The following is a 56,620-nucleotide window of genomic DNA, read 5'->3' as shown; positions in this document are numbered from 1 at the left end:
GCTCACCGGAGACGAAGCCGGGCAGCCAGCGCTGCTTCTGCTCGTCGTTGGTGAGGTCGACCAGGTAGGGGGCCATCACGTCGTTGTGCAGCGAGAAGCCCAGGCCGGACGCGCCGGTCCTGATGATCTCCTCGACGATCACCGCGTTGTAGCGGAAGTCGGTGATGCCCGCGCCGCCGTACTCCTCGGGCACGGAGAAACCGAACATGCCGAGCTCGCCGGCCTTCTTCCAGACCTCCCTCGGCACGATGCCGTCTTTCTCCCACTGGGCGTGGTGGGGGAGGACCTCGCGGGCCATGAACTCTCGGACGGTCTCCTGGAAGAGCAGGTGCTCCTCCTCGAAGAGGTCTCGCTGCATCAGTCGCCTCCATGCTGGGGTTACGGCAACAGAATACAATTCTGTTCATTCGTACGGCAGGCGGAAACTGTCGGAGCGGCTCCCTAGAGTGAGCCACCCCCCGACAAGGAGCAGACGTTGAGCCCTTCCTCCGACGGCCGTCACGACTTCGACTTCATCTTCGGCGACTGGCGGGTGCGCAACCGCAAACTCGTCGACGTCACCGACCCCGCCTGCACCGAGTGGGTGGAGTTCGACGCCACCGCGCACGCCGAGCCGATCCTGGGCGGCCTGGGCCACATCGACCGCATATGGACCGAGACGTTCGAAGGCTTCACCCTTCGCCAGTTCGACCCCGAGGCGGGGGTGTGGCGCATCTGGTGGGCCTCCACCCGCCAGCCGGGGCAGCTCGACCCGCCGGTGGAAGGAGCCTGGCGCGACGGGCGCGGCGAGTTCGTCTGCGATGACGTACTCGGAGGGCTGCCGGTGAAGGTCCGCTTCGAGTGGACCCGCCCGACACCCGAGACCGCCCGCTGGGAACAGTCGTTCTCCTACGACGAAGGGGCGAGCTGGCGCACCAACTGGACCATGGACCTGTCCCGCCCCGCCTAGCCTGAGTACAGCTCCTCCAGGCCGAAGGTCCGTGCGCCGGTCAGGCCCTGGTCGAATCTCGTTCTCCCACGACCGTGGACGCCACCACTGAGGAGACCTGGCTCGCCAGGTGGGCCATGAACCCGTCCTGCCGTCGTTGGCCAGCCCGCATGTATCCGGACGGGAGTTGTTCCCGTGCAAGTTGCCACTGGCTGTCCTGTCTCACTTCCGCGCCAGTACCGAGCACGACGTTGGACACGGGTTCATCACAAGTGTCGCCGGTTGTCTCTTTCTCCTGTGTAGCAGGTGATTGAAACCTTAAGATCTGCTCTTGGTTTCTGGGAGATCGGAGTGTGCCGTGGCTCGGTGGCGCAGCGCTTTAGCAGCCGGATCGGTGGGGCTGACCGCAGCCGCCTGCGTACTGTTGCCGACGGCCCCCGCCTCGGCGGCCCCCGCGGATCTGGTCATCGACTACGAGTGCACGGGCACCAGCCCCGCCAGCATCGCGAAGTACCCGCCGGTCCGGCTCAGGACGAGGTTGACGTTCGCGACCGACCTCGTCGTCGGCGGGGCGCTCGACCTCAAGTGGTCGCTCGCCTACAAGGACGCGAGCCGGTTCACCTCGCCCGGCTACTACGCCGGCGGCGCGCAGATGAACGTCATGGGCAACGTCCAGATCGCCGGTGCCTGGCAGAACATCCTGCAGCCGACGGGTGCGACCACGATCACGCAGGGGCTGCAGTTCGACAAGGAGCTGCCGCTGCCCGCGGGAATCTCTGACCCAGGGCTGCTCAACAAGCCGGGCGTGATCAGGATCGAGCCCAAGGACATCGTCGTCGACTTCGCGCCGCCGGACGGCGAGGCGAACGTCAACGACGGCAACGACATCGACAACCCGCGCGGCCACGTGATCACCTACGGGCCCGGCTGGACGCCGTTCGACGATCGTCCGAGGTCCGAGAAGCACATCCACAACGACTACCACGAGACCGCCAGCCAGTACGCGTGGGCCGAGCTCAAGTTCGTCGGCACGGGCGTGCAGTACGTGGGGCCTCGAGACCACGAGGGCGGCCCGGTCGAGATCGAGCTCGACGGCGAGGCGCGGGGATCCGTGGACCCCTCCAAGGACGCCATCGGTGACCCGGTCAACGAGGTGCACAACGGCGGGCACACGTTGTGGGAGCTGAACGGGCTCCCTTACGGTGAGCACAAGATCAAGATCACGAACGCGACGACGAGGAAGGCGTGGCTCGACGCCTTCCGGGTGATCACGAACAAGGCCGCGGTGCCCACGGACTTCCACCGGGCCACCTGCAAGATCGTGAGCAACCCGGTGTCGATCGAGGTGACGGTCAAGGACAGACCAGGTCCGTCGCCGACGGTCACGCCCACCACGGGGCAGCCCTCGCCGTCGGTCACGCCCACCCAGTCGCCGAGTCCTTCGACGTCGACCAGCCAGCCGAACCAGAACAACAACAACGGCAACAACAACCACCACGACGACAGGACCATTGCCGACAGGCTCGTGTCGGTGCACGGGAACACGACCAGCACCCCCACCGCCACGTCCAAGCCTTCGGCGGGTCCGACCGCGACCAACTACGTCGCGGCCCAGGTGAAGAAGACGCCCTTCGGCGGTGTGCCGTCCGGTGAAGCGCCCGTGGCCTCCCAGCAGCCGTACGCCCTGCTGGCAGGCGGGTCCGTGCTGCTCCTCGGGAGCGCGGCGGGCGGGGTCGTGATGAGACGGCGGCGCGCCGCGCACGCCGGGAACCGGCGTTAGAGGGAGGGGCGGATCATGACCGAGCAGAAGTCGCTGCTGAACAGGGCCCTTCCCGGGCTGCTGATCGCCGGGTCGCTTGGCGGCGTGGCGACCATCATGGCCGGCCTGCTGGCCTTCATCACCCCGGTGGACGACGGCTCCGACGGCGCCGTGCCGGTGGCCCAGTCCGGTCAGGGCGGCGAGACCATCGGCATGTACAACGTGGCCAACGCGTTCGTCCTGCCTAGCGTCGGTCCTGGCGGGCCGAACAAGCCGCTGGCCCCCGCCGTGCTGAGCGCGCCCCCGCCCGCCCCTGCCGGTGCGGTCGTGGCGCCGATCAAGCCCACCGCCAAGAAGGCGAAGCCGACCCGCATCCGCATCCCCAAGATCCAGGTGAACGCGCCGATCGGCGGGGTCACCGTCGACTCCAAGGGCGAGCTCCAGGCCCCGCCGACGAGCAAGCCGAACCTGACCGGCTGGTACCGCTTCAGCCCGGTGCCCGGCGAGAAGGGCCCGTCGATCATCAACGGGCACGTCACCACCAAGAGCGGCGCCGCGGTGTTCAGGCGGTTGAAGGAGCTCGCCAAGGGCGACTTCATCTACGTCTACAGGTCCGACGGCAAGGTCACCCGCTTCACGGTGAGCGGGATCGAGCAGGTGAAGAAGTCGGCCTTCCCGACCAAGCGCGTCTACGGCAACGTCACCAACTCCCAGCTGCGGCTGATCACCTGCGGCGGGATGGTCGGCGCGAACGGCCACTACGACGACAACGTCATCGTCTACGCCACCCTGTCCAAGAAGAAGGGATAACGGACGGGGAAATTTGGGCGGATATTGGAAGTTTGATGACGATTCACAGGGAGAGTTCGTAGGATCTCTACCGAACCGTGACCAAGGACTGGGATCCTGTTACGCCAGTTGCAGTCGGTCACTTGCTGTGTTTGGAACGGAGAGAGACAGTGCAGAAGTCAAAGGCGCGGCGCCGCCTCGCCCTGAAGACCTCCGCCCTGGGCCTCGCGGGAACGCTGGCTCTCTTCGTCGGGTCGATAGTCGGTCTGGCCTCGCCCGCACAGGCGACGGCGGTGGACCAGACGATGACGATCCCGTTCTCGTGTACCGGGGGGTCCTTTGCCGGCACCGACAGGGTAGCCGTGAAGATCACGACTCCTGACACGGTCCCCACGGGCCAGAAGGTCGCTGTGACGTGGGAGTTCACCTCGATAAAGACGAGTCAGGTCATCAATGCAGGAACGACTCTCGCGATCGAAGCGGACCTCGACGTCACGGGCGTGACCGAGACGGCGCCCAATTGGGACCCCGAGCCAGACATCACCATTTCCACTCAGATCCAGGTCGGCCAGTCGCCCACTGTGCCGCAGAAGAAGGTCGAGCTCACGCCCAGCGGAACGACTCCCGTAGTGGTGAAGCCGCTGACTGGGCAGAGTCTGAAGCTGATCGTCGCGTCGAGTGCCGGCACTGATGTGGAGTCAACGTGCACCGCAGGTGCGGCGACGCCCGCCAGCCTCTCCACCACGGTGGGAGGCGCAGGCGGCGGAGGCACGGGTGGCGACACGGTCTCCTACAAGTGCGCCACGCAGAGCAGTGGGGACCCGAAGGACGCCACCATCACGGTGGCCATGACCATGCCGACAGCGGCCAAGGCCAACGAGGAGCAGACCGTCCCCGCCACCTACACGGGTGGGCAGTTGACGGTGCCCACGGGCGGGTTCACCACAGGAGCGAAGTTCATCGCCACCGCCTCTGTGAGCGGGGCCGGCGTCTCCGGCACCTCGGTGACCGCGGAGGCGGCGCTCACGACTCTCACCGCCGGCTCGACGATCACCTTCCCCTCGGTCAGCTTCAAGGTGAAGCCCACCACGGCCGGCACGGTGACGTTGAAGGCTTCGGACCTGTACTTCGGAACGTCGACCTCCGTGTACCAGTACAAGTGCACGGTTCAGGCCACCCCGGCACCGAAGAGTCACAGCTTCACCGTGACCGCTGCGAGCACTTCGCCCTCTCCCTCGCCTTCTCCCAGCACCAGCACCAGTGCCAAGCCCACTCGTACCGTCACCGCGACCGTTACCCAGACGCCTGTCGGTGGGGGGAACGGGAAGGTGACCAAGACGCCCAAGGGTGCCGCCGAGACCGGTGGTGGCGGGGACATGGGGCCTGACGGGCGGATGTTCGTGCTCACCGGGTCGCTGGTCGTGCTGGCCGCCGCGGCGGGCGGGCTGGTCCTGCGTCGCCGCTCCGTCTCCAGGGGTTGACCCCCGTGGCGCCGCACTATCCCGAGCCCTATGACGATCGCGGCAGCAAGATCCTTCGGTCCACGCTGATCCTCGCCGCGGTGGCGGGCGTGTTGACCGTGGTCGTGGGGTTGGTGTTCATGCTGCTCAACCCCGAGGAGTACGGCCTGTCGGAGGGGCGGCAGTCGCTGTCGCTGTCGAGCCAGCCCGACGCGATCTCCTCGGGACAGCCGAAGCAGGCGCTGTTCGAGGCGCCCCCGACGGCCCCGCCGCCGCTGCCCCAGGTGGTGCCCGCGCCGCCCATGCAGCCGTCGAACCCGCTCAGGGTGGTCATCAAGCGGCTCGGCATCAACGCGCCGGTCTCGTCGGTCGGGGTGGACAGGAAGGGCGCGATCCAGACCCCGCCGATCGACAATCCGAACCTGGTCGGCTGGTACCGGCACGGGTCCACGGCGGGTGAGGCTGGCCCCGCGGTGATGCTGGGACACAAGGACACCAGGACCAGAAGCGCGGTGTTCAGCCGGCTCGGCGAGATCCGCAACGGCGACGTCATCGAGGTGAAGCGGCGCGACGGCACGACCGCGGTGTTCACCGTGGGCGGGGTCGAGCAGGCAGGCAAGGCGACCTTCCCGACCCAGCGCGTCTACGGGGACCAGGAGAACGCGCAACTGCACCTGATCACGTGCGGCGGCGCCTACAACCGCAGCACCGGGCACTACACCGACAACATCATCGTCTACGCGACGATGACCGGTTCTCACCGCTCCTGATCCTCCGCGCCGCGGGGCTCGGATCCTGCCCGTACGGCAGGCCCACCCCAGCCCACCGCGGTCACCCCTGACCACCCGTCCATCACGCCACTCCAGCACGACTCCGGCCGGGCGCCGTCACGTCGCCCGTCTCAAGGTGCGACGTGACGGCGGGAACCGAAGTCGTGCTGGAGGACGCGTGATGGACGGGCGGCAACCGGCATCCCACGGTGGCCTCCACCCGGCGGGAGCCGTACGGGAAGGTCGTTGGAGCCGGAGGGCGGACAGGGAGAGCCCTGCGGAGACACCGGGTGAGGCGACTCTCACAGGCACAGAGCAACATTCTGTTGTAACCTCTCACTGACCGAATGTTGCTCGGTTTTGACCCGGGAGGCACTGTGGCAGAGGCATACATCGTCGGGGCGGTCCGCACCCCCGTCGGTAAGAAGAAGGGCGGCCTTTCCACCGTCCACCCCACCGACCTGGCCGCGCGCACGCTGAAGGCGCTCATGGACAGGACCGGCGTGGACCCGGCGGCCGTCGAGGACGTCATCATGGGCTGCGTCATGCAGTTCGGCCCGCAGAGCATGGACATCGCCCGCAACGCCTGGCTGAGCGCGGGGCTGCCCGAGACGACCGCGGGCGTCACGATCGACCGCCAGTGCGGCTCGTCCCAGCAGTCGATCCACTTCGCCGCGCAGGGCGTGCTGTCCGGCACGCAGGACCTGGTCGTGGCGGCGGGCGTCGAGTCGATGAGCATCGTCCCGATGGGCTCGTCGATCACCGCGGCCCTGGAGAAGGGCATGCCCTTCCCGTTCGGCGAGATGTGGGTCGAGCGGTACGGCAAGCAGGAGATCTCCCAGTTCCGCGGCGCGGAGCTGATGTGCAAGAAGTGGGGCCTGACCCGCGAGGAACTGGAGAAGTTCGCCTTCGAGTCGCACCAGAGGGCGGCCAAGGCGATCGCGAACGGCTACTTCAGGGACCAGATCGTCCCGGTCAACGGAGTGGAGGACGACGAGGGCCCCCGCCCCGACACCACCCTGGAGAAGATGGCGAGCCTCAAGACGCTGAAGGAGGACGGCGTCATCACCGCGGCCACGTCGTCGCAGATCTCCGACGGCTCGGGCGCGCTGCTCATCGCCTCCGAGCAGGCGGTCCGCGACCACGGGCTCACCCCGCGCGCCCGCATCCACCAGCTCGCCCTCACCGGCGACGACCCCGTCTACATGCTCACGGCGCCCATCCCCGCGACCCAGAAGGCGCTGAAGAAGGCCGGGCTGTCGATCGACGACATCGACGTCACGGAGATCAACGAGGCGTTCGCGCCCGTGCCGCTGGCGTGGATCCGCGAGCTCGGGGCCGACCCCGCCAAGGTCAACCCGAACGGCGGCGCGATCGCCCTCGGCCACCCGCTGGGCGGCACCGGCGCGATCCTGATGACCAAGCTGCTGAACGAGCTCGAGCGCACCGGCGGCCGCTACGGCCTGCAGACGATGTGCGAGGGCGGCGGCCAGGCCAACGTCACGATCATCGAGCGCCTCTGACTCGAAGCCGGCCCGGGCCGGCCGACGCCGGTCCGGGCTAGTATTCGATCATGAACGAGGACTCCAGTCTCGTCGAGAGAGGCCACGGTGGCGGTGGATCCGACGGGGAGTCCTTCCGAACTCGTCCAGCGGTGGGACGTCGCTCTTCCCTCCGACCCGCTACCGGCGGTCTGCGCGGTAGCGGGCGACTCCTTCATCAGGAGGGAGTGGCAGCGGCACCTGCCAGGAGAGCCGTATGAATCGATCTGCCCGTAGATCAGCGGCCCTTGGGCGGGATGCGGCGCGGCGGCGCGATGGGCCGCTGCGGCATCTTGGGCATCTGGCGGGGAAGCTGCGGTGTCTCCCTGCCGGGCAGGTTGGTGCCGTGCTTCTTCTTGCCTGAACGAACTCGCATAAGAGTGCTCCTTTACGCAACTTGCGACGCGGCCGCATCGAAGATGGCCGGTCGGGCAAGCTCAGCTGCCGCGTCTGGATGGACGGGGTCTCAAGTGCTGAGTGGCGGGTGGCTGATCTGGTCAGCCCCGCGCATTACAGGTAAAGGCGCATGGCTCAGACGTTAGGGCAGCGCGAGTACGGCACGCAACGGATTAAATTCAGCCGCAGTAGGCGTTCCCGACGCCCTCCAGGGGGTTGCTGGAGCCGACCTGCCCGTAGAACTCGATGCACTTGCCCTTGCCGTACACACTGACGGGGCCCGCGTAGTACTTGTAGTTGCGGGCGTCCGTCTTCGACGTGCCGCCCTCGACCCCGAGGGTCACCCGGATGTACTGCAGGACGCCCGGCCTGTTGGTGTAGGTCATCGCGCAGTTGTAGCCGGTCGAGGAGTTGTAGTAGACGGAGATGTAGCCGCCCTTGATGGGCCAGTTGTCCAGGTGGGTGCCCGAGCAGGTGGCGGCCGAGGCGGGGCCCGCCGTACCGACCAGGGCGCCGGCGCCCAGGACGAGGGCGGCGGCGATGGTGCGCAGCTTCAAGGAGTCCTCCGAGATCGTTAATGAAGATCGCGGAGGACTTTAGCAAGATTGTCGCTATTTGATCGAACCGGCTGTCAGGCCGCCGACGACCTTGCGCTCGATCAGCGCGAACAGGATGATCACCGGGAGGGTGGCGATCACCGAACCGGCGAACAGGTTCTGCCAGTCGACCGAGTACTGACCGATGAAGGAGTTCAGCGCCACCGTCAGCGGCTGGTTCGCCGGGCTGGTCGTCAGGGTCAGGGCGACCACGAACTCGTTCCACGCCGCGATGAAGGTGAAGATCAGCGCGGTGATGACGCCTGGCATGGCCAGCGGCAGCGTGATCCTGAACAGCGCGCCGAAGCGGCCGTTGCCGTCCATGAAGGCCGCCTCCTCCAGCTCCCTGGGGATGGAGGCGAAGTAGGCGTTGAGGATCCACACCGCGAAGGCCAGGTTGAACCCGCCGTTGACCAGGATCAGCGACCACGTCGAGTCGACCAGGCCGAACTGGTAGAACTCGCGGTAGATGCCCACCAGCATCGCGGTCGGCTGGAACATCTGGGTGATCAGCACCAGGATCAGGAAGGCCGTGCGCCCCCTGAAGTTGTGCCTGGCCGAGTAGTAGGCCGCGGGCAGCGCGACCAGCAGCACCAGCAGCGTCGAGCCCGCCGCGACCTTCAGCGTCACGAGGAGGTTGTCGGCCAGGCCGCCCGTCCAGAAGTTCAGCAGGTTCGACCACTCGAAGGACGAGGGGAAGTACTCCGCCTCGCGCAGGCTGCTCTGCGGACGCAGGGCTGTGAGCAGCATGACCAGGTAGGGGAAGAGGAAGATGAACGCGATCACGTAGGCCGAGCCCGCGATGACCACCTTCTTGACCGACGGCATCGCGCCGCCCGTCACGGGACGGGAGTGGGCCATCACGCCACCTCCTGCTTCCACTTGGAGATCTTGAGGAAGATGGCGGTGAGGACGATCACCATGCCGAAGTTCACGACCGACATCGCCGCCGACTCACCGATGTTCGAGCCCTTCAGGATGAACATGAAGATGGTCGAGGTCGCCGTGGAGTAGCCCGGCTGGCCGTGGGTCATGGACCAGATGATCGGGAAGCTGTTGAAGACGTTCATCACGTTGATCAGCGCGGCGACGGTCAGCGCGGGTCGCAGCAGCGGCAGCGTGATCGACCAGTACGTCCTGAACTTGGAGGCGCCGTCCATCTTGGCCGCCTCGTAGACGTCCGAGGGGATCGTCGCCAGGCCCGCGAGCAGCGCGTACGTGGTGAACGGCACGGACACGAAGACCGCGACGAAGATCAGCCAGGGGAACGCGGTGGCGGCCTGGCCGAGCTGGTCGGCGTCGGAGCCGCCCATCGCGGGGATCAGCCCGAGATCGCGCCTGATCAGGTTGATGATGCCGACCTCGGGGTCGAGCATCCACTTGAAGATGATCGACGTCATGAGCACCGAGGCGGCCCAGGGGGCGATGAGGGCCCAACGGGCGATCTTGCGCCCAGGGAAGCGCTGGTTGAACAGCTGGGCCAGCGCCAGCGAGATCAGCACGGTGAAGCCGACGACCGCGACCACCCAGATGAGGCTGCGCAGCATCACCGGCCAGAAGTCGGTCTCGGCGAAGAGCTTGTCGTAGTTCTCGGTGCCGTTCCAGCCGCGGACCACGCCGAACCGGCTGACCTCGAGGAACGACGTCCGAACCATCTCGATGACCGGCCACAGGACGACCAGGGCGATCAGCACCACCGCCGGCCCCACCCAGGCCAGGGGTTCCAGAACGCGCAACCTTTTCATGAAAAACCTTCCATGGGAGTACGGCCGGCGCTGGGGGCAGCGCCGGCCGTACCGACTCCGAGGATCAGCTGCCCTCGGCGACCTTCTGCAGGTCGCCGAGCACCTTCGCCGGGTCGTCCTTGACGGCCCCGCCGATGGTCTGCTTGATCGCGGTGTTCACCTCGGACCACTTGGGGTCCTTGAAGGGGTAGAAGCTCGCGTTGGGCAGCGCGTCGAGGAACGGCTTGAGCTTCTCGTCGCCCGACAGCTTCTCGATGCCGCCGTTGGTGACGGGCAGCAACTTGTAGTTGTCGACGATCTTCTGGGTGGCGTCGCCGGTGTAGAAGTAGTCGAAGAACTTCTTGATCTCGGCGGCGTGGCCGTTCTTGTTGAAGGCCATGATCCAGTCCATGACGCCCAGAGTGGTGTCGAGGGGACCGGTCTTGCCGGCGATCGGGGCCACGGCGTACTTGCCGTTCACGGCGCCCTTGTCGAAGATCGGAATCGACATGGGGCCGCCGTTGACCATGCCGACCTTGCCCGCGGCGAAGTCCTCCCAGACCGTCTTGCGGTCCTTGGTGCCGGGGTTCGGGGTGGTCAGGCCGGCGTCGACCAGGCCCTTCACGTACTGGAAGGCCTCGACGTTGGCGGGGGAGTTGACCGTCCACTTGCCTGAGGCGTCGGTGTAGCCGCCGCCGTTGCCGAGCATCCACAGGAAGGACTCGCCCTGGGCCTCCTCCTGGCCGAGCGGGAGACCGAACGGCTGGCTGACGCCTGCGGCCTTCAGCTTCTCCGCGGCGGCCTTGAGCTCGTCCCACGTCTTGGGAGGCTCAGTGATCTTGGCCTTCTCGAACAGCTCCTTGTTGTAGAAGAGCGCACGGGCCGAGGAGACGAACGGGATGCCGTACGCGGTGCCGTCGACCTTGCCGAAGTCGGCGAACTTCGTGAGCATGTCCTTCGAGACCTCGGGGGAGAGGACCTCGTCGGCCTTGTAGAGCAGGCCGTCCTTGACGAAGCCCGAGTAGTCGCCCGTCTGCAGGATGTCGGGCACCTGGCCGTTCTGGACCATGGTGGCGACCTGCTTGTCGATGTCGTTCCAGGAGATGACCTGGACCTCCACCTTGATGTTCGGGTTTGCCGCCTGGAAGCCGTCCACCACGGACTTCCAGAACTTCGTGCCGGCGTTGTCGGCCGTGGGGTTGTCGCCGTAGTCGGCGGCCACCATCTTCAGCGTGACCTGCTCGCCGCCGGCCGCCGCCCCCGTCGAACCGCCCTCGGCGGGCGTGCCGGCGTCGCCGCCGCCACAGCTGGACAGGACCAGCATGGTGGCGAGGCCGAGAGCGGCGCCGCCCACAAGCTTGATGTTCACCGTAGATACCGCCTTCTCGTCGGACGGGCCGTTGGTCCATACCAGCCGGCGGAACCCGCCCAGGGATGAGATGCGCGCGCCTGTCAGCACCACGCGTTTGCGTCAGGGTAGGGCGGGATTCATCGCCTGGTCTATACCGGCGCATATCGGTTTGAAAACAACGCGGCGAAACCGGTCTAGACCGGATAAGTCAAACTTTGTCGGAAGGTGATGCTAATCCGGTGATTTCAAGCAAGTGTAAACTTTTTGCAGCGTGGAGCTTCCTCGTCATCACCGGCCGTCCGCGTCCCGCTTGGCCTCCGAGGCCTCGGTGATGATCGAAGGCGTGCTGCTGCGCCTCCATCGACCGGCGGCGGCACCCAGGGTCGGGCGTCTGGTCGGGTTCGCCGGCCCTTACGGTGACTCCGCGCCGGGACGGAGACGCCGAGGGCCGGCAGCATGGCCTACCGGTGACCCAGGATGAGAGGTCAGGCCGAGGTGGCCCGAACCGCCTCGCGGATCACGTCGGAGACCTCCTTCGGACGGGACAGCGCGACGGCGTGCGAAGCGCCCGCGACCTCGACGCCGGCCGCCCCCGCCCGCTTGGCCCCGAACCGCTGGACGTCGGGGTTGATCGCCTGGTCGGCGCCGGCGATGACCGCCCATGAGGGCTTCGTCTTCCAGGCCGCCGTGCTCGCGGTCTCGGTGAACGCCCGGGCGGCGAGCGGCCGCTGCGCCACCGCCAGAACCTTGGTGACCTCGCCGGGCACGTCCGCGGCGAAGACCTGAGGGAACCTCTCGGGCTCGATCGTCAACTCGACGCCGGGTTCGGCGCCCTCGACCGGGTAGGCGGCCTGCCGCAGGCTCGCCGCCAGCGGCGGCTCCGGGAATCGTCCCTGCAGCTCGCCGAGGCTCTCGCCCTCCTCGAGGACGTAGGCGGCCACGTAGACGAGACCGACGACGTTCTCGGTCGCGCCTGCCACGGTGATGATCGCACCACCGTAGGAGTGGCCGACCAGCACGACGGGTCCGTCGATCTGGGCAGCCACGGAGGCGACGTACGCCGCGTCGGAGGCCAGGCCGCGCAGCGGGTTGGGCGGGGCCACCACGGGGACGCCGTGCTGCTGCAGTTCGGCGATGACGCCGGACCAGCTGGCGGCGTCGGCGAACGCGCCGTGCACGAGGACGACGGTCGGGGTGGTGCTCTCCGTCATGGAAGCGCTCCTTGTCGGCAAGGGGTCAGTGGTTTCAGCGGCGATCCAAACAGGCCACGGCAAGGGGAGACGAGGCGGAAGCGTACTTCTGCCTGTGCTTCTGCCTCGTCCTCGCCCGGTGCTGCTTGCTTGGATGTGCGGTGAACGGGAGCCCCCCTTGTGCCGAGGGCCCCGCCTTTCCCCTTTGGAGCGATGATGAGCAAGCCTGTCCTGGAACCTGCCGCGCGAGCCTTCGCCGAGGCCACCGCCCAGCCGCCCTACCTCTTCCAGCTCACGCCGGACGAGGGCCGTAAGACCGTGAACGACGTCCAGTCCGGCCCCGTCGACAAGCCGGCCGTGGATGAGGAGTGGGTGACGATCACCGGTGGCCCCACCGAGGAGGTCCGAGCCCGCGTCGTCAGGCCCGCGGGCAGCACGGGCGACCTTCCCGTGATCATTTACATCCACGGCGCCGGCTGGGTCTTCGGCAACGCCCACACCCACGACCGGCTGGTGCGTGAGCTGGCGGTGGGCGCCGGCGCCGCCGTCGTCTTCCCCGAGTACGACCTGTCGCCCGAGCACCGCTATCCGGTGGCGATCGAGCAGAACTGGACGGTGGCGCAGTGGATCGTCGCCGAGGGCGCGGCCAGGGGCCTGGACGCCACGCGTGTCGCGGTGGCCGGCGACTCCGTCGGCGGCAACATGGCCGCCGCGCTGACACTGATGGCCAAGCAGCGCGGCGGGGTCGCGCTGCGGCAGCAGGTGCTGTTCTACCCGGTGACGGACGCGTCCTTCGACACCGGCTCCTACCAGCAGTTCGCCGAGGGCTACTTCCTGCGCAGGGACGGCATGCAGTGGTTCTGGGACCAGTACACCACCGACGAGGCCCAGCGAGCCGAGATCACCGCCTCCCCGCTGCGCGCCACGACCGAGGAGCTGACCGGCCTGCCTCCGGCGCTGGTCATCACCGCCGAGGCGGACGTGCTGCGGGACGAGGGCGAGGCGTATGCGAACAAGCTGCGCGCGGCAGGGGTGCCCGTGACCGCCGTGCGCTACCAGGGGATCATCCACGACTTCGTCATGCTCAACGCCCTGCGCGAGACCCAGGCGGCCGGGTCGGCGATCGAGCTGGCCATCGGCACGCTCCGGAAGGCCCTCGCCACGAGCTGAGGCCGTCCTGCTGACCCGTACGGGGACCGCCGCCACCTCCGGCGGTCCCGTGCCGACCCCCCGACCTCGGACGGATTGATGCCTTCCAGCTTCGAGCACGCCCAGATACGCCACGCCAACCTCACCGGCCGGATCCCCGTCGTCTTCGTCCACGGCCTGTGGCTGCTGCCCACCAGCTGGGAGCGCTGGGCTCAGGTGTTCGCCGAGGCGGGATTCGCCCCGGTCACTCCGGCCTGGCCCAGCGCGCCACCGGCCGGGGCCGCGCCTGCCGGGACTGCGCCTGCCAGGACGGCAGGCGAGGTGGCCGGCCACTTCGCGGACCTGATCGGCGGGCTCGATCGCAGGCCCGCCGTGGTCGGCCACTGCACCGGCGGCCTGCTCGCGCAGATCCTCGCAGGGCGCGGCCTGGCCTGTGCCGCCGTGGCCATCAGCCCCGCGCCCGTCCAGGGCGCGCTGCCGCTGCCGATCTCCCCTCCGCGTGCCCCCGTCCGCGGGCCGGCCGACCAGGCCGTCGCCGGCAGCGCCGTCCCGCTCACCTACGACCAGTTCCGCCACGCCTTCGCCAACGCCGTCGACGAGGCGGAGGCCGAGCGCCTGTACGAGAGGTTCGCCGTCCCCGCACCGGGCGTGCCGCCGCTCCAGGCGGCCGCCGCCTTCGACCCGTGGAGCGAGCCCGAGGTCGACCCCACCGCGAAGGACAGGGGCCCGCTGCTGCTCATGTCAGGCGAGATGGACCGTATCGTCCCCTGGGCCGTCGCCCACGCCTCCTACGAGAAGCAGGTCCGCAACGAGCACCACCTGACGGAGATCCTCGAAATGCCCGGCCGCGGGCACTCGCTGACCGTCGACGGCGGATGGCGCGAGGTCTGCGGCACCGCTCTGACGTTCATCCAGCGTTTTGTGGACGCGTGACGGCAGCAGCTGACCGGGCGACCTGCTCGAGGAGCTCCAGCACCCTGGCCGCCCTGACGGCGTCACCGGAGGCCTCGTACAGCTCCATGGCCTCACGGAACGCTTCGCGGGCCTGCTCGACCTGCTCCAACCGGACCAGCGCCTTGCCCAGGCTGGTCAGTGTCGCCGCCACGGCCCGGCTGATCGGGCGCTCGCTCATCTCCCACAACGCCTGGCGGTAGTGGTCGGCGGCCTCCTGCCAGCGTCCGAGGGCGAAGTAGCCGTCACCCACCAGATTCAGCGTCGCGCCGACGGCCTGGTTGACGATGGCGGGCGAGCCGCCGAAGGCGGGATCGCGCAGCCGGTCCACCAGGGCCAGGTTGTGCCTGACGGACTCCTCCACCCGGCCGAGCCTGCGCAGGCAGTGCCCCATGCTGGTCATGGCCTGGGCGTAGCCCTCCGTGTCCCCTGCCTGCTGGAAGCACTCCGCCGCCTGCCGGGTGTAGCTCAGCCCGCTCTCCTTGCTCGGGTGGTCGTCGCGAGCCCACAGCGACCAGGTGGCGTAGATCAGCGACCAGCCCTGCTGGCGCACGTCGCCGATGTCGCGGGCCAGCTCCAGCGCGCGCAGGGCGGTCGCCTCCGCCTCGTCGAAGCGAGCCTGGCAGTAGGTCTGCGCCCAGGACAGGTAGTTGAGATGCGCCGCCTCCTGCGCGCGGTCGCCCATGGCGCGGGCGGCCCTGGAGGACAGGTCGAACACCTCCGGCCAGTGCCCCCAGTGCATCCACAGGTCCGAGAACCAGTGCATGGCCTCGGCCACCTCGACGACGCGCGCGTGCTCGCCGACGCGGAAGGCCTGTCTCAGCGCCGCCAGCCAGGCCTCGCCCTCTGTCTGGAGCCACTCCTGTGCCTGTTGCGAGCTGTTCAGCTCGACGAGGGAGCTCCAGTCCTGCGGCGGGGCGCCGTAGTCCGGCTCGAACCAGCGCCCGGCGACCGTGGCGACCTCGAGCAGCCAGTCGTCCATACGCCGCCGAGCCTGCCGCTGGGCCTGGACGGGCTCCTCCTCGGACAGCCGGGCGCGGGCGAACAGCCGTACCAGGTCGTGGAAGCGGTAGCGGCCCACGTACGGCGACTGCAGCAGACCGAGGTCGACCAGTTCCTCCAGGGCGTCCTCGGCCTCGGCCCTGCCGAGCTCGGCCAGGACCGCCGTCATCGGCGCACCGAACTCCGGCGCCGCGGCCAGCGCCAGGCGGCGGAAGCTCTGCCGGGCCGGCAGGGAGAGCTGCCGGTACGACAGCGCGAAGGCGGCGGCCACGGACAGGTCTCCCGCGGACAGGGACTCCACTCGCCGTCCCTCGTCGCCAAGGCGTGCCGCCAGTTGCCCTGCCGTCCAGCCGGGTCTGCTCTGCAGCCGGTTGCCTGCGATGCGCAGAGCCAGCGGCAGGTTTCCGCACAGGCTCGCCACCTGTGCCACCCCGTCCGGATCGGCCGCGGCGCGCTCCGCGCCGACGATCGCGCGCAGGAGGGCGGCCGCCTCCTCCGCGGCCAGGTGCGCCAGCGGGAGCTGGTGCACGCCCTCCAGTCCTGCCAGTGGCCTGCGGCTGGTGACCAGCGTCATCACCGGCCCTGCCGAGGGCAACAGCGAACGCACCTGGCCTTCGTGGGCCGCGTTGTCCAGGATGATCAGGCACCGCCGTTCGCGCAGCAGGGCCCGGTACCGGCCTGCGCGGTCCTCCTCGTCGGCGGGGATGCGCCGCTCGGCCACGCCCAGGGCCTTGAGCAGCCGGGACAGCGCCGTCCCCGAGTCCAGCGGGATCGGATCCATGCCGCGCAGGTCCAGGTAGAAGCGGCCGTCGGGGAACAGATCGTCCAGTTGCCCTGCGGCTCGCACGGCCAGCGCTGTCTTGCCGATGCCGGCGGCCCCGGAGACGGCCGCCACTACGGCGGCCTGCTCGTCTCCCGTACGAGCCGCCAGTTCGCGCAGCGCACGCAGTTCCCGTGTCCGCCCGGTGAAGTCGCCCACTCCGCGGGGCAGCTCACACGCCCCCGGCGCGGGGGCCTCCTGACGGGGTCGGCCCGCCCGTGCCGCCTCAGACAGCGCCACCCGCTGCGCGTCGTCAAGCCGCAGCGCCTCGGCCAGCGCCTCCACGGTGCGCCGTTGCGGGCCCCGGCTGGTTCCGCGCTCCATGTCGCCGATGGCCCGTACGCTCACGCCGGATGTGTGGGAAAGCTCCTCGATCGTCAGCTGGGCGGCGTGTCGCCAGCTTCGCAGCAACCCGCCGAACGACTCCGCCACCCGTCCTCCTCACGATCGCCCTCGGCGAAGTACTACAAAACGCCGCATATCACCCTACCTATCCACTGGGAGCGGATGTCCTCCTGCGCCATGGCCGCCGCCTGCCCGGAGTGGGGCGCGGCCAGGAGGGTCCTCCGGTTTGTAGGGACGACACAGCCGGCCTTCTCGCGGGACGAGCGGACTGCCTCCATGGCGGCAGGGAGGGGTCGGGCCGCTGGTCGCCGAGGTGTCGTCCTCTGCCGCGCCGCCGCTGGCGGACTCTGCCGCGCCGCCGCTAGCGGATGTGCCGGTGGACGTTCTCGCCGTCCGTCGGAGCGGCGATCCACGGGCCCTCGACGGACGGGTCGAGAATCCCCTCCTCGAGGAAGGTGTAGCGGCCGTCGAGGACGTAGCCCGCCACCCTCGCGTCATGGGCGTCGCTGTTGTCCCACAACCTGTCGAACAGCGCGTCCACCCGGATCCTCGACTGGCGGCAGAACACGTCGGCCAGCTCCATGGGACGCCGTCCGAGGTCGCGGGAGTCCTCGTCGGCCCGCACGCAGACCGCCGTCATCGCGAACAGCTCGGCGCCGATGTCGACGATCCTGCCCAGGAAGGCCTGCCTGTGCTCCATGCCGCCCTGCCACCTCGACATGGCGTAAAAGGTGGACCTGGCCAGCTTGCGGCTGGTCCGCTCCACGTGCCGCAGATGATGGGCCAGCGGGCCGAAGGCGCCGTAGGCGACGGGGAGCGTGCCCTCGCCGACGACCAGCCCCGGCAGCCACCTGGCGTAGAAGGCGCCGGCCCGCCTGAGCGCCCTGGCTCGGTCCTGCCTGGAGGCGTCAGGGTCGATCAGCTCGCCGGCGACGGACAGGTGCGCGTCCACGGCCTCCCTCGCGATCAGCAACCGCATGATCTCCGAGGAACCCTCGAAGATCCGGTTGATGCGCAGGTCGCGCAGGATCTGCTCGGCGGGCACGCCGCGCTCGCCGCGCGCGGCCAGCGACTCGGCCGTCTCGTAGCCGCGCCCGCCTCTGATCTGGACCAGCTCGTCGCCCACCCGCCAGGCCATCTCGCTGGCGAACAGCTTGGCGAGCGCGGCCTCGATCCTGATGTCGTTGGACTCGTCGTCGGCCAGCCTGCTCGACAGGTCGCACACCGCCTCCAGCGCGTAGGCGGTGGCCGCGATGAACGCGACCTTGGTGGCCACCGCCTCGTGCTCGCCGACCCTGTGCCCCCACTGCACGCGCGCGTTGCACCACTCGCGGGCGATCTTCACCGCCCACTTGGCGTTGCCCGCGCACGTGGCGGGCAGCGACAGCCTGCCGGTGTTCAGCGTGGTGAGCGCGATCTTCAGACCGTCGCCCTCGCGGCCGATCCTGTTGCGGGCGGGGACGCGTACCCCCTCGAACCGCGTCACCCCGTTCTCGATCCCGCGCAGGCCCATGAAGGAGTTGCGCCGCTGGACGGTGATGCCGGGCGAGTCCGCCTCGACCACGAAGGCGCTGATCTTCCTGCCCGTCCTGGCCATCACGACCAGCAGGTCGGCGACCACACCGTTGGTCGTCCACAGCTTGACGCCGTCGAGCACGTAGTCGTCCCCGTCGAGGGTCGCGGTCGTGGACAGGCGCGCAGGGTCGGAGCCGACATCGGGCTCGGTCAGCAGGAACGCCGAGATCTCCCCTCGGGCGCAGCGCGGCAGGAACTCGCGCTTCTGCTCCTCGGTGCCGAACAGCCGCAACGGCTGCGGCACCCCGATCGACTGGTGCGCCGACAGCAGCGCCGACAGCGCGGGGCAGTAGGAGCCGACCAGCATGAGCGCCCTGCTGTAGTACAGGTGGGACAGGCCGAGGCCGCCGTACTCCTCCTCGATCGTGATGCCGAAGGCGCCGAGGCCGGCCAGGCCCCTGACCACCTCGTCGGGCACCGTCGCGGTCCGCTCGATCTGCGCCGGATCCACCCGCGAGTCGAGGAACCTGCGCAGGGCCCTGACGAACTCCTCGCCCCTCTTGGTGGCCGACTCGTCGAGGGTGGGGATCGGGTGGACGAGATCGAGCCGGAAGTCACCGAGGAAGAGCTGCCTGCCGAAGCTCGGCCGCTCCCACTCGGCCTGCCTGGCCTGCTCGGCAACCTCTCGCGCCCGCGCGTACTCGGTCATAACGGCCTCCGCTCGCGTTCCTCCGATTCTGTTCTTCCCCGCGCCTGCCGTCGACACCCGATTCTGTGATCATCTCGTACGGCCAGGCCGGGTCATGCCCACCCTCGGCACGTGGCCCGGGTCTGTCCAGGGAGACGGCCATCGAGCGCGCGTGGCCGGGGTCGCGTGACGCCGGGGTCGCCGGCGTGGCGGCTTCGGGGCCGGGCGGGCGTGGGCGCGAGAGTTCGCCGACTCGCACGGCTCACAGAAACGAGAGCTCGCCGGTTCGCTGGATTCGCAGGTGCGAGGTCGCGGCCTTATGGGTTCACGGGCGACGTTGCGGTGATCGGCCGGAGTCCTGCTGGAGCACGCGTGAAAGACCGACGGCCACCGGTGACTCCGGTGGCCGTGGGGTGGCTTCGCCGTACAGGATCGTGAAGAGGCAGCTCGGAAAACGGCGGGAAAGCGCCGCGCGAGCTACGAAGCGGATCGGGTCAGGAGGGCACGCGGGCGACGCAGAAGACGGTCTGGCCGAACGGGGGGCGGATGAAGCGCTCGATCAGGCGCGTCGCCGGCACCACCGTGCGGTCGTAGATCTTGACCAGGCGCGGGTCAGGGTAGCCGACCCCGCCGCGGCGGACCGCGGCCCACCAGGCGATGCCGCCCAGGAAGTTGATCGGCTTGATGACGTCGATGTCGAGCCCCGCCTTCGCCACCGAGCTGCTCAGCGTCTTGGGCGTGTAGCGCTGGACGTGGCCGACCTTCTTGTCGAAGTCCCCGTATAGCTGCATGTAGCCGGGCACCCAGATGATGATCCTGCCGCCGGGCGTCACGACGCGGGCCAGCGAGCGCAGCGCCCCCGCGTCGTCCTCGATGTGCTCGAGGACGTTCATCATGACGACGGTGTCGACCTTCTCCTCCATCGGGACCGCGTCGGGGAGGGCGAAGTGCAGCACGTCGATGTCGGAGCGGTCGGCGAAGCGCTTGCGCAGCTGCTCGACGCAGTAGGGGTCGAAGTCGCTGACCACGAGCCGGTCGAGGCGGGGCAGGAACTGCTCGGCGAAGTGCCCGAGACCCGAGCCGATCTCCAGCATGGAGCGGCCGACGTGGGGCGCCACCATGTCGAACTCGTACTGCCGGTAGTTCTTGGCCTCGTCGCCGCCGAGGTGGTTTTCCAGAGCCTCGTCGCCGGCCGCCGGTTGGACCACGCGGTCGTACCCAGATGACATGAGAGCTGTTCCTCCAAGAATGCGGTGCCGCAGAGTCTAGTGCCCGCTCGGATCTCCGGGTCACTTCATCCGCCGAACTCGCGAACAGACACTCCAGGGCGCATTCGGCGCGTTACTATGCGTGAACCCGTGAATCCCCACACACGAGGCAGTAATGGAGAGAGGCAACCTCCCTGCCGACGTCACCGGTTTCGTCGGCAGGCGGGCAGAGCTGAAGGAAGTCAGGCGTCTTCTCGGCAGGGCCAGGCTCGTCACGCTCACCGGCGTCGCCGGCGTAGGGAAGACGCGGCTGGCCATGCGAGCGGCCCACTCCGCGCGCAGAACCTTCGACGACGGGGTGTTCTTCGTCGACCTGAGCACCCTGCACGACCCCGGCCTGATCGAGACGGCGATCGCCGACGCGATGCGACTGACCGACCAGACCGCCAGGACCGACGAGGAGGTCCTCACCGCCCACCTGGCCGACAAGCGCCTGCTCCTCGTCCTCGACGGAACCGAGCACCTGGTCGAGCGCTGCGCCCATCTGGTGGAGCTGCTGCTCAGGAGGTCGCGGGGGCTCAAGGTCCTGGTGGCGGGACGGCAGGCGCTCGAGGTCGAGGGCGAGCACCTGCTGCCGGTGCCCTCACTCATGCTCTCCGACGCGGTCGCCCTGCTCACCGACAGGGCCCAGGCCGCGACCGGCGGCTTCGCCGTCACGGCGGAGAACGAGGCGCTGGTCAGGAAGCTGTGCCTCAGGCTCGACCGGATCCCGCTGGCGATCGAGCTGGCGGCGGTCCGCCTGCGCGCGCTGTCGGTCGAGGAGGTCGTCGAGGGTCTCGACCACCGTTTCAAGCTGCTCGACCTCGGCAGCAGGGCGGGCGGCCCCCGGCACCAGACACTGAGGGCGGCGATCGGCTGGAGCCACGAGCTGTGCACGCCTGACGAGCGGCTGCTGTGGGCGCGGCTGTCGGTGTTCAGCGGCGGCTTCGGCCTGGTGGCGGCCGAGTCGGTCTGCTCCGACGGGCGCCTGGCGCGCGCGACGATCGTCGACCTGGTCGGCGCCCTGGCCGACAAGTCGATCCTGATCAGGGAGGAGCGGGAGGAAGGCGTCCGCTACTCCCTGATCGACTCCGTCAGGGAGTACGGCGCCGAGTGGCTGGGAAGGCTCGGCGCCGCGGAGACCGACGCGTTGCGCGCCCGCCACACCGACTTCTACCTCAGGCTCGCCCGCGCCAACGAGGCCGACTGGTTCGGCCCCCGCCAGCCGGCCATCTTCTCCAGCACCCGCGCCGAGCTGGGCAACCTGCGAGCCGCCTTCGAGCGCTCCCTCGACGCCCACGAGCAGGCGCTCGACATGGCCGCGACCCTCTGGTTCTACTGGGTCGGCTGCGGACAGCTGCGCGAGGGCCGCCACTGGCTCGGCCGCGCGCTGTCGGCCGCGCCCGAGCCGACCTCCGCGCGGATGAGGGCGCTGTGGGTGGCGGGCTACGTCTGCGTCCTCATCGGCGAGAGCGACTCGGGCATGCGCTTCCTCGAGGAGTGCAGGAACCACGGGGACCAGCGGGCCGTCGCCTACGCCGTCCATCGTCTGGGGTGCGCGGCGCTGATCGCCGACGAGCACGACCGCGCCGTCCCGCTCTTCACCGAGGCCGTCGAGCGGTACGCGAAGCTCGGCGTGCTCGAGTGCAACGTCCTCATGGCCTGCGTCGAACTGGCGATCGTGCTGGCCTTCCGCGGTGAGCTCGACTCCTGCGCCGAGCTGTGCGGCCAGGTGCGCGACCGTTGCGAGCGCGTGGGGGAGCAGTGGGTGCTGTCCTACGTCGACTACGTGGAGGCGTACGCGGCCTGGGCGAAGGGGGCGAGGGGGCGGGCGCTGTCGTTGGCCCTGCGCAGCCTGCGCGTCAGCCACCGCTTCCACGACCTGGTCGGCATCGTGCTGTCTGTCGAGCTGGTCGCCCTGCTCAGGGCCGAGGCGGGCGAGCCGGAGATGGCGGCGGTGCTGCAGGGCGCTGCGGGCACGATCTGGCGCTCGGTCGGGCCGCTGCTGTTCGACTCCAGGCACTTCAACAGGCCCCACCTCATCTGCGCCGAGCAGGCCGAGCGAGAGCTGGGCGGCAGGGTCTACGCCGCGGCCTACGCCAGAGGCCGCCGGCTCGGCCTCGACGAGGCGGTCTCCGCGGCGGCGGGCGGCAGGGAGCCACGCGCCGAGCTCCCGCTCACCCGCCGCGAGTGGGAGGTCGCCCAGCTGGTCGCCGAGGGGCTGTCGAACAGGGAGATGGCCGAGCAACTGGTGCTCTCCAAACGGACGGTGGACGCGCATGTGGAGCACATCCTCGACAAACTCGGGTTCTCGTCCAGAGCGCAGATCGCGGCCTGGGTGACCTCCCTGCCGAGCTGACCATGTTCGCGGGGCCCGCGGGGCCGCTCGACGCGGCCGGAAGGAGGCGGCGCCGCTGTTCGGCTGCCCTGCCGACCTCCACCTCGCCACAAGAAATAGGTATGTGCGTGGGCCGATCTACGGATGTGACGATGTGTGAGGAAGTGAAGACTGTTCGCAGCCGTTCGACGACCGGGGGTGTCGGTCGGCGAAGGCGGTGAGGTGGAGGAGGGGCCGTCTCACCGCCTTTCTTTTCTCGCTTTCCTCTTTCGCGCGAGCCTCCGCATGGGATGGAATCTGACTCGCCCATGGATGACGACGAGGCGATCGCCCGCGCCCTCGACGGTGACCTGTCCGCCTACGAGGCGCTCGTCGCCCGCTACAGCGCGCTCGCCCACCGCACCGCCGCCATGCTCGGCGCGGGTGACGAGGCTCAGGACGTGGTGCAAGAGGCGTTCGTCAAGGCGTTCAGGCATCTGAGCGGCTTCAGGAGGGACGCGCCCTTCCGCCCGTGGCTGCTGCGGATCGTCGCCAACGAGACCCACAACCTCACCAGGTCGCGAGGGCGCAGGTCGGAGCTGGCGCTGAGGCTCGGCGCGATGGCCGCCACGCAGGCCTCCGACGACCCCGAGGGCACGGCCGTCGCGGGCGACCGCAGGGAGCGCCTGCTGGCCGCCGTCCGCAGCCTGCCTGATCGGGAACGGGAGGCCGTGGTCTGCAGGTACTTCTTGCAGCTGTCGGAGCAGGAGACCGCTCAGGTGCTCGACTGGCCGGTCGGCACGGTCAAGTCCAGGACGCATCGCGGACTGGCCAGACTGAGGGAGGAGGTGGGACGTGACCTCGCCTGACGACGACCTCGAGGCGGAGCTCATGGCGCTCGCCGACTTCGTCGACCTGCCGGCCGCCCCGCCGCCCGCCGAGGTGGCAGCGGCCGTACGGGCACGCATCGAGGAGCCCTCGCCCGAGCCCGCGCCGCCGGCGAGAAGGCGGCCCAGGTGGCGGCTCGTCGCGGCCATCGCGGTCGTGATCGTGGCGCTGACCGCCGCCACCCCGCAGGGCAGGGCCGCCGTCGTCCACATCCTGCGCCTGGCGGGCATCGAGGTGCGCGTCGGCGAGCAGGGCGCGCCGCCCGCGACACCCGTGCCGCTGCCGGGCGAGCGCGAGGTCTCCATGGCCGAGGCGCGGCGGCTCACGGGGTTTCCCGTCAAGGTGCCCGCCGCGCTGGGCGAGCCCGAGCGCGTCACGGTCAGCGACGGCGACAGGATCGTCTCGCTGTTCTGGGCGGACGGCGTGCGGCTCGACCAGTTCGAGGGCCTGACCCCCTACTTCGTGAAGCAGCTGCGCGAGCCGTGGCCGGAGAACGTCGGCGGCGACGGCTGGTGGCTGGCCAAGGAGCACACGCTCAGCCGCCTCGACAGGGAGGACGGCAGCCGGCTCCCGCTACGACTGGCGGGACCCACCCTCATCTGGTTCGACGGCGACCTCGCCCACCGCCTCGAAGGCGTCACCTCCAAGGAGCGGGCGGTGGAGATCGCCTCCTCACTCCGCTGAGGGTGCGGTGAGCCAGTCGTCCACGCCCTTCATCAGCTCCTTGCGCACCGACTCGGGCGCGGCCGACGACCTGATCGACTGCCGCGCCAGCTCGGCCAGCTCCCTGTCGCCGAAGCCGTAGAGGTCGCGCGCCAGCTCGTACTGCGGCAGCAGCCTGGCACCGAACAGCAGCGGGTCGTCGGCGCCCAGAGCGATCGGCACCCCCGCGTCGAACAGCCTGCGCAGCGGCACGTCCTCGGGCCCCGCGACCACGCCGAGCCCCACGTTGGAGGTCGGGCACACCTCGCAGCAGATCTGCCTGTCGGCCAGTCGCTCCATCAGCCGCTCGGACTCGGCCGCCCGCACGCCGTGCCCCACCCTGTCGGCGTCGAGATCGTCGACGCACTCGGCGACGCTCTCGGGGCCGAGCAGCTCACCCCCATGGGGGACGGCCAGCAGCCCCGCCCGCCTGGCGATCCTGAAGGCGTGCTCGAAGTCGCGCGCCCTTCCCCTCCGCTCGTCGTTGGACAGCCCGAACCCGACCACGCCCCTGCCGACGTACTGCGTGGCGAGCCTGGCCAGCGTCCTGGCGTCGAGCGGATGCCTGGTCCTGTTCGCCGCCACGACCGTCGCGATCCCGATGTCGGCCGCCTTGGCGGCCCGCTCGGCGGCGTCGAGCATCAGCTCCAGTGTCGCGGTCAGCCCGCCGAAGCGTGAGGCGAACCCCGACGGGTCCACCTGGATCTCCAGCCAGCGCGAGCCCTCGGCCGCCTCGTCCTCCGCCGCCTCGCGCACCAGCCGGTAGATGTCCTCCTCGCGCCTCAGCACCGACCTGGCGATGTCGTACAGGCGCTGGAACCTGAACCAGCCCCGCTCGTCGGTGGCGTGGAGCTGCGGCGGCCAGTCCTCCTCGAGCGCGTCGGGCAGGTGCAGGCCCTGCTCCCTGGCCAGTTCGATCAGCGTCGAGTGCCGCATGGAGCCGGTGAAGTGCAGGTGCAGATGAGCCTTGGGCAGCTCGGCCAGGGGACGTGGCATTTCCATATGGTGCCACTCAACCTCGCGGTGGGTTGACGCGTTGGGAGGGGCGAAAGGGGACCTCGCTGATGACGGAAGAACATGAGGCGGCCTTCGACCAGTTCCTGGCCGCCCGAAGCACGTCACTGCTGCGCACCGCGATCCTGGTATGCGGGGCGTCGCAGCACGACGCCGAGGACCTCGTCCAGCACGCGCTGGAGAAGGTCTACCGGCACTGGCCGAGGATCGGGCACGACAACCCCGACGCCTACGCGCGCAGGGTCGTCGTGAACGCGGCCATCTCGGCGGCCCGCCGCCGCAAGATCATTCAGGAGATCACGTTCGCCAGGCCGCCGGAGACCGAGGCGGCGGCGCCCGACCTCGATCTGCGCGACGCGCTCATGGCCGAGCTGCGCAGGCTGCCCGCACGGATGCGGGCCGTCCTTGTCCTGCGCTACTGGGAGGACCTGTCGGAGTCGGCCACCGCGGCGGCGCTCGGCTGCTCGCTCGGCACGGTCAAGAGTCAGGCGGCGCGGGGGCTCGCCAGAATCCGCGAGAACATGAAGGAAGGAGCGCTCGTATGAAGGTCGAAGAGGGGCTCGCCGAGGCGATGGCCGCCCGGGTGGCCGACGTGCACGCGCCGTCCACGATGGGCGGGAGCGTGCGCAGGAGGCACCGCAGGCATGTGATCAGGTTCAGGGTCGCGGGGGCGGCCCTCGTGACCGCCGCTCTGGCGGCGGGGGCTCCCGTGGTCCTGTCGATGAGCTCGGGCTCCTCGGACGTGGCCCAGGCGCCCACGACCGCGAAGATCGTGACCGAGGTGACGGTGCCCGACCTGACCGACATGACGTTGGCCGAGGCCCAGGCGGCGCTGCGTGCGGTCGGTCTCGTCGGCGAGAAGCTGACCGGTCACGAGCACGTCTTCGGCCAGGAGCCGAAGCCGGGCACGGAGGTGTCCCCGGGCGCGACCGTCAAGCTCTACCTGGTGGAGGAGGCGCCACAGGCGCTCGGCGATCTGGGCGACGGTCGCACGTTCGGCGGCATCACGCTCGGCTACCTGCCCGAAGGGCTGGTGTGGGGCAAGTGGTCGAGCAAGTGGTCCGGCAAGAAGGCGCGGGGCGGCACCAGCTACACCACCAGCTACGACACTCCTGACGGCCGCCCCGGCAGGTACGGCATCCAGGTCATGGTCCACGAGGGCAAGGCAGGCAGGCAGGTCGAGGCCCGCCTGAAGCTCGACGGTGTCGAGCTCGTCGACCTCGGCGGCAGACAGGCCTATGTGGCCGACGTCGGCGAGGGGGGCGAGGTCGGGAAGCCCGGCACGCAGCAGGGCAGGGAGCCGAGCACTCCGACCATCGGCTTCAAGCTGCGCGACGACCTCGCGGTCGAGGTGATGATGAGCCCTGACAGGGCCGCGAAGCTCGACGCCGAGGCGGTCTCCACCGAGCTACGGAAGATCGCCGAAGGGATCCGCCCTTCGGAGTGATCAGAGCGGCGAACGCGGGCATCTAACGGGGTATGGCGCCTGACGGGTTGGTCACCGCCCACGGCGGGCGATGGCGGGCCGCGCTCGCCCTCGCCGCTCTGGCGGTGACCGTCCTCACGATCATCGCCATCTTCTCCTCGGGTTTCGGCAGGACCTCACCCGTCACGGTCGTCCCGACCCTCGCCCCCACGCCTCCTTCGACCCCCACCGCCACCTCGCCCGGCATCACGGTCGTGGCCGACAACTTCTGGCTCACCTACCTGCCTGCCGGGCTCAGCCGCACAGGAGGCGGCTCCATCGCGCCCGAGCCCGGTGTGGAGGGCGGATGGGCCCGCTACGCCGCCGGGTCGAGCTTCGTCGAGGTGCAGGTGGAGCACGGCACCGTCGCGGCCGACTGGGAGACCTACCGCAAGCGCGCCGTTCTCGCCTCGCCGCGCGAGACCACCGTCCGCGGCAAACCCGCCCTGGTCGGCAGGCATCCGAGCGGCGGGATGATGATCGCCTGGCTCGAACGCACGGGCACCGGCGCATGGATCCGCGTCAGCGACACCCTCTCCGCCGACCTGCTGCCCCTGGCGGCCTCCGTCCAGGCCCCCTCCTGACCCGGACAAGGCCGCGACAGGGCCACATCGGGTGGATCAGACGGCTTCGGCCAGGAGCTTCTGGAGGCGGCTGACGCCCTCGACCAGGTCGTCGTCGCCCAGCGCGTAGGACAGGCGGAAGTAACCCGGCGTGCCGAAAGCCTCACCGGGGACGACCGCCACCTCGGCCTCCTCCAGGATCAGCTCCGCCAGCTCGGCCGAGGTCTGCGGACGCCTGCCGCGCAGCTCCTTGCCCAGCAGCGCCTTCACCGACGGGTAGACGTAGAAGGCGCCCTGCGGCTCAGGGCAGAGCACCCCTGGGATCTCGTTGAGCATCCTGACCATGGTCTTCCTGCGACGGTCGAACGCCTCACGCATCTGCTCCACCGCCGACAGGTCGCCCTTCACCGCGGCCAGCGCCGCGACCTGGGCGACGTTGGAGACGTTGGAGGTGGCGTGCGACTGCAGGTTGGTCGCGGCCTTCACCACGTCGGAGGGGCCGATGAGCCAGCCGACCCGCCAGCCGGTCATGGCGTAGGTCTTGGCGACGCCGTTCAGGATGACGACCCTGTCGCCGAGCTCGGGCACGGCGGTGGCGATGCTGGTGAACTCCGCGCCGCCGTACACGAGGTGCTCGTAGATCTCGTCGGTGACCACCCAGAGGCCGTGCTCGGCCGCCCAGCGGCCGATCGCCTCGACCTGCTCGCGCGGGTGGACCGCCCCCGTCGGGTTGGACGGCGAGACGAACAGCAGCACCTTGGTCCGCTCGGTGCGGGCCGCCTCCAGCTGCTCGACGGAGGCGAGGTAGCCGGTGGTCTCGTCGGTGACGACGTCGACCTGCACCCCGCCGGCCAGCTTGATCGCCTCGGGGTAGGTCGTCCAGTAGGGAGCGACCACCAGGACCTCGTCACCGGGGTCGAGCAGGGTGGCGAACGCCTGGTAGACGGCCTGCTTGCCGCCGTTGGTCACCAGGACCCTCGAGGCGTCGACCTGGTAGCCGGAGTCGCGCAGGGTCTTGTCGGCGATCGCCTGCCTCAGCTCGGGCAGGCCGCCCGCCGGCGTGTACTTGTGGAAGCGAGGCTCGCGCGCCGCCTCGACCGCAGCCTCGACGATGTAGCCGGGGGTCGGGAAGTCGGGCTCGCCCGCGCCGAAGCCGATGACGGGACGGCCCGCGGCCTTCATGGCCTTCGCCTTGGCGTCGACGGCCAGGGTGGCGGACTCGGAGATCGCGGAGATGCGTGCGGAGATGCGGCTGGACATGTTCACATGGTGACAGAAGGCGACACGCCCATGCGGGCAAGTGGCTTGTGACCAGGGCGATCTCGTTCCGGTTCGACGTAGCCGTCATTCTTCCGTACACTTTCGCCTGGTCCTGCCGCCGCATGTCGATGCGGCGATCGGCCCGGGCAGTAAGTCAATCCATGTAGTGTGGTTGACGACATAGGGCACTAGCGCAATTGGTAGCGCACCGGTCTCCAAAACCGGCGGTTGGGGGTTCGAGTCCCTCGTGCCCTGCTGAGTGCGGTCCGCGCAGCAAGGCGTGTAAGCGCGCCGCGCAACTGCGTTGGATACGACAGATCAGGTGAGGACTGTGGCGATCGACACGCACAGCGAGACCGCAGGCAAGCCGAGCGGCGAGAAGAAGCAGAAGCGCACTTCTCCTGCCCTTTTCTATCGGCAGGTCGTCAATGAACTGCGCAAGGTCATCTGGCCGACGCGCAAGGATCTCATCACCTACACCACGGTCGTTCTGGTATTCGTTCTGATCATGGTTGCGATCGTGTCGGGGCTTGACGCCCTGTTCACGGAGGGCGTCCTGCGGATCTTCGGCGGCAGCTGATCCCACGCCGGCGGGTGACGCCCGACGGGCCACCATTCGATTCGACGAAAGAGGAAAAGTCACCGTGTCCGAGACTTCAGACACCCCTCGCGAGGAGTGGGACGACGACGTCGCCGCTGAGGAGTCCATCGACGAGGTCGAGGAGACCGACGTCGAGGAGCCCGAGGCCGAAGACGCCGACGACGTCGAGGAGTCCGACGAGGCTCCGGTGGCCGTCGTCGAGGAAGAGGGAGACGACGAGGTCGAGGAGATCGACCCCGTCGAGGAGTTCAAGCGCTCCCTGCGCGGCCAGCTCGGCGAGTGGTACGTCATTCACTCCTACGCCGGCTACGAGAACCGCGTGAAGTCCAACATCGAGAGCCGCAACGTGTCGCTCAACATGGAGGACTACATCTTCCAGGTCGAGGTGCCCACGCACACCGTCCAGGAGTTCAAGAGCGGCAAGAAGGTCCCGGTCAAGGAGCGCGTGCTGCCCGGCTACGTGCTGGTGCGCATGGACCTCACCGACGAGTCCTGGGCCGCGGTGCGCAACACGCCCGGCGTGACCGGCTTCGTCGGCCTCTCCAACAAGCCGAGCCCGCTCAGCATCGACGAGGTCGCCAAGCTGCTGGCGCCCGAGCCGACCGAGGAGGCCAAGAAGGCCACCGCCAAGGCTTCCGCGGGCCCTGCGGTCGAGTTCGAGATCGGCGAGTCGGTCACCGTCATGGACGGTCCGTTCGCCACGCTGCCCGCCTCGGTCAGCGAGATCAGCCCCGAGTCGCAGAAGCTCAAGGTGCTGGTGTCGATCTTCGGTCGCGAGACCCCGGTCGAGCTGTCGTTCAACCAGGTCTCTAAGATCTGACAGCCTCGCATACACTCGATGGGGAACGTGTGACTCCGCGCGCGCTCTAGCCGCCGGAGTCCCCCGCACGTCTCTGTCGTCACAGACGTTGGGCAGGCCGTCCCTCGCGAAGGGCGGCCTTCCGACATGTCCACCCGCACCCGCGGGTGGACGGCACCGCAATCAGGACCCGGAGAAGGACACATGCCTCCGAAGAAGAAGATCGCGGCACTGGTCAAGGTCCAGCTTCCCGCTGGCCAGGCCACGCCCGCCCCGCCGGTCGGTACCGCCCTCGGTCCGCACGGCGTCAACATCATGGACTTCGTGAAGCAGTACAACGCTGCCACGGAGGCCCAGCGGGGCAACATCATCCCCGTTGAGATCACCATTTTCGAGGACCGCAGCTTCACCTTCATCACGAAGACGCCCCCGGCGCCTGAGCTGATCAAGAAGGCGCTCGGCCTCGACAAGGGCTCTGCGGTTCCCCACAAGGACAAGGTCGGCAAGCTGAGCCGCGAGCAGCTGCGCAGCATCGCCGAGACGAAGATGCCCGACCTCAACGCCAACGACGTCGAGGCCGCTGAGAAGATCATCGCCGGCACCGCCCGGTCGATGGGCATCACCGTCGCTGACTAAGACCTTTCCGTTCGTTCCGTGGGAGGGCCACGCGCTGGCCCGCGACCACAGACTCCACCGAGGAGACAGAAGTGAAGCGCAGCAAGGCGCACAAGAACGCGTCGACGCAGGTCGACCGCGACAAGCTCTACACCCCCGCCGAGGCCGCGAAGCTGGCCAAGGCGACCTCCACCACCAAGTTCGACGCCACCGTTGAGGTGGCGCTGCGGCTGGGTGTCGACCCTCGCAAGGCCGACCAGATCGTGCGCGGCACGGTCAACCTCCCGCACGGCACCGGTAAGACCGCCCGGGTCCTGGTCTTCGCGACCGGTGACCGTGCCGAGGCTGCCCGCGAGGCCGGCGCCGACATCATCGGCGCCGACGAGCTCATCGACGACATCGCCAAGGGCAACAGGCTCAACGAGTTCGACGCCGTCGTCGCCACCCCTGACCTGATGGGCAAGGTCGGCCGTCTGGGCCGCGTCCTCGGCCCGCGTGGTCTCATGCCGAACCCGAAGACCGGCACCGTGACCCCGGACGTGGCCAAGGCCGTGACCGAGATCAAGGGCGGCAAGATCGAGTTCCGCACCGACCGTCAGGCGAACCTGCACTTCATCATCGGCAAGACGTCGTTCGGCGAGCGCCAGCTCATCGAGAACTACGCCGCCGCCCTTGACGAGGTGCTGCGTCTCAAGCCGTCCGCGGCCAAGGGGCGTTACGTCAAGAAGGTCACCTTCTCCACCACGATGGGCCCGGGCGTCCCGGTCGACCCCAACGTGACCCGCGCGATGACCGCCGAGCTCGACGGCTGATCCCGCTTTTCTCGTCAGACCCCCGCAGGGATTTCCTGCGGGGGTCTTTCGTTTCCGGCGATTCGCCGTGCTGAATGGGATTCAACACGTATATAGGGATGAAGCAGACTCAGGGTTATCTCCGGGTCATCCCTGTGCGCCTGAGGCGGCCTCGCGACGTAGTGTCGGAGCATGCTGAAGCGCAGGATTACTCTCGCCGCCGTCGCGACGGGCGCCGCCGCCCTGGTCGCGGTCGCCGGTTGTGGATCGACAGGAGCGACCGCGTCCGGGGCGGTGCCCATCCAGGTGAATCTGGCCGCCGCCGAGGTCCTGGAGCAGGCCGCGCAGAAGACGCAGGACGTCACCAGCTACACCGTGGACGCCGTCGTGGACGTGACGGACCCGCAGGAGGGTTCGGGCAAGGTCCAGGGGCGGATGGTCTACCAGAGCAAGCCCCAGCTCGCCGCCGACCTGACGCTCGACAGCGCCGACTTCGGCGGGCAGAGCCTGCCGGGCGGTGCTCGCGCCGTCCTGCAGGGAGACACCGTCTACCTGCGCGTCGAGGCGCTGAACAAGATGCTCGGCGCGACCAAGCCGTGGATCAAGGTTCCGCTGAACGAGGCGGCGGGCGGTGACGCGAGCAAGTACCTCGACCAGGTCCAGCAGTTCGACCTGGCCAACGTCACCAAGCTCGTGACCGCCTCGCAGAACGTCAAGCAGGTCGGCACCGAGGCCGTGGGCGGCGTCGACACCACCCACTACAGCGGCACGTTCCCCGTGGACGCCGCGGTGCAGCAGCTGCCCGCGGACAAGCAGGAGCAGGCCAAGCAGCACATGAGCGAGCTCAAGAACGTCACCTTCGACATCTGGGTCGGCGCGGACGGCCTGCCCCGCAAGCTGGCGATGACCGGCGCGGAGAAGGGCGCCACGTTCAACGCCAACCTGTTCTTCAAGGGCTTCAACGAGCCGGTCTCCATCGTCGCGCCGCCCGCCGAGCAGGTGGGCGAGCTGCCGAAGCACACCGGAAACTGACCCCAGCGGGGGGCGATTTGGCATCTTGACTAATCGCCCCCTATTCTGGTGCTTGCCAAAGACCGCCGGTCGTCGCTGGGTGCCTCAAGGCCTGGTGACCGAAGGATCCACATCGTGGACGGCCCGCGTAGGTGAGATGCGAAGTTCTTCTGTGTGGATTCCACATGGTGAGCCCCGTGCGCCTGCGCCGGGGCTTGTTTCATGTTCGGAGGCCTTCGCCGGCGGCACACCTGGAAGGAGGCCCATGGCGAGGGCGGATAAGGCGACAGCGGTTGCCGAGCTCAAGAACGAGTTCGAGGGCAGCAGCGCCGCCGTTCTGACCGAGTACCGCGGTCTCACCGTCGCACAGCTCAAGCAGCTGCGTGTTGCGCTCGGTGGGAACGCGAAGTTCGCCGTGGCGAAGAACACCCTGACCAAGATCGCGGCCAACGAGGCCGGCGTGACCGGTCTCGATGACCTGCTGGTCGGCCCGACTGCCGTTGCCTTCGTCACGGGCGACGTCGTCGAGGCCGCGAAGGGTCTGCGTGACTTCGCCAAGGCCAATCCCCTTCTGGTGATCAAGGGCGGCTTCATGGAGGGCAAGGCCCTCGACGCCGCTGAGATCACCAAGCTCGCTGACCTCGAGTCCCGTGAGGTTCTCCTCGCGAAGCTGGCCGGTGCGATGAAGGCGAAGCAGTCCGCTGCTGCCGCCGTGTTCGCCGCGCTGCCCACCAACATGGCTCAGCTGGCCGAAGCCCTTCGCGCCAAGCGCGCAGAGGCTGGCGAGTAAGACCGGGGATTGCCGCAACTTCACCGCGGTCCCGTTTCACCATTTAGCAAGATCCATACGGAGGAAACATCATGGCGAAGCTCAGCACCGACGAGCTGCTCGACGCGTTCAAGGAGATGACCCTCCTCGAGCTGTCCGAGTTCGTGAAGCTCTTCGAGGACACCTTCGACGTCAAGGCTGCCGCCCCGGTCGCCGTTGCCGCCGCCGGCCCGGTCGGCGCCGCTCCGGCTGAAGAGGCTGCGGAGCAGGACGAGTTCGACGTCATCCTCGAGGCTGCCGGCGACAAGAAGATCCAGGTCATCAAGGAGATCCGCGCGCTGACCTCCCTCGGCCTGAAGGAGGCCAAGGACCTGGTCGACGGCGCTCCGAAGCCCGTCTTCGACGCCAAGGTCAACAAGGAGCAGGCGGAGAAGGCCAAGGCTGCCCTCGAGGGCGCCGGCGCCACCGTCACCGTCAAGTAAGACGGCACGTCTCTTCGGAAAGAGCGGAACACCACCCTGGTGCCGGGTGGGTTCCGCTCTTTTTGTATGTCAGGACACCCGTATGCGAACTTCAGCCGGATCTCACGCTGATCTCAGAGAGCGTTCCTAGCGTCGGAGCATGAACTCGATCGGGCGAAGGCGGCAGCGGACCGCGCTGGCGGGGCTGCTGCTCGCGACGGCGGTGCTCTACCTCTGGGGGCTGAGCGCGTCGGGCTGGGCCAACTCCTTCTACTCGGCCGCGGTGCAGGCGGGCAGTCAGAGCTGGAAGGCGTTCTTCTTCGGCTCCTTCGACGCTGCCAACGCCATCACCGTGGACAAGACGCCCGCGGCGCTGTGGCCGATGGCGCTGAGCGTGCGGGTCTTCGGACTCAGCTCATGGAGCATCCTGGCGCCGCAGGCGCTGATGGGAGTGGCCGCCGTCGCGACCCTCTACGCGACCGTGCGCAGGAACTTCCCCGCCTGGTCGGCGCTGCTGGCCGGATCGGTGCTCGCGCTGACGCCCGTGGCGGTGCTGATGTTCCGCTTCAACAACCCCGACGCGCTGCTCGTGCTGCTGCTGACCATGGCCGCCTACTGCCTGGTGAGGGCGGGGGAGAGGGCGGCGACGCGGTGGCTGGTGCTGGCCGGGGTCTGCCTCGGCTTCGCCTTCCTGGCCAAGATGCTCCAGGCTTTCCTGGTTCTGCCCGGCTTCGCGCTGGTCTACCTGCTGACCGCGCCGACGACGATCGGACGGCGGGTGTGGCAGCTCGTGGCGGCGGGCGTGGCGATGCTGGTGTCGGCGGGGTGGTGGCCGGTCGCCGTCGCGCTGGTGCCGGCGAGTGAGCGTCCCTACATCGGCGGCTCGCAGGGCAACAGCGTGCTGGAGCTGGCGCTCGGCTACAACGGCATCGGACGGCTCGACGGCGCCGACTACGGCGGACTCGGCAACCTGAACCAGCAGGCGGGCTGGCTGCGGTTGTTCGACACCGAGGCAGGAGGGCAGATCGCCTGGCTGCTTCCCGCCGCGCTCATCCTGCTGGCCGCAGGGCTCTGGTTCACGCGGGGAGCGGCGCGGGCGGCCTTCGCGCTGTGGGGGAGCTGGCTGGTGGTCACCGGGCTGGTCTTCAGCCTCATGCAGGGGATCTTCCACGCCTACTACACCGTGGCGCTGGCGCCCGCGATCGCGGCTCTGGTCGGCATGGGTACGGCCGAGCTGTGGGCGCGCAGGCGCGCGCCACTGGCGGCATGGGCACTCGCGGCAGTCGTGGTGGTGTCGGGCGTGTGGTCGTGGACGCTGCTGTCGCGCAGCCAGGACTGGAACGGCTGGCTCGGGTCGGTGGTGCTGGCCGGTGGTCTGGTCGCGGCGGCCGCGCTGGTGGCGGCCTCCGGGATGCGGGTCGTGGGGGTGGCGGCGGCCGTGGCGGTGGCGGTGTGTCTGGCGGGGCCCGCGGCGTACGCGGTGGACACGGCAGCCTCGGGGCACACGGGGGCGATCCCGACGGCGGGCCCGTCCACGGGAGGCGGGTTCGACGGCCCGGACGGCCCGCGGAGAGCTCGGCCGCAGGCCGCCCCCGCGCCCGACGGCAGGGTCCAGGACGGCTCTCAGGACGGCTCTCAGGACGGCTCTCAGGACGGCTCCCAGGGCGGTTCTCAGGACGGCTCCCAGGACGGCTTTCAGGGCGGATTCGAGGGCGGTGGGCGGCAGGGAGGGTTCGTGCGGGGCGGTCCCGGCGGCGGCGGGGGAGGCGGCCTGCTGAGCACCTCGACGCCGAGCGCCGAGGTCGTGGCGCTGCTGAAGGCGGGCGCGGGGCCGTACACATGGGTCGCCGCCACGGTCGGCTCGAACAGCGCCTCGGGGTACCAGCTCGCCACCGAACTGCCCGTGATGGCGGTCGGTGGCTTCAACGGCACCGACCCCGCGCCCACGCTCGCCCGGTTCAAGCAGTACGTCGCCGAGGGCAGGATCCACTACTTCGTCGGCACGGGCATGGCCACGGGACGCGGGGCGGGCAGCGCGGCGGGAAGCGACGACGCCGCCAGGATCGCCGCATGGGTCCAGGAGACCTACCAGGCGCGGACGGTCGACGGCGTCACTCTGTACGACCTGGGCGCAGGCTAGCCACCGCGCTGTGTGCCCTCACATAACCGGCAAGTAACAATCCCGTCCGATTATTGGAATGGAGTCCAATTCGCGGGAAGCTCCCTACGACGATCGTGCGCGTCGGTAAAGTGTTCGTCTCGTTACCACCTGCGACGGGAAGGTGACCTGTGGGCGTCGAGGTCGTGGTCGACGGCTTGACCAAGTCGTTCGGTAGGCAGGTCATCTGGGAGGACGTCTCGCTGACGCTCCCCGCCGGCGAGATCTCGGTGCTGCTGGGCCCTTCGGGCACAGGCAAGTCCGTCTTCCTCAAGACCCTCGTGGGCCTGCTGCGCCCCGAGCGCGGCCACATCTGGATCGACGGCTACGACCTGGCCAACTGCAGCGAGAACAAGCTCTACGAGCTGCGCAGGCTGTTCGGGGTGCTCTTCCAGGACGGCGCGCTGTTCGGCTCGCTGAGCCTCTACGACAACATCGCCTTCCCGCTGCGCGAGCACACCAAGAAGAGCGAGTCGCAGATCCGCGAGATCGTCATGGAGAAGATGGAGCTGGTCGGCCTGGTCGGCGCCGAGGGCAAGCTGCCTGGCGAGATCTCCGGCGGCATGCGCAAGCGGGCCGGCCTGGCCAGGGCGCTCGTGCTCGACCCCGAGATCATCCTGTTCGACGAGCCCGACTCGGGCCTCGACCCGGTCCGCACCTCCTACCTCAACCAGCTGATCGTCGACCTCAACGCCGAGATCGAGGCGACCTTCCTCATCGTCACCCACGACATCAACACCGCCCGCACCGTCCCCGACGACATCGGGCTGCTGTTCAGGCGCGAACTGGTGATGTTCGGGCCGCGCGAGATGCTGCTGTCGAGTGACGAGCCCGTGGTCAGGCAGTTCCTCAACGCCCGCAGGCACGGTCCCATCGGCATGTCGGAGGAGAAGGACATCTCCGAGCTGGAGGCCGAGGCGCAGCAGGGCCACGACCCCGGCACGCTGCCGCCGATCCCGCCGCAGCTGATGCCCAGCGGCAACGGCATCCGCCGCACCCAGAAGCCGCCCGGCGCGTGGCTGGCCGCCAACGGGGTGATCCCGCCGCAGGGCTCCTTCGTCGACGAGCGCGGCCGCAACTGGCTGGAGGAGTACCCCCGGCTCGTCAACGCACACATGAACGGCGTGCACTGACCCATGCCGATCGGGCGCGACCTGTCCAAACTCGCTGACATCACCGAGCTGATCCGATGACCACCACCCTCGGCGCGGGGCTGAAGCTCACGCTGTTCGCCCTGCTGACCACCGCGTGCGCGGCGATGCTGGCCCTCACGATCTCCGGCGCCACGGTCGCCCCCGCGCAGGTCTACAGGGGTCTCTTCACCGACGCCACCGGCCTGCGGCCGGGCGACGACGTGCGCGTGGCGGGCGTCCGCGTCGGCCGCGTGGAGGAGATCTCCCTGTACGGCACGCAGGCCGAGGTCGCCTTCTCCGTCAGGCGGAGCAGCCCGCTACCGCGCGGCGTCGTCGCGGCGATCCGCTGGCGCAACCTGGCCGGCCGGCGCTACCTCGCCCTGACCCCCGGCAGCGACGCCACCGGCTACCTGAAGCCGGGAGAGCGCGTGGCCACCACCCGTCCTGCGCTCGACGTGAGCGCACTGTCCCACGGCTTCAGGCCGCTGCTGAAGGCGATCCGCCCCGAGGACGTCGACACCCTGAGCCGGCAGATCGCCCAGGTGCTGCAGGGCGAGGAGGGCACGGTCGAAAGCCTGCTCGGTCACATCTCCTCCGTCACGGGCCCGCTCGCCGACCGCGAAGAGGTGATCGGCAGCGTGGTCGACAACCTCACCGTCGTGCTCGCCGACATCGCAGGACGCGACGACGAGCACGGCAGGCTGATCGACAACCTGCACGCGCTGGTCAAGGGTCTGTCGGGCGAGAGAGAGGCGATCGGCGACTCTCTGCTGACGCCCGAACGTCTCGCCGGAGCCGCCGGTCCGCACGAAGATCGTCGATGAGCGCCGGCGGTGCCGGTGACACCGCTCCGCCGCCGGCCCGGCCATTCGGCGCCTGAAGGAATGAACCGGGCGTTATGATCCCGCGATATGGCAGGCACAGCTGGCTCCTCCAGGTCGGTGACCGTGCTGCGCAGGCTGACCGTCGCGCTGGCGGCGGCCCTGCTGCTGGTGTCGGGGTCGGCCGTCTGGCTGAGCGCACAGGTGCGCGACGAGGAGGCGGCCGCGGCCGACAGACGGGCGGCGCTCGCGGCGGCCTCGGTCCACGCGGTGAACCTGCTCTCGCTCAACTACCAGAGCGCCGACGCCAGCATCCAGAAGATCCTCGCCACCTCCACGGGGACCGCCTTCGCCGAGTACTCGGCTGGCGCGCCCAAGCTCAAGGAGACCACCATCGCCAACAAGGTCGTCCAGACCGGCGCAGTGAAGGCCGCGGGGGTGGTGTCCATGGGCGAGGGCACGGCGAAGGTGCTGGTCGTCGCCGACTCCCATATCAACTGGGTCGGGTCGGGCACCCCCGACCAGGACCGCTACTTCAGGTGGTCCATGGACCTGGCCAAGGTCAAGGGCGTCTGGCTGGTCTCGAAAGCGGAGCAGGTGCTGTGAGGGTCGCGATGGCGGCGGTGCTGGCCCTGGCGGTGGCCTTCGTGGGCTGGACCGCGGTGCGCATGCTGGGCGAGCTGAACGACCTGCGCGGCGGCAGGCAGTCGGGGGAGCAGGCCGTGGCCGCCGCCCGCGCGATGGCACCCGACCTGCTGTCCTACAACCACGCGACGATCGAGGAGGACCTGAAGCGGGCCGAGGCCCTCACCACGGGCGCGCTGACGGCGCGCTACCGTGAGCTGCGCGCCTCGCTGGTGCCCAGGGTCACCGAGCAGCGGACCGTGCAGGAGGTCTCGGTGGCGGGGGCCGCGGTCGAGAGCGCCACGCCCGACCGGGTGGCCGTGCTGCTGTTCGTGAACATGGGGACGGTCAAGCAGGCGCCGGGCAGCGCCGAGCCGAGGCAGCAGGTGATCCAGAACCGGGTCAGGTTCGTCATGGTGAAGACTGGTTCGAAGTGGCTGGTCGGCGATCTGTCCACGCTGCTCGGTAGCGCATGATGTCCGGGCATGTCCCGACTTTCAATTGTTATCAAAATCCAGGTTTGGCGAAGCTCTCGGCGCGGGTACTTCAGTCACAGTTCCACCGCACGGCAGCATGGGTTCGGCCTCCGGTGTGACAGAGCGTTAGCGGCCCCGGCTCGCGGGTATCGTCTTGGGGCTGTCGGCTAGTGAGCTGTCACCTTGGGGAGAAATCCCAGCGTCCAGGCTTTGAGTTGGCCGAAAGTCCGGCTCGCGGGCTTGACGTTTCCGCTCGGACGGGCGATGCTGCGGTCAACGTGGAGCATGCAGCGAGAGCGAAGTGGACAGGCGTGTGCCGTTCGGCTACACTGCCCCTTTGCGCTGCCCTTTGACGACCCGCTTCCTTTGCTCACGTTGCGAGGTTGTCTGGCGTGCGTGTAGTCAGTCCGCCGCGAGCCCTCGGAAGGACATCTGTTGGCAGCCTCGCGCAACGCCTCCGCCGTACCCGCCGGTCCCCGTCGCGTCTCTTTTTCGCGTATCCAGGAGCCCCTCGAAGTTCCTGACCTTCTCGCTCTGCAGACCGAGTCCTTCGACTGGTTGCTTGGCAACGAGAAGTGGAAGGCCCGGGTAGAGGCGGCTCGTCAGGCCGGGCGCAAGGACGTCCCGACCCAGTCGGGCCTCGAAGAGATCTTCGAAGAGATCAGTCCCATTGAGGACTTCTCGGGGACCATGTCCTTGTCGTTCCGTGACCATCGGTTCGAGCCGCCCAAGTACTCAGTCGATGAGTGCAAAGACAAGGACATGACCTTCTCCGCCCCCATGTTCGTGACGGCGGAGTTCATCAATAACACCACTGGTGAGATCAAGAGCCAGACGGTGTTCATGGGCGATTTCCCGCTCATGACGCCGAAGGGCACCTTCATCATCAACGGCACCGAGCGTGTCGTGGTCTCGCAGCTGGTCAGGTCCCCCGGTGTCTACTTCGACCGCAGCGTCGACAAGACCTCCGACAAGGACCTCTACGGCTGCAGGGTCATCCCGTCCCGGGGTGCCTGGCTCGAGTTCGAGATCGACAAGCGCGACAGCGTCGGTGTGCGCATCGACCGTAAGCGCAAGCAGGCCGTCACCGTGCTTCTCAAGGCACTGGGATGGACCAACGACCAGATCCTCGAGCGCTTCGGCCAGTACGAGTCCATGCGGGCCACCCTGGAGAAGGACCACACGGCCGGCCAGGATGACGCCCTGCTCGACATCTACCGCAAGCTCCGTCCGGGCGAGCCGCCGACCAAGGAGTCGGCGCAGACCCTGCTGGAGAACCTCTACTTCAACCCCAAGCGTTACGACCTGGCCAAGGTTGGTCGCTACAAGATCAACAAGAAGCTGGGGATCGACGCCGAGATCACCCAGGGCACGCTGACCGAAGAGGACATCGTCGCCACCATCGAGTACATCGTCAGGCTGCACGCCGGCGAGGACTCGATGCCCGGCGCCGAGGGCCGTGAGGTCATCGTCGAGACCGACGACATCGACCACTTCGGCAACCGTCGCCTGCGCAGCGTCGGCGAGCTCATCCAGAACCAGGTCCGCCTGGGCCTGGCCCGCATGGAGCGCGTCGTCCGCGAGCGCATGACCACGCAGGACGTCGAGGCGATCACGCCGCAGACCCTGATCAACATTCGCCCGGTCGTGGCGTCGATCAAGGAGTTCTTCGGCACGTCGCAGCTGTCGCAGTTCATGGACCAGACCAACCCGCTGGCCGGCCTGACGCACAAGCGGCGTCTGTCCGCGCTGGGCCCCGGTGGTCTGTCGCGTGAGCGGGCGGGCTTCGAGGTTCGAGACGTGCACCCGTCCCACTACGGCCGGATGTGCCCGATCGAGACCCCCGAAGGTCCCAACATCGGCCTGATCGGTTCGCTGGCCTCCTACGGGCGCATCAACGCGTTCGGCTTCGTCGAGACGCCTTACCGCAAGGTCGTCGACGGCAAGGTGACCGAGCAGATCGACTACCTCACGGCCGACGAGGAAGACCGCTACGTCAAGGCGCAGGCCAACACGCAGCTCAACCCCGACGGCTCCTTCGCCGAGCCTCGCGTCCTGGTTCGCACCAAGGGCGGTGAGACCGAGCTCGCGCGCGCCGAGGAGGTCGACTACGTCGACGTCTCCGCCCGCCAGATGGTCTCCGTCGCCACCGCGATGATCCCCTTCCTGGAGCACGACGACGCCAACCGCGCGCTCATGGGCTCCAACATGCAGAGGCAGTCCGTGCCCCTGCTGAAGAGCGAGGCGCCCCTGGTCGGCACCGGCATGGAGTACCGTGCCGCGACCGACGCGGGCGACGTCATCAGCGCCGAGAAGGCCGGCGTGGTCGAGGAGGTCTCCGCCGACTACGTCACCGTCATGAACGACGACGGCACGCGCACCACCTACCGTGTCGCCAAGTTCAAGCGCTCCAACCAGGGCACCTCCTTCAACCAGAAGCCCATCGTCGCCGAGGGCGACAGGGTCGAGGTCAACCAGGTCATCGCCGACGGTCCCTGCACCGACCAGGGCGAGATGGCGCTCGGCAAGAACCTGCTCGTGGCGTTCATGCCGTGGGAGGGTCACAACTACGAAGACGCGATCATCCTGTCCCAGCGGCTGGTCCAGGACGACGTCCTCTCCTCGATCCACATCGAGGAGCACGAGGTCGACGCCCGTGACACCAAGCTGGGCCCCGAGGAGATCACCAGGGACATCCCCAACGTCTCCGAGGAGGTCCTGGCCGACCTCGACGAGCGCGGCATCATCCGCATCGGCGCCGAGGTCGTTCCCGGCGACATCCTGGTCGGCAAGGTCACGCCCAAGGGCGAGACCGAGCTGACCCCGGAGGAGCGGCTGCTGCGCGCGATCTTCGGTGAGAAGGCGCGTGAGGTCCGCGACACCTCGCTGAAGGTGCCGCACGGAGAGTCCGGCAAGGTCATCGGTGTGCGCGTGTTCTCCCGCGAGGAGGGCGACGAGCTTCCTCCGGGCGTCAACGAGCTGGTCCGCGTCTACGTGGCCCAGAAGCGTAAGATCACCGACGGCGACAAGCTCGCCGGCCGTCACGGCAACAAGGGTGTCATCTCCAAGATCCTCCCGGTCGAGGACATGCCCTTCCTCGAGGACGGCACGCCTGTCGACATCATCCTCAACCCGCTGGGCGTGCCCGGCCGAATGAACGTCGGCCAGGTGCTCGAGACCCACCTCGGGTGGATCGCGGCCAGGGGCTGGGACATCACCGGTGTCCAGGAGGCCTGGGCCGAGCGGCTGCGCGACAAGGGCTTCGGCCAGGTCGCGCCGCGCACCAACGTCGCCACCCCGGTGTTCGACGGCGCGCACGAGGAGGAGATCGTCGGCCTGCTCAGCAGCACCATCGCCAACCGCGACGGTGACCGCATGGTGCAGGAGACCGGCAAGGCCAGGCTGTTCGACGGCCGCTCAGGCGAGCCGTTCCCGTACCCGATCTCGGTCGGCTACATCTACATCCTGAAGCTGCTGCACCTGGTCGACGACAAGATCCACGCGCGGTCGACCGGTCCGTACTCCATGATCACTCAGCAGCCGCTGGGTGGTAAGGCGCAGTTCGGTGGCCAGCGCTTCGGCGAGATGGAGGTGTGGGCCCTTGAGGCCTACGGCGCCGCCTACGCCCTGCAGGAGCTGCTCACCATCAAGTCCGACGACGTCCTCGGCCGAGTCAAGGTCTACGAGGCCATCGTCAAGGGCGAGAACATCCCCGAGCCCGGCATCCCCGAGTCCTTCAAGGTCCTCATCAAGGAAATGCAGTCGCTGTGCCTGAACGTCGAGGTGCTCTCCAGCGACGGCATGTCCATCGAGATGCGTGACACCGACGAGGACGTCTTCAGGGCCGCCGAGGAGCTCGGTATCGACCTGTCCCGGCGCGAGCCGAGCAGCGTGGAAGAAGTCTGAGGGGGAGATCGCACATGCTGGACGTCAACTTCTTCGACGAGCTCCGGATCGGCCTCGCAACCGCTGACGACATCCGTCAGTGGTCGCACGGCGAGGTGAAGAAGCCCGAGACCATCAACTACCGGACTCTCAAGCCGGAAAAGGACGGACTCTTCTGCGAGAAGATCTTCGGCCCGACCCGCGACTGGGAGTGCTACTGCGGTAAGTACAAGCGCGTCCGTTTCAAGGGCATCATCTGTGAGCGCTGCGGCGTCGAGGTCACTCGCGCCAAGGTGCGTCGTGAGCGGATGGGCCACATCGAGCTGGCCGCGCCTGTCACGCACATCTGGTACTTCAAGGGCGTTCCTTCGCGCCTTGGTTACCTGCTCGACCTGGCCCCTAAGGACCTCGAGAAGGTCATCTACTTCGCGGCCTACATGATCACGCATGTCGAGACCGAACTGCGTGAGCGTGACCTGCCCTCGCTCGAGGCGAAGATCTCCGTCGAGCGGCAGCACATCGAGCAGCGTCGTGACGCCGACATCGAGGCCAGGCAGAAGAAGCTCGAGGGCGACCTGGCCGAGCTCGAGGCGGCCGGCGCCAAGGGTGACCAGCGCCGCAAGGTTCGCGAGGGTGCCGAGCGCGAGATGCGTCAGCTTCGCGACAGGGCGCAGCGCGAGCTCGACAGGCTCGACGAGGTGTGGAGCCGCTTCAAGAACCTCAAGGTCCAGGACCTCGAGGGCGACGAGATGCTCTACCGCGAGATGCGCGACCGCTTCGGCCGCTACTTCAAGGGCGGCATGGGCGCTCAGGCGATCCAGGAGCGGCTGATCAGCTTCGACCTCGACGCCGAGGCCGAGAACCTGCGCGAGACGATCCGCAGCGGCAAGGGCCAGAAGAAGGCCCGCGCCCTCAAGCGGCTCAAGGTCGTGTCGGCGTTCCTCAACACGACCAACTCGCCTCGCGGCATGGTGCTCGACTGCATCCCTGTCATCCCGCCGGACCTGCGCCCGATGGTGCAGCTCGACGGTGGCAGGTTCGCGACCTCCGACCTGAACGACCTGTACCGCAGGGTCATCAACAGGAACAACCGCCTCAAGCGACTTCTCGACCTCGGCGCGCCCGAGATCATCGTGAACAACGAGAAGCGGATGCTCCAGGAGGCCGTCGACTCGCTGTTCGACAACGGCCGTCGCGGCCGTCCCGTCACGGGTCCCGGCAACAGGCCCCTGAAGTCCCTCAGCGACATGCTGAAGGGCAAGCAGGGTCGTTTCCGTCAGAACCTGCTGGGCAAGCGAGTCGACTACTCCGGCCGTTCGGTCATCGTCGTCGGCCCGCAGCTGAAGCTGCACCAGTGCGGTCTGCCCAAGCAGATGGCGCTGGAGCTGTTCAAGCCGTTCGTGATGAAGCGCCTGGTCGACCTGAACCACGCGCAGAACATCAAGTCGGCCAAGCGCATGGTCGAGCGCGCCCGCCCTGTGGTGTGGGACGTGCTCGAAGAGGTCATCACCGAGCACCCCGTGCTGCTCAACCGCGCGCCCACGCTGCACCGTCTGGGCATCCAGGCGTTCGAGCCGCAGCTGGTCGAGGGCAAGGCCATCCAGATCCACCCGCTCGTCTGCACCGCGTTCAACGCGGACTTCGACGGCGACCAGATGGCCGTGCACCTGCCCCTGTCGGCTGAGGCCCAGGCCGAGGCGCGCATCCTGATGCTCTCGACCAACAACATCCTCAAGCCGGCCGACGGCAAGCCCGTGACGATGCCCACCCAGGACATGGTCATCGGCCTCTACTGGCTGACCACGCAGAAGGACGGCGCGATCGGCGAGGGCCGGGTGTTCGGCTCGGTGGCCGAGGCCCAGATGGCCTTCGACCGGCGCGAGCTGGAGATCCAGGCCAAGATCCAGATCCGGCTCGCCGGTGACGTCCAGCCGCCCCGCGGCTGGGCCGCTCCCGAGGGCTGGGAGGCCGGTGACTCCATCCGCCTGGAGACGACGTTCGGCCGCTGCCTGTTCAACCAGACGCTGCCGAGCAACTACCCGTTCGTCAACTTCCAGGTCGGCAAGAAGCAGCTGTCCGCGATCGTCAACGAGCTGGCCGAGACCTACCCCAAGGTCGACGTCGCCACCTCGCTCGACGCGCTCAAGGACGCCGGCTTCCGCTGGGCGACCCGCTCCGGCGTCACGATCTCGATCGACGACGTCGTCGCGCCGCCCAACAAGGCCGACATCATGGAGAGCTACGAGCGCAGGGCCGACAAGGTCCAGCGCGAGTACGAGCGCGGCCTGATCACCGACGAGGAGCGCCGTCAGGAGCTCATCGAGATCTGGACCCACGCCACGGCGGACGTCGAGACCGACATGGTCAACGCGTTCCCCGCGACGAACCCGGTCTGGATGATGGTCAACTCCGGCGCCCGCGGTAACAAGATGCAGGTGCGTCAGATCGCCGGTATCCGTGGTCTGGTGTCCAACACCAAGGGTGAGACGATCCCGCGGCCGATCAAGGCCTCCTTCCGCGAGGGCCTGTCGGTGCTGGAGTACTTCATCTCCACCCACGGTCAGCGAAAGGGTCTGGCCGACACCGCGCTCCGTACCGCCGACTCGGGTTACCTGACCCGTCGTCTGGTGGACGTGGCGCAGGACGTCATCGTGCGTGAGATCGACTGCGGCACCGACCGCGCGGTCCCGCTGCACGTCGGCGAGCGCGACTCGTCGGGCAACCTGGTCAAGGCCGAGAACGCCGAGTCGAACGTGCACGGCCGCATCCTGGCCGAGGACGTCGAGGTCGACGGCAAGGTCATCGCCTCGGCGGGTGTCGACATCAACGACATCCACGTCACGGCGCTGGTCGAGGCCGGCATCGAGACGGTCCGCACCCGCAGCGCGCTCGTCTGCGAGGCCAAGATCGGTGTCTGCGCGACCTGCTACGGCCGCTCGCTGGCCACCGGCAAGCTCGTGGACGTCGGCGAGGCGGTCGGCATCATCGCCGCCCAGTCGATCGGTGAGCCCGGCACCCAGCTGACGATGCGTACCTTCCACACCGGTGGTGTGGCGGGCGCGGACATCACCCACGGTCTGCCCCGTGTCCAGGAGCTCTTCGAGGCGCGCATCCCCAAGGGTGTCGCCCCGATCTCCGAGGCCGAGGGCCGGGCTCGCATCGACGAGACCGACAAGACCCGCAAGATCGTGATCACCCCCGACGACGGTTCGGAGGAGATCGCCTACCCGGTCTCGATGCGCTCGCGCCTGCTCATCCAGGACGGCCAGCGTGTCTCGGTGGGCACCCAGCTCATCGCCGGTGCGGTCAACCCGAACGAGGTCCTGCGCATCCTCGGCCCGCGTGCGGTGCAGCTGCACCTGGTCGCCGAGGTCCAGCAGGTCTACCGCTCGCAGGGTGTGTCGATCCACGACAAGCACATCGAGATCATCGTTCGGCAGATGCTCAAGCGCGTCAACGTGCTCGAGTCCGGTGAGACCGACCTGCTGCCCGGTGAGCTCGTCGAGCGTCCGCGCTTCGAGCTGATGAACCGCGAGACCGTCGCCGAGGGTGGCACGCCCGCCTCCGGCCGTCCGGTCCTCATGGGCATCACGAAGGCGTCGCTGGCCACCGAGTCGTGGCTGTCGGCGGCCTCCTTCCAGGAGACCACCAGGGTCCTGACGGACGCGGCGATCCACGCCAAGTCCGACTCGCTCCTGGGCCTGAAGGAGAACGTCATCATCGGAAAGCTGATCCCGGCCGGCACTGGCATGCCCCAGTACCGCAACATCCGGGTGGAGCCGACCGAGGAGGCCAAGGCCGCGATGTACACGGTCGGCGGCTACGACGGTTCGGCCGCGGACTACACCTTCGGCACCGGCAGCGGCGAGGCCGTGCCGCTGGAGGAGTACGACTTCGGTCAGTACAACCGCTGAGTGATCGGTTGCGCGGAACGCCCCGTGCCTTGCTCCGGCAAGGCACGGGGCGTTCCCCTTTTCCAGCGCGGCGGGCCGCTGTCCGGACCTGACGGACGGCGCGCGCCTGCGCGCACCGTCACGCCATGGCCCCCCTGAGGGCCCTGAGGGGCACGTCACGCTCCCGCGGACGCGGCACGCCTGCCCACGCGGTGACGCGCACGGTGAGTGGGCAGGTGGGGACGTCGAGCGGCACCGGCCGCGACGGACGAATAAGGCGCCGCGAAACGCGTGTGGAGAAGGGCCAGACAACTCGAGAGATGCGGGTAAGCTAGACGAGGGTCTGATAAGGCCACGGCACGAATGTACGGTCGCATCGACAGCGGCCGATCGCAGTCGTTTTGACGTGCTGCGCTGGGCTAGGTAGTCTTGCCCTTCGTGCCCGTGGGTTCATGGGCCCTCATGCGTGCGCTCCGACAGGTTGCGCGGCATGGTCTCTCTCCAGCGTTCGATTACGCCGGGTGGTGGCTCGACAGAGCGCGACACGCCCGACCGCGTGGGTCGGCGCAAGAGGAAAACCAGCAGGTCATGACACCGGCAGTACCTGCGAAAAGCACGACTTGACGTATTACCGGCCAAGGCACGAACGGAGTGGCAGTGCCCACTATTCAGCAGTTGGTCCGCAAGGGCCGGCAGGACAAGGTCACCAAGACCAAGACTCCTGCCCTCAAGGGGAGCCCGCAGCGTCGCGGCACCTGCCAGCGCGTCTACACCACGACGCCCAAGAAGCCCAACTCGGCACTGCGCAAGGTGGCCCGTGTTCGGCTCACCAACGGCATCGAGGTCACGGCTTACATCCCCGGTGTGGGCCACAACCTGCAGGAGCACTCCATCGTGCTCGTGCGTGGCGGTCGTGTGAAGGACCTGCCGGGTGTTCGCTACAAGATCATCCGCGGCTCCCTCGACACGCAGGGCGTCCGTAACCGCAAGCAGGCCCGCAGCCGCTACGGCACGAAGAGGGAGAAGTAACCATGCCTCGCAAGGGTTCTCCTGGCCGTCGTCAGCTCATGTCTGACCCGGTTTACAGCTCGCCGCTGGTGACCGCTCTGATCAACAAGGTGCTCCTTGACGGCAAGCGCTCCATCGCGCAGTCGATCGTCTACGGGGCGCTCGAGGGCTGCAAGGACAAGACCGGCAACGACCCGGTCGTCACGCTGAAGCGCGCCCTCGACAACGTCAAGCCCACCCTCGAGGTCCGCAGCCGCCGTGTCGGTGGCGCGACCTACCAGGTCCCGGTCGAGGTGCGCGCCGCGCGCAGCACCACCCTGGCCCTGCGTTGGCTGGTGCAGTACTCCCGCGCCCGCCGCGAGAAGACCATGACCGAGCGCCTCATGAACGAGCTCCTTGACGCCAGCAACGGCCTCGGGGCGAGCGTCAAGAAGCGTGAGGACACCCACAAGATGGCCGAGTCCAACAAGGCCTTCGCCCACTACCGCTGGTAACAGCGGGTTCGACGAGACGACGAGGACGCGAGAGAAGTGGCCACCACGACCGCTCTTGACCTGGCCAAGATCCGCAACATCGGGATCATGGCCCACATCGACGCGGGCAAGACCACCACGACCGAGCGCATCCTGTTCTACACCGGCATCAACTACAAGATCGGTGAAGTCCACGAGGGCGCTGCCACCATGGACTGGATGGAGCAGGAGCAGGAGCGCGGCATCACGATCACGTCTGCCGCGACGACCTGTGAGTGGCTCGACCACACCATCAACATCATCGACACTCCCGGTCACGTCGACTTCACCATCGAGGTGGAGCGCTCGCTCCGCGTCCTCGACGGCGCCGTCGCCGTGTTCGACGGTGTCGCGGGTGTCGAGCCGCAGTCGGAGACGGTGTGGCGCCAGGCTGACCGCTATGGCGTGCCGCGCATCTGCTTCGTGAACAAGATGGACCGCGTCGGCGCGGAGTTCCACCGCTGCGTCGACATGATGATCAGCCGTCTGGCGGCGACGCCGGCTGTCATCCAGCTTCCCTGGGGCGTCGAGTCCGGTTTCAAGGGCGTCATCGACCTGGTGAAGATGAAGGGTCTGCTCTGGAGCGAAGAGGCTGCCAAGGGCGAGATGTACGACACCGTCGACATCCCTGCCGAGTACGCCGACACGGCTCGTGAGTGGCGCGAGAAGCTGGTCGAGACCGTCTCCGAGAACGACGACGAGCTGATGGAGCTCTTCCTCGAGGGCACTGAGCCCACCGAGGAGCAGCTGGTCGCGGCCATTCGCCGCGCCACGCTGGCCAGCGCCATCAACCCGGTTCTCACCGGCACCGCGTTCAAGAACAAGGGCGTTCAGCCCCTGCTCGACGCGATCGTGGCCTACCTGCCCGCGCCGACCGACATCCCCGCCTTCAAGGGGCACGCGGTCGGCAAGGAGGACGAGGTCGTCGAGCGTCACGCGGACGTCACCGAGCCCTTCTCCGCGCTGGCCTTCAAGATCATGAGTGACCAGCACCTGGGTCGTCTCACCTACATCCGCATCTACTCGGGCACGCTCGAGACCGGCACCGGGGTCATCAACTCGGTGAAGGGCAAGAAGGAGCGGATCGGCAAGATCTACCAGATGCACGCGAACAAGCGCGAGGAGCGCCCGTCCGCGCACGCTGGTCAGATCGTCGCCGTGATGGGTCTGAAGGACACCACCACGGGTGACACGCTCTCCGACCCGTCGAACCAGGTCGTGCTCGAGTCGATGACGTTCCCGGCTCCGGTCATCAACGTCGCGATCGAGCCCAAGACCAAGGGCGACCAGGAGAAGCTCGGCACCGCCATCCAGCGTCTGGCCGAGGAGGACCCGTCCTTCCAGGTCCGTCGCGACGAGGAGACCGGTCAGACGGTCATCTGGGGCATGGGCGAGCTTCACCTCGAGATCCTCGTCGACCGTATGCGTCGCGAGTTCAAGGTCGAGGCCAACGTCGGCCGCCCGCAGGTCGCCTACCGCGAGACCATCCGCCGCAAGGTGGAGAAGGTTGACTACACCCACAAGAAGCAGACCGGTGGTTCCGGTCAGTTCGCGCGGGTCATCATCAACCTGGAGCCGCTGGGCGAGGGCAACGACGGCTACGAGTTCGAGAACAAGGTTTCGGGTGGTCGTGTCCCGAGGGAGTACATCCCCTCGGTCGACGCGGGCGCCCAGGAGGCCGCCGAGTTCGGCGTGCTGGCCGGTTACCCGATGGTCGGCGTGAAGGTGACGCTGACCGACGGTGCGGCGCACGACGTCGACTCCTCGGAAATGGCCTTCAAGATCGCCGGCTCGATGGCCTTCAAGGAGGCCGCTCGCAAGGCCGACGCTGTGCTCCTCGAGCCGATGATGGCCGTTGAGGTCACCACGCCCGAGGACTACATGGGTGACGTCATCGGTGACCTCAACGGTCGCCGCGGGCAGATCCAGTCGATGGACGAGCGCGCTGGCGCCCGTGTCATCGCGGCGCTCGTTCCGCTGTCGGAGATGTTCGGCTACGTGGGTGACCTGCGCAGCCGCACTCAGGGCAGGGCGAGCTACAGCATGCAGTTCGACTCCTACGCGGAGGTGCCCCCGGGCATCGCCAAGGAGATCGTCGCGAAGGCCCGGGGCGAATAGTTCCTGGTCCCGCCGGTCCGGGGCCGAGTGCCCCGGGCCTTTCGGGATCAGGGCGACCAGCCCAGGTCCCTGGTGGGGTGATGAGATGTCGCCCCGCTGTTCAGGGGTTCGGGGACACCCGGGCCCGAGTGTGAAGTAAGTCAGTCAGATTCTCTAAGGAGAGAACCAGTGGCTAAGGCCAAGTTCGAGCGGACTAAGCCGCACGTGAACATCGGCACCATTGGGCACATCGACCACGGCAAGACCACTCTGACCGCGGCGATCACCAAGGTGCTTCACGAGCGTTTCCCTGAGCTTAACGAGGCGACCCCGTTCGACAAGATCGACAAGGCGCCCGAGGAGAAGGCTCGTGGCATCACGATCTCCATCGCGCACGTCGAGTACCAGACCGAGAAGCGCCACTACGCTCACGTGGACTGCCCCGGTCACGCCGACTACGTGAAGAACATGATCACCGGTGCGGCTCAGATGGACGGCGCGATCCTCGTGGTCGCGGCGACCGACGGCCCGATGCCGCAGACGAAGGAGCACGTCCTCCTGGCCCGCCAGGTCGGCGTCCCCTACATCGTCGTGGCGCTCAACAAGGCCGACATGGTCGACGACGAGGAGATCCTGGAGCTCGTCGAGCTCGAGGTTCGTGAGCTCCTGTCTGCTCAGGAGTTCCCCGGCGACGACCTGCCCGTCGTGCGCGTCTCCGCTCTGAAGGCCCTCGAGGGCGACCAGAAGTGGGGCGACAGCATCATCGAGCTGATGACCGCTGTCGACGAGAGCGTGCCGGAGCCCACCCGCGCCATCGACAAGCCCTTCCTGATGCCGATCGAGGACGTCTTCTCGATCACCGGCCGCGGCACCGTCGTGACCGGTCGTATCGAGCGCGGCATCGTCAAGGTCAACGAGACCGTCGACATCATCGGCATCAAGACCGAGAAGACCACCACCACGGTCACCGGTGTCGAGATGTTCCGCAAGCTGCTCGACGAGGGCCAGGCCGGTGACAACGTCGGTCTGCTGCTCCGCGGCATCAAGCGCGAGGACGTCGAGCGCGGCCAGTGCATCATCAAGCCGGGCACGACCACCCCGCACACCGAGTTCGAGGCCCAGGTCTACATCCTGAGCAAGGACGAGGGCGGCCGTCACACGCCGTTCTTCAACAACTACCGTCCTCAGTTCTACTTCCGTACGACTGACGTGACCGGTGTGGTGAACCTCCCCGAGGGCACCGAGATGGTCATGCCGGGCGACAACACCGAGATGCGCGTTGAGCTGATCCAGCCCATCGCCATGGAGGACGGCCTCAAGTTCGCCATTCGTGAGGGTGGCCGCACCGTCGGCGCCGGCAACGTGGTGAAGATCCTCAAGTAGCACCACCACTGGGGCGGCGGCCGGTTCTCGCGCACAGGGAACCGGCCGCCCAACCGGGCAACGGGAGCCTCCCGGCTCCCGCCACGGCTCCACGGCTAGGCCGTGATCTCGCAGTCGCTTCGGAATCGTGACCGAAGTAACTGCCGGATCACGGAAGAAACAGCAGATCGAATACGTCTGCTACGTGGGGTCAGCGGGCGGTCTCCGCCCGTACTACAGCGGCAACAGGCCGCACGATACTTTTTCAGACGACAGCGAAGGACACCGAGGCCATTATGGCGGGACAGAAGATCCGCATCCGGCTTAAGGCCTATGACCACGAGGTCATCGATAGCTCGGCCAAGAAGATCGTCGAGACGGTGACGCGGACTGGCGCGAAGGTCGCGGGCCCGGTGCCGCTGCCGACCGAGAAGAACGTGTACTGCGTCATCCGCTCGCCGCACAAGTACAAGGACAGCCGCGAGCACTTCGAGATGCGCACGCACAAGCGGCTGATTGACATCATCGACCCGACGCCGAAGACGGTCGACTCGCTCATGCGACTCGACCTCCCCGCCGGCGTCGACATTTCGATCAAGCTCTGAGGGAACGCACTGACATGGCTAAGACGATCAAGGGCGTCCTGGGCAAGAAGCTCGGCATGACCCAGGTCTTCGACGCGGACAACCGGATGGTTCCGGTGACCGTGGTCGAGGCCGGTCCGTGCGTGGTGACCAGGGTCCGGACCGCAGACAAGGACGGCTACACCGCCGTTCAGCTCGGCTACGGACAGGTCGACCCCCGGAAGGTCAACAAGCCGCTCGGCGACTACCTGCGTAAGCACGACATCACCCCGCGCCGTTACTTTGCGGAGATCCGCACGGACGACGCGAGCGACTACACCCTCGGCCAGGAGCTCCTGGCTGACACCTTCGAGGCCGGCCAGTACGTCGACGTCACTGGCAAGTCAAAGGGCAAGGGGTTCGCCGGTGTCATGAAGCGTCACGGCTTCAAGGGCCTGGGCGCGTCGCACGGTACGCAGCGCAAGCACCGGTCGCCGGGTTCCATCGGTGGCTGCGCCACCCCTGGCCGCGTATTCAAGGGTCTCCGCATGGCCGGTCGGATGGGTAACGTCCGCACCACCGTGCAGAGCCTCAAGGTTCACGCCGTGGACGCCGAGAACGGTCTCATCCTGATCAAGGGTGCGATCCCCGGCGCCAACGGCAGCCTGGTCCTCGTCCGCACCGCTGCAAAGAAGGGGGCTGCCAAGTGACCAGCATTGACGTCCTCGACGCCAGCGGCGCGAAGACCGGCTCCGTCGACCTGCCCGAAGACATCTTCGGCGCGAAGGTCAACGTTCCGCTGATCCACCAGGTCGTCGTGGCCCAGCTCGCCGCTCGCCGGCAGGGCACCCACAAGGCCAAGACCCGTGGTGAGGTCAGGGGCGGCGGCAAGAAGCCGTACCGCCAGAAGGGCACCGGTCGCGCCCGTCAGGGCTCGACCCGCGCGCCGCAGTTCGCCGGTGGTGGCACCGTTCACGGTCCCCTCCCGCGCGACTACTCGCAGAAGACGCCCAAGAAGATGAAGGCCGCCGCGCTGCGCGGCGCCCTGTCCGACAGGGCGACCGGCGGTCGCGTGCACGTCGTGAGCAGCCTGGTCACCGGGGAGACCCCCAAGACCAAGGCGGCCCTCGAGGCCCTGCGCAAGATCACCGAGGCCAAGACCGTTCTGGTCGTGGTCGAGGAGACCGACGAGCTCACCTGGCTGAGCCTGCGCAACGCTCCGGAGGTCCACCTGCTGGACGCCGGGCAGCTGAACACCTACGACGTGCTCGTCCACGACGACGTGGTCTTCACGCAGGAAGCGTACGACCAGGTCGTGGCGCGGCTGAGCAAGAGCGGGAAGGAAGACGCCTGATGGAGAACATCACCGACCCGCAGGCTGTCGCCTCCGAGAAGCCCAAGGGCCGACTGGAGAGGGTCTCCGACCCGCGCGACATCATCATCAAGCCCGTTGTCTCCGAGAAGAGCTACGGCCTGATCGATGAGAACAACAAGTACACGTTCATGGTGAAGAAGACCGCGAACAAGACCCAGGTCAAGATTGCGGTTGAGCAGATCTTCGGTGTCAAGGTCACCAGCGTGAACACCATCAACCGGCAGGGCAAGCGCAAGCGCACCCGCGCCGGGTTCGGCAAGCGGCCCGACACCAAGCGCGCGATCGTGAGCTTGGCCGAGGGCGACCGGATCGACATCTTCGGTCAGATCGGTTAGCCGACACGTAAGCAAGCGCAAGCCGTACGGCTTGCGGGGGATGAGACCGCCTCGCGAAAGCGTGGCGGGCTCACCCATGTAACCGACGAAGGATGAACGAAAAAGATGGGCATCCGTAAGTACAAGCCGACGACTCCTGGTCGCCGCGGCTCGAGTGTCTCGGACTTCTCCGAGATCACCCGCAGCACGCCGGAGAAGTCGCTGCTTGCTCCCCTTCACAGCAAGGGTGGCCGTAACGTCCACGGCCGGGTCACCGCTCGCCACCAGGGTGGCGGTCACAAGCGCGCCTACCGGATCATCGACTTCCGCAGGCACGACAAGGATGGCATTCCGGCGAAGGTCGCTCACATCGAGTACGACCCCAACCGCACCGCCAACATTGCCCTGCTGCACTACGCCGACGGCGAGAAGCGCTACATCATCGCGCCGACCGGCCTCAAGCAGGGCGACAGGATCGAGAACGGCCCCGCGGCCGACATCAAGCCGGGCAACTGCCTGCCGCTGCGCAACATCCCGACCGGTACCTTCATCCACGCGGTGGAGCTCCGTCCGGGCGGCGGCGCCAAGCTCGGTCGTTCCGCCGGCGCGCAGATCCAGCTGCTCGCCAAGGAGGGCCAGTACGCCACGCTGCGTATGCCCTCCGGCGAAATGCGCATGGTCGACGTGCGCTGCCGCGCGAGTGTCGGTCAGGTCGGCAACGCCGAGCAGGCCAACATCAACTGGGGTAAGGCCGGCCGTATGCGGTGGAAGGGCAAGCGCCCGACCGTCCGTGGTGTGGCCATGAACCCCGTCGACCACCCGCACGGTGGTGGTGAGGGTAAGACCTCCGGTGGTCGCCACCCGGTCAACCCCAAGGGCAAGCCCGAGGGCCGTACCCGTCAGGCGAACAAGGCCAGCGACAGGCTGATCATCCGCCGTCGGTCCAAGAGGAAGAAGCGGTAGGAGCAGCCGAAATGCCACGTAGCCTTAAGAAGGGTCCCTTCGTGGACGACCACCTTCAGAAGAAGGTCGACGTCCAGAACGAGAAGGGCACCAAGAACGTCATCAAGACGTGGTCGCGGCGTTCCATGATCGTGCCCGACATGCTCGGTCACACGATCGCCGTTCACGACGGCCGCAAGCACGTCCCGGTGTTCGTCACCGAGTCGATGATCGGTCACAAGCTCGGCGAGTTCGCTCCCACGCGGACCTTCCGTAGCCACGTCAAGGAAGACCGCCGCAGCCGGCGGTAAGCGCCTTCAGAAGCATCAGAGGAGTAAGCGATGGAAGCCAGGGCTCAGGCGCGGTTCGTCCGTGTCACGCCCCAGAAGGCCCGCCGCGTGGTGGACCTTATTCGCGGGCTGCCCGCTTCGGAGGCGCAGGCCGTGCTGCAGTTCGCTGCTCAGGCAGCGAGCGAGCCGATTTACAAGGTGCTCTCGAGCGCGATGGCGAACGCTGAGCACAACTTCAAGCTCGACCCGCAGACGCTCGTCGTGAGCCGCGCGTGGGTCGACGAGGGCCCGACGCTGAAGCGGTTCCGTCCGCGTGCCCAGGGTCGCGCCTATCGGATCAACAAGCGGACGAGCCACATCACCGTGATCGTGGAGTCCCGCGAGCCGAAGGGAAGGACCCGATAGTGGGCCAGAAGGTTAACCCGCACGGGTTCCGCCTCGGCATCACGACCGACTTCAAGAGCCGGTGGTACGCCGACAAGCTGTACAAGTCGTACGTCGCTGAGGACGTCGCGATCCGTCGCATGCTGCAGAAGGGCATGGAGCGGGCCGGCATCTCCAAGGTCGAGATCGAGCGTACGACCGACCGCGTCCAGGTCGACATCCACACCGCGCGTCCCGGCATCGTCATCGGCCGCCGCGGCGCCGAGGCCGACCGCATCCGCGGCGACCTGGAGAAGCTGACCAAGAAGCAGGTTCAGCTCAACATCCTCGAGGTCAAGAACCCCGAGATCGACGCTCAGCTGGTCGCGCAGGGCGTGGCCGAGCAGCTCTCCAGCCGTGTCTCGTTCCGTCGCGCCATGCGCAAGGCGATGCAGTCGGCCATGAAGAGCGGCGCCAAGGGCATCCGGGTCGCGTGCTCGGGTCGTCTGGGCGGCGCCGAGATGTCGAGGTCGGAGTTCTACCGCGAGGGTCGTGTGCCGCTGCACACGCTTCGCGCGGACATCGACTACGGCTTCTACGAGGCCCGTACCACCTTCGGCCGTATCGGCGTGAAGGTGTGGATCTACAAGGGTGAGGCTCCGACGAGCCGCGCCGAGCGTGAGGCGGCTGCCGCCGGCGCTCGTGCCGGCCAGCGTCGTGACCGCGACGACCGTCGCGGTGGCGGCGGCGGTGGCGAGCGTCCCCGTCGTGGTGGTGGCGCCGGTGGCGCTCGCCGCGGTGGCGGCGCCGGTCGTGGAGACCGAGCCCCCAGGACTGAGGCGGCCGCGCAGGCTGCCCCCGAGACCGGCCCGGCTGCGCAGCCGGGTGCTGAAGGGAGCTGACCATGCTGATCCCTCGCAGGGTCAAGCACCGCAAGCAGCACCGGCCCGACCGCAGTGGCGCCGCCAAGGGCGGCACCAGGGTTGTGTTCGGCGAGTTCGGCATTCAGGCGATTGAGCACTCCTACGTGACCAACCGCCAGATCGAGTCGGCTCGTATCGCCATGACCCGCCACATCAAGCGTGGTGGCAAGGTGTGGATCAACATCTACCCCGACCGTCCGCTCACCAAGAAGCCCGCCGAGACCCGCATGGGTTCCGGTAAGGGTTCGCCGGAGTGGTGGATCGCCAACGTCAAGCCTGGGCGCGTGATGTTCGAGCTGTCCGGCGTCGCCGAGCCCATCGCTCGCGAGGCGCTGACGCGCGCGATCCACAAGCTTCCGATGAAGTGCAAGATTGTTAAGCGTGAAGTGGGTGAGGCGTGATGG

Annotated in this window: 54 protein-coding genes and 1 tRNA gene (2 of these 55 cut by a window edge); 43 read left to right on the top strand and 12 right to left on the bottom strand. The window is 68.2% G+C overall.

The window, feature by feature from the left end; all coding sequences use genetic code 11:
* Nucleotides 1-358, bottom strand: the 5' portion of a protein-coding gene (locus tag ABFX55_RS31735) for an acyl-CoA dehydrogenase family protein (RefSeq protein WP_346126351.1). The gene continues 788 nt to the left of window position 1, outside the view; 358 of the gene's 1,146 nt are visible here — the first part of the coding sequence; it begins with the start codon at nt 356-358; the stop codon falls past the left edge of the window.
* Nucleotides 359-475: 117 nt separating this feature from the next.
* On the opposite strand from ABFX55_RS31735, the gene ABFX55_RS31730 reads away from it, so the two are divergent.
* The 6 genes from ABFX55_RS31730 (at nt 476) to ABFX55_RS31705 (ending at nt 7,229) form a co-directional block, all read left to right on the top strand.
* Nucleotides 476-949: a hypothetical protein gene (locus tag ABFX55_RS31730; RefSeq protein WP_346126350.1), complete on the top strand. Its 474-nt coding sequence runs from the start codon at nt 476-478 to the stop codon at nt 947-949.
* Nucleotides 950-1,322: 373 nt separating this feature from the next.
* Nucleotides 1,323-2,708: a hypothetical protein gene (locus ABFX55_RS31725; protein WP_346126349.1), complete on the top strand. Its 1,386-nt coding sequence runs from the start codon at nt 1,323-1,325 to the stop codon at nt 2,706-2,708.
* Between the two features lie 15 nt (nt 2,709-2,723).
* Nucleotides 2,724-3,497, top strand: a complete 774-nt coding sequence (locus ABFX55_RS31720) for a class F sortase (protein ID WP_346126348.1) — start codon at nt 2,724-2,726, stop codon at nt 3,495-3,497.
* A 77-nt stretch (nt 3,498-3,574) separates the two neighbouring features.
* The gene (locus ABFX55_RS31715; protein WP_346126347.1) at nt 3,575-4,957 is read left to right on the top strand and encodes a hypothetical protein; all 1,383 of its coding nucleotides are present in this window, start codon (nt 3,575-3,577) and stop codon (nt 4,955-4,957) included.
* Nucleotides 4,958-4,962: 5 nt separating this feature from the next.
* Complete coding sequence (locus ABFX55_RS31710; protein WP_346126346.1) at nt 4,963-5,706, top strand: class F sortase; 744 nt, start codon at nt 4,963-4,965, stop codon at nt 5,704-5,706.
* A 377-nt stretch (nt 5,707-6,083) separates the two neighbouring features.
* Complete coding sequence (locus ABFX55_RS31705) at nt 6,084-7,229, top strand: acetyl-CoA C-acetyltransferase (RefSeq protein WP_346126345.1); 1,146 nt, start codon at nt 6,084-6,086, stop codon at nt 7,227-7,229.
* 256 nt (nt 7,230-7,485) lie between these two features.
* On the opposite strand, the gene ABFX55_RS31700 is transcribed toward ABFX55_RS31705, so the two are convergent.
* The 6 genes from ABFX55_RS31700 to ABFX55_RS31675 all read right to left on the bottom strand — a co-directional run bounded on the left by ABFX55_RS31700 (nt 7,486) and on the right by ABFX55_RS31675 (nt 12,525).
* Nucleotides 7,486-7,623, bottom strand: coding sequence for a hypothetical protein (locus ABFX55_RS31700; RefSeq protein WP_346126344.1), 138 nt, complete (start codon nt 7,621-7,623; stop codon nt 7,486-7,488).
* Nucleotides 7,624-7,822: 199 nt separating this feature from the next.
* Nucleotides 7,823-8,200, bottom strand: coding sequence for a hypothetical protein (locus ABFX55_RS31695; protein ID WP_346126343.1), 378 nt, complete (start codon nt 8,198-8,200; stop codon nt 7,823-7,825).
* Nucleotides 8,201-8,254: 54 nt separating this feature from the next.
* Complete coding sequence (locus ABFX55_RS31690) at nt 8,255-9,100, bottom strand: carbohydrate ABC transporter permease (protein ID WP_346131327.1); 846 nt, start codon at nt 9,098-9,100, stop codon at nt 8,255-8,257.
* Complete coding sequence (locus tag ABFX55_RS31685; RefSeq protein ID WP_346126342.1) at nt 9,100-9,984, bottom strand: carbohydrate ABC transporter permease; 885 nt, start codon at nt 9,982-9,984, stop codon at nt 9,100-9,102. Before ABFX55_RS31685 ends, ABFX55_RS31690 begins: the two co-directional genes overlap by 1 nt.
* A gap of 64 nt (nt 9,985-10,048) precedes the next feature.
* Complete coding sequence (locus ABFX55_RS31680; RefSeq protein ID WP_346126341.1) at nt 10,049-11,332, bottom strand: extracellular solute-binding protein; 1,284 nt, start codon at nt 11,330-11,332, stop codon at nt 10,049-10,051.
* Between the two features lie 467 nt (nt 11,333-11,799).
* Nucleotides 11,800-12,525 (bottom strand): alpha/beta fold hydrolase, encoded by a 726-nt coding sequence (locus tag ABFX55_RS31675; protein WP_346126340.1) that lies wholly within the window; start codon nt 12,523-12,525, stop codon nt 11,800-11,802.
* Nucleotides 12,526-12,720: 195 nt separating this feature from the next.
* On the opposite strand from ABFX55_RS31675, the gene ABFX55_RS31670 reads away from it, so the two are divergent.
* The gene (locus ABFX55_RS31670; protein WP_346126339.1) at nt 12,721-13,674 is read left to right on the top strand and encodes an alpha/beta hydrolase; all 954 of its coding nucleotides are present in this window, start codon (nt 12,721-12,723) and stop codon (nt 13,672-13,674) included.
* 78 nt (nt 13,675-13,752) lie between these two features.
* Complete coding sequence (locus ABFX55_RS31665) at nt 13,753-14,586, top strand: alpha/beta fold hydrolase (protein WP_346126338.1); 834 nt, start codon at nt 13,753-13,755, stop codon at nt 14,584-14,586.
* Here ABFX55_RS31665 and ABFX55_RS31660 read toward each other — a convergent pair.
* From ABFX55_RS31660 to ABFX55_RS31650, 3 genes are all read right to left on the bottom strand, one after another.
* Nucleotides 14,561-16,858, bottom strand: a complete 2,298-nt coding sequence (locus ABFX55_RS31660; protein ID WP_346126337.1) for an ATP-binding protein — start codon at nt 16,856-16,858, stop codon at nt 14,561-14,563. The genes ABFX55_RS31665 and ABFX55_RS31660 overlap by 26 nt on opposite strands.
* Before the next feature lie 274 nt (nt 16,859-17,132).
* A complete protein-coding gene (locus ABFX55_RS31655) occupies nt 17,133-18,995 on the bottom strand; it encodes an acyl-CoA dehydrogenase family protein (protein ID WP_346126336.1) in 1,863 nt (620 codons plus the stop codon).
* 473 nt (nt 18,996-19,468) lie between these two features.
* On the bottom strand, nt 19,469-20,203 hold the full coding sequence (locus ABFX55_RS31650; RefSeq protein WP_183650969.1) for a class I SAM-dependent methyltransferase: 735 nt from the start codon (nt 20,201-20,203) through the stop codon (nt 19,469-19,471).
* Nucleotides 20,204-20,357: 154 nt separating this feature from the next.
* Between ABFX55_RS31650 and ABFX55_RS31645 the strand changes: the two genes are divergently transcribed.
* The 3 genes from ABFX55_RS31645 to ABFX55_RS31635 all read left to right on the top strand — a co-directional run bounded on the left by ABFX55_RS31645 (nt 20,358) and on the right by ABFX55_RS31635 (nt 24,110).
* Nucleotides 20,358-22,580, top strand: coding sequence for an ATP-binding protein (locus ABFX55_RS31645; protein WP_346126335.1), 2,223 nt, complete (start codon nt 20,358-20,360; stop codon nt 22,578-22,580).
* 287 nt (nt 22,581-22,867) lie between these two features.
* A complete protein-coding gene (locus ABFX55_RS31640) occupies nt 22,868-23,407 on the top strand; it encodes an RNA polymerase sigma factor (protein ID WP_346126334.1) in 540 nt (179 codons plus the stop codon).
* Complete coding sequence (locus ABFX55_RS31635) at nt 23,394-24,110, top strand: hypothetical protein (RefSeq protein ID WP_346126333.1); 717 nt, start codon at nt 23,394-23,396, stop codon at nt 24,108-24,110. Before ABFX55_RS31640 ends, ABFX55_RS31635 begins: the two co-directional genes overlap by 14 nt.
* On the opposite strand, the gene ABFX55_RS31630 is transcribed toward ABFX55_RS31635, so the two are convergent.
* On the bottom strand, nt 24,099-25,130 hold the full coding sequence (locus ABFX55_RS31630; RefSeq protein ID WP_379478930.1) for an adenosine deaminase: 1,032 nt from the start codon (nt 25,128-25,130) through the stop codon (nt 24,099-24,101). The genes ABFX55_RS31635 and ABFX55_RS31630 overlap by 12 nt on opposite strands.
* A 62-nt stretch (nt 25,131-25,192) precedes the next feature.
* On the opposite strand from ABFX55_RS31630, the gene ABFX55_RS31625 reads away from it, so the two are divergent.
* Genes ABFX55_RS31625 through ABFX55_RS31615 form a run of 3 tightly spaced genes read left to right on the top strand, consistent with a single transcriptional unit; the run spans nt 25,193 to nt 27,191 of the window.
* A complete protein-coding gene (locus ABFX55_RS31625; RefSeq protein WP_346126331.1) occupies nt 25,193-25,687 on the top strand; it encodes a SigE family RNA polymerase sigma factor in 495 nt (164 codons plus the stop codon).
* Nucleotides 25,684-26,589 carry a PASTA domain-containing protein gene (locus ABFX55_RS31620; RefSeq protein ID WP_346126330.1) on the top strand — a complete coding sequence of 302 codons (906 nt, stop codon included), beginning with the start codon at nt 25,684-25,686 and terminating at the stop codon, nt 26,587-26,589. Before ABFX55_RS31625 ends, ABFX55_RS31620 begins: the two co-directional genes overlap by 4 nt.
* 32 nt (nt 26,590-26,621) lie before the next feature.
* Nucleotides 26,622-27,191: a hypothetical protein gene (locus tag ABFX55_RS31615; RefSeq protein ID WP_346126329.1), complete on the top strand. Its 570-nt coding sequence runs from the start codon at nt 26,622-26,624 to the stop codon at nt 27,189-27,191.
* Between the two features lie 36 nt (nt 27,192-27,227).
* Here the strand turns inward: ABFX55_RS31615 and ABFX55_RS31610 are convergent, their stop codons facing one another.
* Nucleotides 27,228-28,430 carry a pyridoxal phosphate-dependent aminotransferase gene (locus tag ABFX55_RS31610; RefSeq protein WP_346126328.1) on the bottom strand — a complete coding sequence of 401 codons (1,203 nt, stop codon included), beginning with the start codon at nt 28,428-28,430 and terminating at the stop codon, nt 27,228-27,230.
* Nucleotides 28,431-28,612: 182 nt separating this feature from the next.
* Here ABFX55_RS31610 and ABFX55_RS31605 point away from each other — a divergent pair.
* The 29 genes from ABFX55_RS31605 to rpmC all read left to right on the top strand — a co-directional run.
* Nucleotides 28,613-28,685, top strand: a tRNA-Trp gene (locus ABFX55_RS31605).
* Nucleotides 28,686-28,761: 76 nt separating this feature from the next.
* Complete coding sequence (gene secE, locus ABFX55_RS31600; RefSeq protein ID WP_183650941.1) at nt 28,762-29,010, top strand: preprotein translocase subunit SecE; 249 nt, start codon at nt 28,762-28,764, stop codon at nt 29,008-29,010.
* Between the two features lie 64 nt (nt 29,011-29,074).
* Nucleotides 29,075-29,851 (top strand): transcription termination/antitermination protein NusG, encoded by a 777-nt coding sequence (nusG, locus tag ABFX55_RS31595; RefSeq protein WP_346126327.1) that lies wholly within the window; start codon nt 29,075-29,077, stop codon nt 29,849-29,851.
* Nucleotides 29,852-30,034: 183 nt separating this feature from the next.
* Nucleotides 30,035-30,466, top strand: coding sequence for a 50S ribosomal protein L11 (gene rplK / locus ABFX55_RS31590; protein ID WP_183650935.1), 432 nt, complete (start codon nt 30,035-30,037; stop codon nt 30,464-30,466).
* Nucleotides 30,467-30,537: 71 nt separating this feature from the next.
* Nucleotides 30,538-31,257: a 50S ribosomal protein L1 gene (gene rplA, locus ABFX55_RS31585; RefSeq protein ID WP_183650932.1), complete on the top strand. Its 720-nt coding sequence runs from the start codon at nt 30,538-30,540 to the stop codon at nt 31,255-31,257.
* A 171-nt stretch (nt 31,258-31,428) separates the two neighbouring features.
* Nucleotides 31,429-32,268, top strand: a complete 840-nt coding sequence (locus ABFX55_RS31580; protein WP_346126326.1) for an SCO4651 family lipoprotein — start codon at nt 31,429-31,431, stop codon at nt 32,266-32,268.
* A 244-nt stretch (nt 32,269-32,512) separates the two neighbouring features.
* Nucleotides 32,513-33,037, top strand: a complete 525-nt coding sequence (gene rplJ / locus ABFX55_RS31575; RefSeq protein WP_346126325.1) for a 50S ribosomal protein L10 — start codon at nt 32,513-32,515, stop codon at nt 33,035-33,037.
* Nucleotides 33,038-33,108: 71 nt separating this feature from the next.
* The gene (gene rplL, locus ABFX55_RS31570; protein WP_183650926.1) at nt 33,109-33,498 is read left to right on the top strand and encodes a 50S ribosomal protein L7/L12; all 390 of its coding nucleotides are present in this window, start codon (nt 33,109-33,111) and stop codon (nt 33,496-33,498) included.
* Nucleotides 33,499-33,637: 139 nt separating this feature from the next.
* Entirely contained in the window at nt 33,638-35,617 is a 1,980-nt protein-coding gene (locus tag ABFX55_RS31565; protein WP_346126324.1) for an ArnT family glycosyltransferase, read from the top strand.
* Nucleotides 35,618-35,766: 149 nt separating this feature from the next.
* Nucleotides 35,767-36,768, top strand: coding sequence for an ABC transporter ATP-binding protein (locus ABFX55_RS31560; protein WP_346126323.1), 1,002 nt, complete (start codon nt 35,767-35,769; stop codon nt 36,766-36,768).
* Between the two features lie 56 nt (nt 36,769-36,824).
* Complete coding sequence (locus ABFX55_RS31555) at nt 36,825-37,592, top strand: MCE family protein (protein ID WP_346126322.1); 768 nt, start codon at nt 36,825-36,827, stop codon at nt 37,590-37,592.
* 87 nt (nt 37,593-37,679) lie between these two features.
* Nucleotides 37,680-38,195: a hypothetical protein gene (locus ABFX55_RS31550; protein ID WP_346126321.1), complete on the top strand. Its 516-nt coding sequence runs from the start codon at nt 37,680-37,682 to the stop codon at nt 38,193-38,195.
* The gene (locus tag ABFX55_RS31545; RefSeq protein WP_346126320.1) at nt 38,192-38,689 is read left to right on the top strand and encodes a hypothetical protein; all 498 of its coding nucleotides are present in this window, start codon (nt 38,192-38,194) and stop codon (nt 38,687-38,689) included. Before ABFX55_RS31550 ends, ABFX55_RS31545 begins: the two co-directional genes overlap by 4 nt.
* A gap of 435 nt (nt 38,690-39,124) precedes the next feature.
* Nucleotides 39,125-42,595: a DNA-directed RNA polymerase subunit beta gene (rpoB, locus tag ABFX55_RS31540; RefSeq protein WP_346126319.1), complete on the top strand. Its 3,471-nt coding sequence runs from the start codon at nt 39,125-39,127 to the stop codon at nt 42,593-42,595.
* A gap of 14 nt (nt 42,596-42,609) precedes the next feature.
* A complete protein-coding gene (locus tag ABFX55_RS31535) occupies nt 42,610-46,488 on the top strand; it encodes a DNA-directed RNA polymerase subunit beta' (protein WP_183650911.1) in 3,879 nt (1,292 codons plus the stop codon).
* 636 nt (nt 46,489-47,124) lie between these two features.
* Nucleotides 47,125-47,496, top strand: coding sequence for a 30S ribosomal protein S12 (gene rpsL / locus ABFX55_RS31530; protein ID WP_183650908.1), 372 nt, complete (start codon nt 47,125-47,127; stop codon nt 47,494-47,496).
* A 2-nt stretch (nt 47,497-47,498) separates the two neighbouring features.
* A complete protein-coding gene (gene rpsG, locus ABFX55_RS31525; protein WP_183650905.1) occupies nt 47,499-47,969 on the top strand; it encodes a 30S ribosomal protein S7 in 471 nt (156 codons plus the stop codon).
* An 87-nt stretch (nt 47,970-48,056) separates the two neighbouring features.
* Nucleotides 48,057-50,105, top strand: coding sequence for an elongation factor G (gene fusA / locus ABFX55_RS31520; RefSeq protein WP_221241982.1), 2,049 nt, complete (start codon nt 48,057-48,059; stop codon nt 50,103-50,105).
* A 168-nt stretch (nt 50,106-50,273) separates the two neighbouring features.
* Entirely contained in the window at nt 50,274-51,467 is a 1,194-nt protein-coding gene (tuf, locus tag ABFX55_RS31515) for an elongation factor Tu (RefSeq protein WP_346126318.1), read from the top strand.
* Between the two features lie 275 nt (nt 51,468-51,742).
* A complete protein-coding gene (gene rpsJ, locus ABFX55_RS31510) occupies nt 51,743-52,051 on the top strand; it encodes a 30S ribosomal protein S10 (protein WP_012887830.1) in 309 nt (102 codons plus the stop codon).
* A gap of 14 nt (nt 52,052-52,065) precedes the next feature.
* Entirely contained in the window at nt 52,066-52,719 is a 654-nt protein-coding gene (gene rplC / locus ABFX55_RS31505; RefSeq protein ID WP_183650897.1) for a 50S ribosomal protein L3, read from the top strand.
* Nucleotides 52,716-53,363 (top strand): 50S ribosomal protein L4, encoded by a 648-nt coding sequence (gene rplD / locus ABFX55_RS31500; protein WP_346126317.1) that lies wholly within the window; start codon nt 52,716-52,718, stop codon nt 53,361-53,363. The genes rplC and rplD overlap by 4 nt, the downstream gene beginning before the upstream one ends.
* Complete coding sequence (gene rplW, locus ABFX55_RS31495; protein ID WP_183650892.1) at nt 53,363-53,719, top strand: 50S ribosomal protein L23; 357 nt, start codon at nt 53,363-53,365, stop codon at nt 53,717-53,719. Before rplD ends, rplW begins: the two co-directional genes overlap by 1 nt.
* 105 nt (nt 53,720-53,824) lie before the next feature.
* Entirely contained in the window at nt 53,825-54,661 is an 837-nt protein-coding gene (gene rplB / locus ABFX55_RS31490) for a 50S ribosomal protein L2 (RefSeq protein ID WP_090769688.1), read from the top strand.
* Nucleotides 54,662-54,672: 11 nt separating this feature from the next.
* A complete protein-coding gene (gene rpsS, locus ABFX55_RS31485) occupies nt 54,673-54,951 on the top strand; it encodes a 30S ribosomal protein S19 (protein ID WP_012887835.1) in 279 nt (92 codons plus the stop codon).
* Nucleotides 54,952-54,981: 30 nt separating this feature from the next.
* Nucleotides 54,982-55,335 (top strand): 50S ribosomal protein L22, encoded by a 354-nt coding sequence (rplV, locus tag ABFX55_RS31480; RefSeq protein WP_183650890.1) that lies wholly within the window; start codon nt 54,982-54,984, stop codon nt 55,333-55,335.
* The gene (gene rpsC / locus ABFX55_RS31475) at nt 55,335-56,195 is read left to right on the top strand and encodes a 30S ribosomal protein S3 (RefSeq protein WP_346126316.1); all 861 of its coding nucleotides are present in this window, start codon (nt 55,335-55,337) and stop codon (nt 56,193-56,195) included. Before rplV ends, rpsC begins: the two co-directional genes overlap by 1 nt.
* A 2-nt stretch (nt 56,196-56,197) precedes the next feature.
* Nucleotides 56,198-56,617 (top strand): 50S ribosomal protein L16, encoded by a 420-nt coding sequence (gene rplP, locus ABFX55_RS31470; protein ID WP_049572692.1) that lies wholly within the window; start codon nt 56,198-56,200, stop codon nt 56,615-56,617.
* Nucleotides 56,617-56,620 carry the 5' end (the start) of a 50S ribosomal protein L29 gene (gene rpmC, locus ABFX55_RS31465; RefSeq protein WP_183650883.1) on the top strand. It continues 233 nt past the right edge of the window, so 4 of the gene's 237 nt are visible here — the first part of the coding sequence; the start codon lies at nt 56,617-56,619; the stop codon falls past the right edge of the window. The genes rplP and rpmC overlap by 1 nt, the downstream gene beginning before the upstream one ends.

This window comes from Nonomuraea roseola, from assembly GCF_039535395.1.
Lineage (GTDB): Bacteria > Actinomycetota > Actinomycetes > Streptosporangiales > Streptosporangiaceae > Nonomuraea > Nonomuraea roseola.
Note: the sequence above shows the minus strand (reverse complement) of the source record. Positions and strands in the feature narration are given on the sequence as shown.

Excerpts from the sequence above, each read along its gene's own strand:
- ABFX55_RS31690 (WP_346131327.1), bottom strand. The coding sequence starts at position 9,100 with ATGGCCCACTCCCGTCCCGTGACGGGCGGCGCGATGCCGTCGGTCAAG.
- ABFX55_RS31610 (WP_346126328.1), bottom strand. The coding sequence starts at position 28,430 with ATGTCCAGCCGCATCTCCGCACGCATCTCCGCGATCTCCGAGTCCGCC.
- rplJ (WP_346126325.1), top strand. The coding sequence starts at position 32,513 with ATGGCGAGGGCGGATAAGGCGACAGCGGTTGCCGAGCTCAAGAACGAG.
- ABFX55_RS31630 (WP_379478930.1), bottom strand. The coding sequence starts at position 25,130 with ATGGAAATGCCACGTCCCCTGGCCGAGCTGCCCAAGGCTCATCTGCAC.
- ABFX55_RS31550 (WP_346126321.1), top strand. The coding sequence starts at position 37,680 with ATGGCAGGCACAGCTGGCTCCTCCAGGTCGGTGACCGTGCTGCGCAGG.
- ABFX55_RS31720 (WP_346126348.1), top strand. The coding sequence starts at position 2,724 with ATGACCGAGCAGAAGTCGCTGCTGAACAGGGCCCTTCCCGGGCTGCTG.
- rplL (WP_183650926.1), top strand. The coding sequence starts at position 33,109 with ATGGCGAAGCTCAGCACCGACGAGCTGCTCGACGCGTTCAAGGAGATG.
- ABFX55_RS31685 (WP_346126342.1), bottom strand. The coding sequence starts at position 9,984 with ATGAAAAGGTTGCGCGTTCTGGAACCCCTGGCCTGGGTGGGGCCGGCG.
- rplW (WP_183650892.1), top strand. The coding sequence starts at position 53,363 with ATGGAGAACATCACCGACCCGCAGGCTGTCGCCTCCGAGAAGCCCAAG.
- fusA (WP_221241982.1), top strand. The coding sequence starts at position 48,057 with ATGGCCCACATCGACGCGGGCAAGACCACCACGACCGAGCGCATCCTG.
- ABFX55_RS31565 (WP_346126324.1), top strand. The coding sequence starts at position 33,638 with ATGAACTCGATCGGGCGAAGGCGGCAGCGGACCGCGCTGGCGGGGCTG.
- rplB (WP_090769688.1), top strand. The coding sequence starts at position 53,825 with ATGGGCATCCGTAAGTACAAGCCGACGACTCCTGGTCGCCGCGGCTCG.
- ABFX55_RS31650 (WP_183650969.1), bottom strand. The coding sequence starts at position 20,203 with ATGTCATCTGGGTACGACCGCGTGGTCCAACCGGCGGCCGGCGACGAG.
- rplV (WP_183650890.1), top strand. The coding sequence starts at position 54,982 with ATGGAAGCCAGGGCTCAGGCGCGGTTCGTCCGTGTCACGCCCCAGAAG.
- ABFX55_RS31645 (WP_346126335.1), top strand. The coding sequence starts at position 20,358 with ATGGAGAGAGGCAACCTCCCTGCCGACGTCACCGGTTTCGTCGGCAGG.
- ABFX55_RS31620 (WP_346126330.1), top strand. The coding sequence starts at position 25,684 with ATGAAGGTCGAAGAGGGGCTCGCCGAGGCGATGGCCGCCCGGGTGGCC.
- ABFX55_RS31615 (WP_346126329.1), top strand. The coding sequence starts at position 26,622 with ATGGCGCCTGACGGGTTGGTCACCGCCCACGGCGGGCGATGGCGGGCC.
- rpsG (WP_183650905.1), top strand. The coding sequence starts at position 47,499 with ATGCCTCGCAAGGGTTCTCCTGGCCGTCGTCAGCTCATGTCTGACCCG.
- rplK (WP_183650935.1), top strand. The coding sequence starts at position 30,035 with ATGCCTCCGAAGAAGAAGATCGCGGCACTGGTCAAGGTCCAGCTTCCC.
- ABFX55_RS31655 (WP_346126336.1), bottom strand. The coding sequence starts at position 18,995 with ATGACCGAGTACGCGCGGGCGCGAGAGGTTGCCGAGCAGGCCAGGCAG.
- ABFX55_RS31640 (WP_346126334.1), top strand. The coding sequence starts at position 22,868 with ATGGATGACGACGAGGCGATCGCCCGCGCCCTCGACGGTGACCTGTCC.
- ABFX55_RS31670 (WP_346126339.1), top strand. The coding sequence starts at position 12,721 with ATGAGCAAGCCTGTCCTGGAACCTGCCGCGCGAGCCTTCGCCGAGGCC.
- rplP (WP_049572692.1), top strand. The coding sequence starts at position 56,198 with ATGCTGATCCCTCGCAGGGTCAAGCACCGCAAGCAGCACCGGCCCGAC.
- ABFX55_RS31535 (WP_183650911.1), top strand. The coding sequence starts at position 42,610 with ATGCTGGACGTCAACTTCTTCGACGAGCTCCGGATCGGCCTCGCAACC.
- rplC (WP_183650897.1), top strand. The coding sequence starts at position 52,066 with ATGGCTAAGACGATCAAGGGCGTCCTGGGCAAGAAGCTCGGCATGACC.
- ABFX55_RS31700 (WP_346126344.1), bottom strand. The coding sequence starts at position 7,623 with ATGCGAGTTCGTTCAGGCAAGAAGAAGCACGGCACCAACCTGCCCGGC.
- ABFX55_RS31555 (WP_346126322.1), top strand. The coding sequence starts at position 36,825 with ATGACCACCACCCTCGGCGCGGGGCTGAAGCTCACGCTGTTCGCCCTG.
- ABFX55_RS31625 (WP_346126331.1), top strand. The coding sequence starts at position 25,193 with ATGACGGAAGAACATGAGGCGGCCTTCGACCAGTTCCTGGCCGCCCGA.
- rpsJ (WP_012887830.1), top strand. The coding sequence starts at position 51,743 with ATGGCGGGACAGAAGATCCGCATCCGGCTTAAGGCCTATGACCACGAG.
- ABFX55_RS31675 (WP_346126340.1), bottom strand. The coding sequence starts at position 12,525 with ATGACGGAGAGCACCACCCCGACCGTCGTCCTCGTGCACGGCGCGTTC.
- ABFX55_RS31580 (WP_346126326.1), top strand. The coding sequence starts at position 31,429 with ATGCTGAAGCGCAGGATTACTCTCGCCGCCGTCGCGACGGGCGCCGCC.
- ABFX55_RS31665 (WP_346126338.1), top strand. The coding sequence starts at position 13,753 with ATGCCTTCCAGCTTCGAGCACGCCCAGATACGCCACGCCAACCTCACC.
- rpsS (WP_012887835.1), top strand. The coding sequence starts at position 54,673 with ATGCCACGTAGCCTTAAGAAGGGTCCCTTCGTGGACGACCACCTTCAG.